Genomic DNA, 45,103 nt, shown 5'->3' with positions numbered 1-45,103 from the left:
CGATTTTCACTTACTAGATCGGAACAGTGTTCAATTTGATTTTACAATCAGCGTAAAAAATTTAACCTACATTATTTCTCTTTACTAATCCTTGTAATGTTCACATTAATCTCACGTTTATTAAAAGTAAAAGCCTAGTACAAGCATACTTGTACTAGGCTTTCATTTATCTATATTTTCTTTAACGCCAATCTGATGCTCACAATCTTTTGGTAGATCAAGTAAATTATTAGTTACTTTGTTGGCTACTTAGGTAGGAATCGATTTTCGTCTTTTCTTGAGCTAGCGTTGACTCTAATTCTGTCTTGCTAAAGGTCGTTTGGGACATCCCATTTGGGTGAGCAAAGTTAATATCATACTCAACATAAACACCATTGGCATTTGCAGTAATCCGAGTTTGGTGTGGATTTCCCGGCTGTCCCTGATAGTAATAGACATTGTCCGCTTTAGTTGATTGTGAAAAAATACTTTGATCACCAAATCCATATTTTGCATTCTCACCAGTAATTAGAACCGCTGCTGCATATTCTTCATCAGTATACTTTTGGCTTTGTTTGCTAGATGAACTGGAAGAACTGGCAGATGATTGGCTATTTGAACTGGATGAACTAGACTCAGACGAAGAACTTTCACTAGATTTAGCTGACTGATTATTAACCAGTTTTGCCTTATAGACTTTTTTCTTACTAGATTTCTTCTTTGAGGACTGTTTCTTACTGCTCTGCTTTGATGATTTCACTGTTTTTTCAGAATCTTGTTGCGAATTACCGCTGCATCCAGCAACAAGCAATATTGCGCTTACAGCAGACACTGCTGCTATAATCTTTCTAACTTTCATTTGCTTCACTCTCACATTTTCACACTATTAATTTTATCTAATCTTACTATTAAAAGCTAAGGGTAGGCTAAACATCCATCCTTAATTCTACGTCGTAGTATCAGATATCTTCTTGGCACCGCCTAAAGACTGGATCAGGTACTCATCCCCTGACTTCTCAACCACGCCACTATATTCAAAAATCTGCTCATGGACATCACTTTCATGAACGAAGGTGTAATCAATCCGGTAGATGGCCTGACTTTCTGTGTCGCTCAATGGATAAACAGCTGACACCGTCGCAGTTTGCGAATAGCTCAAGATCTTATCGGACTCATCCCACCGGTTATTTTCCGACTTAATCTGCTGGTAGCCGCTATTTGAACTCCCGCCGACAAAGCGGTCTGGGTCCGGATCGTTGTAATTCGTATCAAACAAACTCTCGGCTGCACTTTTTCCGACTAACCCTGCCCACTTAGGCTGAATCAGGTAGCCATCATCCTGGGTCGTCACAGCATCATTGCTGTCATCGCTAGCTAGGTCACTGTAATAAATATCACTAGTATCATAGCCCTCACTGGCCTCTGCAAAAGCGCTGCCCAGGTCAGCCACGGGATTAGACTGCACCAAATTGTCTCCGTTTTGGTAGGCCACATAGAGGCTCATATTCTTGGTCACTGGGTAGTCCTTCAGGGTCAACTCGCCGCTATCATCCAAGCTGCCGACATTTTGCCCATCGACATACACTACCCCATTTGGCACGCTTTTTACCGTAAAAGTCTCAGTGCTGATGTTCAAGTTAATGGTGTCATCGCTGTTGATATTCACCGTCGAACTGGCAGAAAGCTTGCGACCTTCGACTTCCGCGGTCACTTTTAGCCGATATTTCCCAGGAAATATCAGCCCCAGCCGCTTGGTATAGGCATTTTCGCCCTTAGCTGTCAATTTTCCGATCTTCTCCCCATTGACCGTCACTTGCGAGCCCTCATGGTTGGTCACCACCGCCGGCTGATAAGTCCTGACCTGCAGCTTGTATTTCGGAAAAAGTCCCAGCATAATGACCGCTTTGAACAAAGCGGAAGTCGCCATACTTGTTGTCCCCCGCCTTAAAGTTCTGCCCCATCCGGTTAGCTGCGGTCTGGTGCTCCTTGTAGAACTTCTGGAGTGGCGCCAGATTCTCATGGTTGACTGCTAAAGTAGCGCTGTCTGTCACAATGTATCTCGTGGCATCTTCGTCTGGGCTAACCAGCGCCGCCATGATCCAATCGACTTGCTGGTCCTTGCTGTACTGGCTGCTCCCCCACAGGTAGTAGCCAGCAAAGGCCAGCATAGCGAGAGCAACGGTAGCAATGATCCTTTGCTGCTTTTTGCTTTTCTTACGCCCAGTCCGGCTAGCCCTTTTCTCCGGTGGATTCAAGCTAGCCCCGCAATTCTGGCAAAAGGCAGCGCCTTTCTCAACTGCCTGACCGCAATTAGGGCAGTATTTGATATTTTTCATTCTTTTTCCTCGACTTGTCTATTGCCTTTATAAAATTATAGCAAAATCACAAGTTGTCACTCAACTTCAACTTATATTTTTATCTCTATTCTTTTATCTTCACTTGATTCCCTATACCTTAACTTACCCATTTTTTCACCAAAACAAAAACCCAGCACCGTTTCCGATGCTGGGTTAAATATCCGATTACAGCGTAATCACACCGCTGGCGAGCAATTCGTCGCACTTGGTTGGTTCGAATTCATCCCCAACCTTAAAGGTGTCAGGCACAACCATAATGCCGCGCTTTTGCGGAGCATGAGCCAGGCCCAGTTCACGGGCTGAGCAGATCATGCCGTCTGATTCAACGCCGCGCAGGGCACCTGGCCAGATTTGCTTGCCGTCTGGCATCAAAGTGCCTGACAAGGCAACGACGACCTTTTGCCCTTGGGCAATGTTTGGCGCGCCGCAGACGATTTGGTGGTCCGTGCCGTCGCCAACGTCAATGGTCGTCACGTGCAGGTGGTCTGAGTCCGGGTGGGCCTCGCAGGTCTTAACGTAGCCGTAAACCAGGGTTGGCTTGGAAACTTCCAGCTGGTCGTCAAAGCCGACTTCCGCCAGCTTCTTGTTCAAAGCGGCAACTTCATCAGCATTGAGCTTTACTTGGCCGTTTGGCAGCTTGTCGTAGTCAAGAAGCTTGTCAACGTTAAAGAAGTTGAAACCAGTCAGCTTGCCCTTGCTGTCAGTCACGCGCGTAACGTCCGGCTTTTCTTCGTAATTGCTTGCACCTTCGCCTTGCGCCAAAATAACGATCAAGGTGTTTGGATAACTAATCTTGTTAATACTAGTGATCATGGATCTAACTGTCCCCTCTTATTTAGTCAACAGAACGCAAGAAATCTTCTACTTCTTGTTTGCTCTTGCGATCTCCATTAACTAGTCTACCAATTTCTTGTCCATCTTGGTAGACGACAAATGAAGGAATTCCCATAATGTTCATTTCCTTGCACAAGTCAATGGAGCCGTCGCGGTCAACCTTGATGAAGCGGCTGTCAGCGAAGTCGGCTTCAATGCTTGGCATGGCCGGATCCAAAAAACGGCAGTCCGGGCACCAGTCAGCGCTGAATTCTACCACGGTGCGGCCACTCTTGGTCAAGTCAGCCAGCTTTTCTTTGTCAACGACTTGGTAATCTTCCATTTTGCCCTCCTACTTACTTTTTATAAGTGAAATCTTTTTAAGGATATTTTACCCGATTTATCTGTCCTTGTCCAAAAAATCAGCGTGCAGGCAGTAGATCGGGTTGCCTTTTGAGGCAAATTTGTGCTCGTACTCGGTTTCGATGTTGGCGGCCACGATTTCTTCTTTTTCATGGTGAAGGTCAACGGACACGAAGTCAAAGTGCATCCCGAAGTTGTTCATGCTCTTGAGGCTGTAGGCAAACAGGCCGGCATTGTCAGTCTTGAACTCGATCATCCCGTCAGCGGTCAAGACCTGCCGGTATTCTTCCAGGAAACTGCGGTAGGTCAGGCGACGCTTTTCATGGCGGGTCTTTGGCCAAGGATCGGAGAAGTTGAGGTAAATCCGGTTGGTGGAATTCTGGCCAAAGTAGGCGACCAGATTGGCCGCGTCGGCGCAAAGGATCTGCAGGTTGTCCAGGCCCTCATCCAGCTTCTTCTTCAAGATGATGCCGGCCGCGGTCTTTTGGATTTCCATGGCGATGAAGTTCTTTTCCGGGTGCTGCTGGGCCAAGGTGGTGATGAACTGGCCCTTGCCCGAGCCAATTTCGATTTCAATCGGCTGCTTCTTGGCAAAGCGGCTGTCCCAGTCAATCTTGACCTCGGGATCCGGCCGGTCCAAGGCGGCTTCTGGGTGATCATCGATCAGTTGGTTGGCCCATGGCTTGTTCTTTAAACGCATTCTGTATGTTCTTCCTTTTCGTAAAAAAATTGCTATCTTAGCATTTTAACCTATTCGCGGACTATTTGCCCCGCTTTTTTCCCCGGTATCTGGCCCGCTTGTCTTCTTCCGCCGTCTTGCATGGCAGGTAACGGCCGGCCAAGATGGCCGCCCAGGCCATAATGGCTAAGGCGCACAAGAGCTTGTGCTCTGGCAAAAGCAGGAGCCAGCAGACGGCCAGGAGCGCGGCTTGCAGGAAAACGGCCCCGCCCAAGACCCGGCGCAGGTCTTGTCCCCGCTTTTCGCGCGTGATCGGGTAGACCCGGTACATGACGTTCTTGTCATAGGCCTGCCCCAGCGGCAGCAGCTGCCAGACGGTCAAGTAGAGCACCAGGGCGCTTAAGCCCAGGACCCAGTAAGGGCTCTGCACCACGATCGTCAGCAGGATGGCAAAAGCCGTCATCCGGACCAAGAGGTTCAGGTATTCCGGGTCGCGCAGAAGCGTCCGCCGGTACAAGAAGCTGTTTGGCGTCTCCCGCTTGCACGTTTTTGGCAAGAGGAAGTCCAGGTACTTGCGCCGCTTGACTTGAATCTTGCGCTCGCGGACGTCCGTAAACATGGAGAAGGCGGCATAGACGACTTCCTTTCTGCTTCGCTCATAGTCGATCGCGTACTGCCAGTCAAACAGCTTCTGGCGCTTGCCCCTGCTGGCCAGCAAAATGGCCAGCAAGTTGCCGGCTAAGAGCAGGCAGGCAAAATTCCGGCCAAGCCAAAGCAAGGCCAGCAAGCCAGCCAGGTTGGCCAGGCGGGCAAGCCGGAGGCCGCGGGCGATTGCATGGTCAAAATCAAAGTGGCGGCTGGTCCAGAGCAGGTCAAAGTACTTGCCCGCGCCAAGGCCCAAGAGCAAGAGCAGGTAGCTCAGCGGGCTGATCCCCAGCTTGATTCTGGCAAAGGGAAACATCACCCCGCCCGTCAAGGCCAGCAGGAAGGTTGGCAGGTACATGCTGTAGCGGCGCATTGGGGCCAGGTACTCCTCCATCTGGTCGTCTTTGGTCAAAAGGAACTGCCGGTCCGCGTCTTGGAGCAAAGTAACCAGCTTCCCGCTTAAAGTCGGCAGCCAGAGAATGAGGGCCAAAAGCAAGGGGTAGTACCACAAATTCCTGGGCATGGTCTTCATTGCCTGGGCGTACCAGAACATCAAGGCTCCGAACATGAAGATGATGGCCAGGACGAAAAAGTCGTTAAAAACCAGAGTCAGGTACTTGACTGACTGCCGCAGGTTGGCAGCAAGTCTTCTCTTTGCTAGATCACGCATTGCTCTGCTCCTGGTAAAGCAGCTGGTAGAGGCGGTCAAAGGAATCGGTGGCCTTTAAGCCGTAATGGCGGCGAATCTCGTCCAAAGTGCCCACCACTTCAATCGTGCCGCGGTTTAAGACGGCATAGTTGGAGATGGCCTGCTGGGCATCGGCGAGGACGTGGGTCGTCATCAGGATTTCTTTCCCCTCCTGCTTGCCTTGCCTGATCAAGTCGATGAAGTTGGCCACGGCCAAGGGATCCAGGCCGGTAAAAGGCTCATCGATCACCAGCAGCTTGGCTGGCGCCAAAAAAGCGGCCGTGATCATCACCTTCTGCTGCATCCCCTTGGAAAAGTGAACCGGCAGCCAGTCCAGCTTGTCATCCAGCCTGAAAGTCTTCAGCAGGCGGTGGGCCTTTTCCCAAGCTTCGTCCAGGTTTAAGTCATAAGCCAGCATGGTCAGTTCCAAATGCTCCTTCAAGGTCAGCTCCGGGTAGATGACCGGGGTTTCGGGGATGTAGGCCAGCTTCTTCTTGAACTTGGACGGTTCAGTGACCAGGCTGATCCCATCCAGGCTGATCTTCCCCTGCTGCGGGCGCAAAAGGCCGAGAAGATGCTTGATCGTGGTTGACTTGCCGGCCCCGTTCAGCCCGATCAATCCCAAGGCCTCGCCCGGCTTGATGGTCAAATTGATATCTTTGATGACTGGCGTGCCACTATAGCCGCCAGTTAAATGCTCAATTTTTAAAGTCATTTTTCCTATCTTTCTTTATGTTTTTGTCCTTGTCTTATGATAGCATGAAGGCATAAAGAATCTAAAATAATATACAAGCAAAAGAGGTACCAACATGAGCGAAAACGAATTAATCGACGACTGCCTGTTCTGCAAGATCATCCGCGGCGAAATCGGCAGCTACACTGTTTTTGAAAATGATGACGTCAAGGCCTTCCTGGACATCTCCCAAGTCAACGAAGGCCACGTATTGATGGTTCCAAAGAAGCACATCGTCAACTTCTTTGACTACACGGCTGAAGATGCCCAAAGATTCCTGCAATACATTCCAGAAATCGCCAACGCCATCAAGAAGTCCAACCCAAGAATTCAAGCCATGAACATCACCAGCAACAACGGCCCAGTTGCCGGCCAAGTGGTCATGCACTCCCACATCCACTTCATCCCTCGCTGGGAAGGCGACGGCATCAAGTTCTTCACCCGCAACAACGCCGACCAATATGATGAAGCCAAGTACCAAGCCGTGGCTGACGCCATCAAGGCCCAGTTTTAAGTAAAAGGAGGCACGCGACATGGCAGACTTTAAGCATTTTGGCCTGGGCTTCCTCCTAGGGGCAGCGGCTGGCGCCGTTATTGCCTTCTTGCCTGACGAAAGCGGCAACAGCACCCGCGACTACTTGAAGAAGGACGCCAAAGACATCAAAGAAGCCCATGAAGAGCTCCAGCGCGGCGCCGGCAAGGCGGCCGACGCAAGCAGGCGCCTGGCAGAAGAGCTGCCAAACGCCACGCAGATGCTGGACGACCTGACGACCGACGTTGACCGCTTCAAGCTGGAAGCCAACGACGAAATCGCCCGCCTGCAGGAAAAGATCGACCGCTTAAGCGAAGATCTCAACCAGGACTTGAACCAAAGCGAAAACTAAATCCCAGCTAAAAAACTACCAAGCCTGGCCTTGATTGACCTGGCTTGGTAGTTTTTGTTTTTTCGCCTGTTTTCCGCTATTCCTTGTTGGACTGCCACTGGCCCACGATTTCGTTGACGTCGCTGGCCCCCATCTTGGCCAAGACGGCTGGCAGGCCGGCAATTACATGCGGCAGGGCCAGCTTGTCGTAGAAATTCATGGTCCCGATCTGCACAGCTGAAGCCCCGGCGAGCATGAATTCCGCCGCGTCTTCAGCGCTGTTGATGCCGCCCACGCCAATAATTGGCAGATCCGTTGCCTGATGCACCTGAGCAACCATACGGATAGCCAAAGGCTTGACGGCTTCACCGGATACTCCGCCAAAGTCGTTGCCCAGGACCGGCCGGCGGCTTTGCAAATCCAGGTGCAGGCCCAAGACGGTGTTGATCAGGGTCAGGCCGTCTGCCCCACCCCGTTCAGCCGCCTTGGCGATTTCAGTAATGTCGGTCACGTTTGGAGTCAGCTTGACATAGACCGGCAGATTAACGTGCTCCTTTACCAGCCGGGTAACCCGCTCAACCATTTCTGGATGAACGCCAAAGGTCATCCCGCCTTCAGACACGTTCGGGCAAGACAGGTTCAGCTCCAGCGCATCTGGCTTTCCGGCGGCCAGGATCTCAGCGACCTCCACGTAGTCCTGCACGCTCTCCCCGCCTACGCTGGCTAGAATTGGCAGGTCCGGGTGCTTCTGGCGCAAGGCCGGCAGCTTTTCTTTCGCGACCACTTCAACGCCTGGGTTGGTCAAGCCCACGGCATTCATGACCCCATCCTTGAGCATGGCAATCTGCGGCTGCGGGTTGCCCGTGCGCGCGTGGCGGGTGGTCGTCTTGATCACCATGGCCCCCAGCTGGTCCCAGTCAAAGTTCTCTGGCAGATCGCCAAAGGCGAAAGTCCCGCTGGCTGGCATGACCGGGTTCTTCATGTTCAAGCCAGGCAGCTTGACGGATAAATTGATTTCATTAGCCATTTTGTCCTCCCAAAAAGCGCTCTTTTGCAAATTTATAACTTGTTTGAAATTCGTCAAAATTATCCTACAAAAAATCCCAAAACACAAGGGCGATTTGCTCTTGATTTTTTAAATTGTTCGTGTTAGCATTCATGTAACTAAGCTTTAAATGGTACAGAGAGACCACAAGCACCACAAAAGTATTTTGTATGCACCCGTATGCCCGCCTGGGGTCTCTTTAGACTCTGGCGGGCTTTTTTCGGTGTTTTTTTAAGGAGTAGCAATGACCAAACCATTATTTATTGCCCTGGACTTTGACAAGGAAGCAGACATGTGGGCCCTGTTAAAGCAGCTGGATCCCAGCCAGGAAATCCACGTCAAGGTCGGAATGGAAATGTTCTACCAATATGGCAGTGAGATCGTTCGTGAACTGTCAGCCAAAGGCTTCAAAATCTTCCTGGACCTGAAGCTGCACGACATCCCCAACACGGTCAAGCGGTCAGCCAAGCAGCTGGCCAAGCTGGGCGTCTACTGCACGACCGTCCACGCTCTGGGCGGCAAGGAGATGATCAAGGCCGCCAAAGAAGGCCTGATTGCCGGAACGCCGGCTGGCAAGCCAGTACCGAAGCTGCTGGCCGTCACGGAGCTGACCTCAATCTCAGAAGAAGTCTTAAAAGATGAGCAGCACTGCAGCCTGCCGCTGAAAGATGAGGTCAAGGCCCTGGCCCACCAGGCCCAGGAAGCCGGCGCCGACGGGATCATCTGCTCGCCCCTGGAAGTGGCTGGGATGAAGGCAGAATTCCCTGACGACTTTATGTTCGTCACCCCTGGCATCCGCCCCAAGAACTACCAGAAAGACGACCAGGCCCGGGTCACTACCCCTGCCCAAGCCAGAAAGAACGGGTCAAGCGCCATTGTCGTCGGCCGACCAATCACCCAGGCCGCTGACCCAGCCAAGGCCTACCAAGAGATTTTGCAAGACTGGAGAGAAAACTAAAATGGACAACAATGAAATCATTCGCCAATTAATCGCCAAGAAAATCGTAACTATTTCACCTGACAGCGAATTCGTCTATGCCAGCGGGATGCACTCACCAATCTACACTGACCTGCGGCAAACGATTTCCTACCCAGAATTGCGCCAAGCCATCGCTGAAAACCTGGCCGCCCTGATCAAGCAGGAATTCCCAGCAGTCACGGTGATCGGCGGGGTCGCAACCGCCGGCATCCCGCACGCTGCCTGGGTTGCCCAAGTCATGGGCCTGCCAATGATCTACGTCCGCTCCAAGCCAAAAGACCACGGCAAGGGCCGGCAGATCGAAGGCCGCGTTGACGCAAATGACCACATCGTCTTGATCGACGACCTGATCTCAACTGGCGGCTCAGTCCTTTCGGCCGTGCAAGCCATTAGAAAGGAAGGGGCCCAGGTTGACGGGGTCAGCTCCATTTTCACTTACCTCCTGCCAGACGCGGACGAGAACTTCAAGAAGGCCGACACCAAGTTCGCGCCTTTGCTCAACTACCGGGAACTGATTGAGCAGGAAATCGCCAAGACGGTCACCAAAGACCAATACGAAGAGCTTTTGGCTTGGCACAAGGATCCTTGGCATTGGCAACGGTAAACGGCATTTTTTAGCAGATAATGTGGCAAAATCTTAAAATCTTTTTTAAGATAGTGACTTTTTCATGAAGTTTTCTGCATTCGGCTCTAAACTGCTTAAAATATGGTATATTAGTTACCAGTACGTATTAAGGATGTGGAGATATACATTTATGAACAAGCAATTGAAGAGAATCGTCGTATTGGCTGCAACTGCTGCAATCGGTCTGTCCACTGCAGCCTGCTCAAGCAGCCCAACCGTTGTCAACTACAAGGGCGGCAAGATCACTCAGGATGAGTACTACACGCAAATGAAGAACACTTCAGCCGGCCAATCAACCTTGGTCAGCCTGATCATCTACCGGACCTTGAAGCAGCAATACGGCGACAAGGTATCTTCAAAGAAGATCAACGCCGAATACAACAAGTACAAGAAGCAATACGGCTCAAGCTTCAGCAGCGTATTGAGCTACAGCGGCTTGACTACTGACAGCTTCAAGCAGAACCTGGCCACCAACTTGTACTCAATCGCGGCTTTGAAGGACCTGAAGAAGGTTTCAACTGCCCAAGAAAAGAAGTGGTGGAAGAGCTACACCCCTGATGTAACCGTTCAGCACATTTCAACTTCAAGCAAGGCTGACGCAGAAACGGTCATCAAGAAGCTGAAGAGCGGCACCAGTTTCGCGACTCTGGCTAAGAAGTACTCAACCGATACTGCAACCAAGAGCAAAGGCGGCAAGCTGGCAGCCTTCGACTCAACCGACACTTCCCTGTCATCAACCTTCAAGAAGGCAGCTTGGAAGCTTAAGGAAGGTCAGTACACTACTACTCCAGTCAAGACCTCATCTGGCTACGAAGTCATCAAGGTCTTGAAGGTAGCTCCGAAGGGCTCATACGCAAGCCACAAGAAGTTCATCGACAAGCAGATCTACCAAACTTGGGCTGCCGACTCAAACACGATGACCAAGATCATCGGCAAGGTTTTGAAGAAGGCCAATGTTGAAATCAAGGACAAGGACCTGAAGAGCAAGAACCTGCTTTCCAGCTACCTGAACCCTTCAGCAAGCACTTCAGCAAGTTCAGCCTCAACCTCTGCTTCAGGCAACTAAGCCCGCGGCAAAATGAAGTAAAGCAAAAAGAGCAACGTCAACTGACGCTGCTCTTTTTCTTTGGCTTTTTTAGTTTTGTCCAACTTCCGGAAAATGGCCGGCCAGGATCTTTCTGGCCCGGTCACGATCAGCCCAAAGACCAGCGGCAAGACCCCGTCGGCATCCAGGATCTGCAGGTTGACCAAGCTGATCTCCGCCCCGGCCGTAGCCGCCCTGACGCTTGGCCAGCAGCTCGCCAATCGTCGTCTTGCCACATGCCATGAAGCCTACCAATACAATTCCCATCGTGTTCACTCTTTACTAAAAAACTAAAATAAAAACCACCCGTTTGAAGACATCCTTCAATCCAGGTGGTTTATTTCATAGTCAAGAGCTAAACGCATCTCACGGCCAGGCTGGATTGATCTTGTATCCAGCAGGCACATCAAACAATTGGCTAGCTGAGATACGGGCGTCTCGCGTCCGTACTCAGCGGACGCTTACTCGAAATAAGCATAGCCATAAAAGAAGTTCACATTGTTTGATGTCAACAAGTTCATCGTTCTTGTCCTTTCTGCAAAATGATATTTTTGTTAAAATGTTAAAGCAAATTTAATTCCGCCCATCAAGCCAGGCCGTCAAATTTGCCTGAAAGTTTGCAAAAATAAGCAAGGCTAACAAAAAAGCAGGTCTTTGGCCTGCTTTGCTTAAATATTTTGCCTCCATGACCACTATTTATTAAAGCGGTCCAGATTTTCATCTTTTTTTGGCCGGTAGTAGCGCTTGCCGTCTTGCGCCATCATTGGCGGCGTAAAGCTGCCAGGCTTGGTGCCCTTCAGCTCATTGCTGATCGCGTTGACCGCGGCATCCAGGTCATCGATCCGGTGCAGCAGCTCAGCCTCCAGCAGGGCTGGCAGCTTAGGCGATCCGTACTCATAGCGGCCATGATGAGACAAGACCATGTGCCGCAAGAGCAGCAGGTCTTCTGAATCTGGCGCGATGCCCAAGTCATGGGCCGCCAAGACCAGCTGCTCATCAATCAAGACCAGGTGGCCGATCAGGTTGCCTTCAGTCGTGTACTGGGTGGCCACCGGGCCGGAAAGTTCCAGCACCTTCCCCATATCGTGGAGAATGCAGCCGGCAAACAGCAATGATTGGTTGACTTCTGGGTAGTTTCTGGAAATTCCGTCAGCATCCCTCAGCATGGTCAGGGTATGAAAGGCCAAGCCGCCCTTGAAGGCGTGGTGGTTGGACTTGCCTGCCGGGTAGGCAAAAAAGCGCTTATCCCATTTCTTGAGCAGGTAGGTCACCAAATCTGACCAGGTCTGATTGTCAATCCGGTCAACGAAGGCCTGAATTTCCTGTTTCATGTCGCTTGGTGCTTCTGGGCCCGTCTGGACGAACTGGCTCATGTCCACCTTTTCATCAGCGCCAACTGGGTGCATGGAAAAAATCTTGATCTGGTCATGATCGCGGTATTCCTCAATCATGCCCGACAAGGCCACCACCGTTCCCGCCGAAAAGCGGCTGGCATCTTCCTGGGTGGCATTCCAGTAGTTGCCCCGGATCGTGCCGGATGAGTCGGCCAACTGGAGCAATAAGTAGTGACGCCCCTTTTTGTCCTGTCTGAGTTGAGAGCTCTTCAGCATCAGAATCAGGTCGAATTCTTCTCCCTCGTTGTAATCTAGCAGACGTTTCAGCACGCTAGTCCTCCTTCACATACCTTAAAGGCGCGTCGCTTAACTGCCGCGCCAAGTCCTCACGCGCCGTGAAAACCAAAATTTGCTTGTCCTGGCTGAGCTTGGCCAGCAGGCCGGCAATATAGCCGGTCCGCTTGCCGTCAAAGTTGACGAATGAATCATCGATCAAGACCGGCAAGTCGATCTTGTCCTCGATCTGCACGACAAAAGCCAGCTTCAGGGCAAAATAGAGCTGCTCCTGGGTCCCTCTTGACAGGTATTCAACCGGCAGCTTCTTCTTGTCGGCCCTGACGACCTTGAGCGGGGTCCGCTTGGACTTCTTCTCCGGGAGAATAATGTCCAGGTAGCGGCCGCCCGTTAACAGGCTGAAGTAGTCCTTGGCCGTCTTGAGCATCTTCGGAAAGCGGTCATTTGAGGCCAGATCCAGAGCCCGGCCAATGACTTGGCCGGCCAGCAGGCTGGCCAGGTAGTCCTGACTGTCTTTCTTGAACTGGGCCTCATCCTTGGCCAGGTTCTGCTTGAGGGCAAAGACCTTGGCCGAATCGGCATACTGGCCGCGGCGGGCATGCAGGTCAGAGATCGCCTGCTGCTCAAGCTGCAGCCGCCGCTTAGCCTCAGCCAGCTGCTGGCTTAACTCCGCCGTGGCTGCCGCCAATTGACTGGCATCAAAGCCGCCGGCTTCAAAGCGCGCCAATTGCTCGCCCAAGGCATTCTTAACTGCGGTCAGCTGGGCCTGCAGGCTGGCTTGCCGGCGCTGCTCCTTGGCCCTTTCCGTAAATTCATCCAGACTCTTGACTTTTTCCTTGGTCAAAAGCTTTTGCAGGCGCAAGTCGACTTCCCGGAGCAGCTTCTGGTCATTGGCCACTTGGGCGCTGGCCTGGTCAAAGTCCCGCTGCTGGCGCTCATAAAGGGCCAGCTGCTCATCTGCCGCTTCCAGCTGACCGGAAATAGCCGCCAAATCCTGCGGCACTGGCGTCTTAGTCCAGTCCTGGATCTGCTTGGCCAAAGCTTCCAAGCTGCCCGCGAGGCTTTCGCGCTTATCCTGCAGCTCCTTGACCTGGGTGGCATTGATGACAAAATCGCGGTAGCTGCTGACCAGGTCATCCAAATTGACGTCACTGGCCCGGAAGCCGTAGCGGCGGGCAAAGGCCTCCTCTTCATCGAGCAGCTCCTGGCGCAAGCGCTGGGCCTGCTCGGCTTTCGCTGCCTGCTCGGCCCGTCCGCTGGCCTGGGCCTGCTTTTGCCTGCCGGCCTGCCAGAAGTAGAGGCCAAGGCCAACTGCCACTAATACGGCCAAAAGGACCGGCGATTTAGCAATAAAGGCAATGAGCAGGGAAATAAGCAAATAAAGCGCGCCATAGACCAGCAGATTTGGCTTCTTTGCCGCTCCTGCCGTTTCATCCGCTTTATCGGTCTGGCTTGCCAGCTGCTTCAGCTGGTCGTCTGCCGCGGCTTCCTTTTGCCGGCTGTTGGTCCAATCCGCGTGCAGCCGGTTGAACTCATCCGGCGTCAAAGATACGACCTTGTTCAAGTTGGCCGTCAGCTTGAGCAGGCTGGCCTGCTTGCTGGCTAAGGCGTCCAGCTGGTCATTGACGGCCGCCAGCTTGCGTTCAAACTCCGCGGCCGCTTTTTTAAAGGCACTCAGCTGCTTTCTTTCTTCTGGCAGGTCCAAGTCCCGCGCCAGCGGCTTCAGGCTGGCCTGCTCCTTGCCAATAGCTGCCTGCAGGGTCTGTACCTGGGCATTCAGCTTGACGGCCTGCTGGTAGCCTTCTTCGTCAAAGTCAACCGCCTTGACCTGTTGCTTCAATTCCAAGTAGCTTTGGTAGTTCTGGACCTGTTCCGCCATTTTCTCGCGCTTCTTCAGCTCGCCTTCCAGCTCGCTGATCTGCTTGGCAATCTTGGCTGCCTTGCCTTCTTCTTGCAGCAGCTCATCATTCAGCTGCTTATAGGCGTCAAACTCCTCCCCCGCGGCCGCGGCTTGCGCCCGGTCAGCCTGGACCTTGTCCAAAGCCACGTTGACCGGCATCTTGTGGCTGGTCGGCTTAAAGAGGCTGCTGGCCTCCTTTTCCAGGTCCTGGCGGATGGCCAAGAGCTGGCTGCTCTGCGCTGCCCCCAAGTAGTAAATGTTCTCCAGGATCTCGCCCTCCGACAGGCCAGTGACCTGGCGGAGCAGGTCTTCATTAAAAATGAAGCTGTCAGCGTAGAAGCCGCCGTCAATATTCTGGATCTGGTCAAAAAACAGGCTCTCGGGCACTTCCTGCCCATCCTTGCAGACGGTCAGCTTCCCGGTCTTTGGCTTTTCGCCCTTGCTCCAGGTTCTCGTCAATTCATATTCCCCGTCGTCAGCCTCAAAGACCAGGCTTCCGCCCATTGGATAGCTCTTGGACAAGGGCTCGTAATCTTCAAAAAAGCTGGAGGCGGTATTCTTCAAGTTGAAGCCGAACATGACCTGCTTGATAAAGGCTACCGTGGTGCTCTTGCCGGCCTCATTGGGGCCAAAGAAGACGTCCAGGTTTCCCTCAGGCAAGGTAAAGGTCTGCTGGCTGAACTGGCCAAAATTGCGCATCTTGATCTGCTTCAGTCTCATTTGTCGATCTCCCCCTTAAGTCCCGCCAGCCGCTCGGCCAGCTTGACCTTGACCAATTGCTTTAAGCCAGCGATAAATTGCGGATCCGCAAATAATTCCTGGGCCAGCTGGTCCTTCTTAAGCCAGGTCTTGGCGGCTGCTTTCAGCTGCTCGTCAGCCAGAACTTCTGCTTCAGCCGTCTTAAAGGCTTCCTGGTCGCTGCCGCTGAGCTTGACCACGCCCTTAACGGCAAAACGGACGTCAACCAGGCGTGAGTCAGCCGGCAGCTGCTGGGACACGCCCTCCCAGGCATGCTCATCAGCCCAGAATTCCAGCTGGTCGCCAGTCAGATATTCCGTCCCCCGCAACTCTAAGGAGAAGTAGGTCTTGCCCTGGCACTTTTGCGCCAGTTCCCTAACGACTCTGGCTTCGAGCTCACTCTTGCTCAAGCTCTCCGCGAGTTCCAGGCTGACCTGGCGCCAGACGATTGAGGCCGTGGGCTTGAAGTCAATCGTGGTTTTCCCGCTGGCTTCATCAACCGTGCCCAAGATGCAGCCCTTGCCGCCAAGTTCGCCAATATCGCGCCCTTGAATATTTCCCGGGTAAACTATCCAGGGATCATCCGCCAGCACTTGGCCGGCATGGATGTGGCCCAAGGCAAAGTAGTCATATTGCAGGTCCTTGAGCTCATTTAAGGCAAATGGCGCGTAAACATTGCCGCTGGCTGCCTTTTGCGCGGCATGCATCAAGCCGAAGGCATATTCGCTGCCTCTGGGCGGAAAATGGGGAATCATGTCCTCCTCAATATGGTTTTCCGCATAAGAGAAGCCGGTCACGCTGTACTTAAAACCGCTCTTAGTCACAAAATCGGCTCGCTCGACCTCCTGCCCGTCGCCCAGCAGCTTAAAGTAAGGGCTTTGCTTGACCAGAAGGTCGCTGGCCTGCATGTAGTCATGGTTCCCGAAAATCATGACGACTTGGATCTGGGCATCGGTCAGGCGCTGGAGCTGCTTGGCAAAGAAGAGCTGGCTGGCAGGCGATGGCTTGTTTGAATCGAAGCTGTCCCCGGCCACTAAGACCAGGTCCACCCGTTCAGCAATTGCCAGGTCCACGATCCGCGTGAGGGACTCGTCAGCGGAAGCGCGGACTCTTTCATATTCGTCTGTTGGCAAAAAAGATAGTCCACGAAATGGACTATCTAAGTGCGCGTCAGCAAAATGAATGAATTTCATTATGCGTTTCTCAAATCTTCGTATTCATCGGTCAATGGCTTGCCGATGTTCTTCTGCACTTCATTGAGCAGGGTGTAGACCTGCTGCTCAGCCAGAAGCATCCCCTGCAGGGTCCCGTCTTGGGAGACGCGGCTGTTCAAGCTTTCAAAGTGGTCCTTTTGCTCGTCAGTCAAGGCCTTGCCGTTGGCTTGGGCTTCCATGATCTCCATTTGGGCCTGGTCCAGCTCCTTGAACAGGGCCAGACTGTCCGGATTGGCCTTTACGGCTGCCATGGCCTGCTTTAAGGCCACGAATTCCTGGGTCTGCTTCAAGTCTTCGGCTACTTGGTTGGCTGAATCAAAAATGTTTACCATATTTTTCTCCTATGCTCTGCTTAAACCGGCATTCTGCCAGCTTGGGCTACTTGCCCATCATGTTCTTAAAATTATTGTACCATGAGTTGATCTTGTTCTTGGCATTATTTAAGCCATCTGAGATCGACTGCTTGACCTTGCTGCCAAAGTCCTCTGAACTTGCACTGGACTTGCCTGCGGTCCCGTTTGAGCTGGCCATGGAATCGGCAGCTTGCACCTTGAAGGACGACTGCTTGCTATATGGCAGAAGAGCCTGCATTTCTGCCTTATAGAGGGAGGTAATCCCCGTTTCGGAAATTCCTTGCATATAGTGGGTCTTGTCAGTCTTGTCAAAGCCAACCCAGGTTGAAACGACCACGTCAGGAGTATAGCCGACGATCCACTGGTCCTTGGTCCCGTAAGCAAAAGAAACTTCCGTGGACCCGGTCTTGCCGGCAACGGAGTAGCCATAAGGCTGGGCGTTGACGGCGGTCCCGACCCGGAAGACGCTCAGCAGCATCTCAGTCATTTCCTTGGCCGTGTCCGCCGAGATGATCTGCTTGCTGCCGGTATCGCGGTTTTCAGCAATCACGTTGCCGGAGGCGTCGGTGATTTTGGTGATCAGGTAGGAACTGTCTGGCAGCTTGCCGGAATTGGCGAAAGCTGAGTAGGCTCTGGCCATCTGCATGGGGCTTACCCCAGTCGAGAGGCCGCCCAGGGCCAAAGCCAGGTTCTGGTCGCTCTTTGGCACGGTAATCCCAAACTTCTTCAAGTAGGAGACCCCGGTCGAAACGCCAATCTTATTCAAAAGCCAGACCGCTGGCACGTTCTTGCTCTGCGCGATAGCCTGATACATGGTGATCTGGTCAGAATACTGGTTGTCAACGTTGACTGGTGAATAATTGTTCTTCCCAAAGGACTGGCGCTTGTTGGAAAGCTTTGAGTCGTAGTGGTAGCCCTTTTCAAGCGCGGCCGCGTAGACGGCCAGGGGCTTGATGGAGCTCCCTGGCTGCCGGCGCATCTGGGTGGCCCGGTTGTAGCCGCGGAAGACGTGCTTGCCGCGCCCGCCCACCAAGGCCGCGACGGCCCCAGTCTTGGGGTCCATGGCCACGCTGGCCCCCTGGACCTTGGTCCCGTCAGCCGCGCTGGCCGGGAAGTTGGCTTGGTTCTTGAAGCTGGTCTGCATGGCCTGTTGGTAGTTTTGGTTTAAGCTCGTGTAGATCTTCAGCCCCTTGGACATAATCTCGTTTTCACTGATGTGGTACTTGTTGACCGCTTCATCGATGACGGCATCAAAGTAGTAGGGATACTTGTAGCCGCTCTTGGCGGAATAAGTATCCTTTAAGACCAAGCTGGTCTTTTGCGCCGCCTGGCACTGTGCTCGGCTGATGGCCTGGTTTTCAACCATCAATTCCAGAACCAGGTTCCGCCGGCTGGTCGCGTGGGACATGGAGTCAATCGGATTGTAGTAAGACGGACTCCGCAGCATCCCCGCCAAAGTGGCCCCCTCGCCCAAGGAGACCTGGCTGGCGTTTTTGCCAAAGTACTTGCGGCTGGCGTCTTGCACCCCGTAGACCCCGTTGCCAAAGTAGGCATTGTTCAGGTACATGGTCAAAATCTGCTTCTTAGAGTAGACCTTGGTGACCTGTACCGCGTAAAAAATTTCCGCGATCTTGCGCGACAGGGTCTGCTGCTGGGTCAGAATTGAGTTCTTGACCAGCTGCTGGGTGATGGTCGACCCGCCCCCGGAAATATTCCCGTGGTGGACGAGATATGAGGCAAAAGCCCGCATGATCCCTTTCACGCTAAAACCCGGGTTGGTCCAGAAAGTCCGGTCTTCCGTGGAGACGACGGCCTTTTGAATATTGGGCGAAATCTTGCTTAAGCTGACGTAGCTGCCCTTGCCGGAAGAAACTGAACCCGCCTTTTTGCCCTGATTGTCATAAATCACCGTGGTCTTGGCCAGGGAGGCTTCCAAATTGGAAAGATTGGCAGTCTTCACCTTAAAGGTATAATAAGTACATGTGACAAGAACTACGCTCAAGATGGCCAGGATCAGCCAGCGGATGATTTGAAAGCGGTGGTTGAAGCGCCGCAGCCAATGCCCCTGGGGCTGACTGCTCTTGTTCTCTTGCCTGTTGCGCCTATGTTCCATTTACTATCTGCTCCTTTAGCTATAACAAGTAGATTTTAGCATAAATGCTGCCTAGGTCCGGATCAGGAGGCAGCAAGTTATTGATTTCTTAAATTGATTTTTAGAAAGACGGAGATGACCCAAGCATGATTTATCATTTTACTCTGACTTACCCCGAAAGCAAGACGCCAGAAGCCGTTGGCGACCTCCTGCGCGAATTGCTGCTGCCCCGCAAGTGGCGGCATTTTCTGCGCATTGAGAAACAAGTCCTCATCAACGGCAGCTACCGGAATTTCAACGAGCTGGTCCAGCCAGGCGAGGTCATTGACCTTTACCTGGACCAGGTTGCCTCTGCCCAAAGACCCTACCCGCCAAGCGGCCGGCTGCCAGAAGTGGTCTACGAGGACGCGAACCTTTTGGTCATCAATAAGCCTAAAGGGCAAAAGACCCACCCCAACCAGGGAGAAAACGGAACCGCCTTGAACGACTGTGCCAGCTACCTGGGCCAGAGTCCTTACATCATCCACCGCCTGGACATGCTGACTGGCGGCCTCTTGCTGGTCGCCAAGAATCCGGCCGTGGTCCCGATCATGAACCGGCAATTGCTGTCAAAGACTTTGAAGCGGGACTACCTGGCCACGGTCGACTTAACTGACTTGGGACAAAAATTGCCAGACTCCGGCACGATTAATTTGCCCATTGGCCAAGATCCCAATGACCAAAGAAAAAGAATGGTCCGCCCAGATGGCCTGCGGGCCGTCACCCACTACCAAGTGCTTGAAAGAGGCACGGCTTCCGCCAAGCTCCTGGTGAGCCTGGAGACCGGCCGGACCCACCAGATCAGGGTCCACCTGGCCAGCCTGGGCTGCCCCATCGTAGGTGACCCCCTCTACAATCCCCGCTATGCTGAAGGGCAAGAGCTGCAGCTGGCCGGCTGGCGGCTCTCCTTCATCAAGCCTTACAGTTTTGACCCGGTCCAGGTCCTTTTGCCAGCAGACCAAAGATAAGCTTGCGGTTCTAAATCCTTTTTGACGATTCAAATATGGCTATTATAGCCTAAAGAGCTGACTAGACCAAATTTTGTTCAGCAAAAAAGCAATCCAACGCGAAATTGGATTGCTCATGGATTGCTATTTGATTTGCAATAAGCGGCATCTGACCGTGAAGCGGGTCAGGCCGGAATAAGTACAGGTAAATAGGCTCAGATCGTACTTGCTCTTGACCATCTTGCTAATAGCCGTCGACTTCAAGACCTCCAGCTTTGCCACCCGGTAGACGTAACGCCTGCCGCTGGCAGCTTTGAAATAGACCTTGTCGCCGACCTGCAGCTGGTTCAAGCGGCCAAAGTGGTTCACGAAGTTGTGCCCGGCCACGACCCAGTCGCGGTCAGCAGCAGAGCCGGTATAAGTGGCCGGTGAGACCTCCAGCTGGCTGAAGCGCCACCTGCTGGCGACCGGCAGGGTCTGCTGCAGCTTGGGGAAGCTGAGATAGCCGCAATAAGCGGTTCCCCGCACCTCAATCGTGCTCTGGTCCTGCTGGCCGTTTTCTTGAGGTCTCTGTTCTTTCAGCTTCTGCACGACTGCTTGGGCTGAACTGCCGGCAGCGTGATCTTCAACTAGATTGTGGGCCAGCAGCTAACCGGCCAGTTGAGCTGGCCAGTCTGCGGCAGGCGTGGCATTTGCGGCAAAGTCTTGACCAAGCCATGGGTGCTGGAGCCTTTGGCAGACTGATGCTTGCTGGTCTGCTCTTGGCCAGGATATTCCGGTTTGGTCGGCACTCCCTTTCTGGTGCTGGGACTGGAGCTGGACTTGGATGATTTCTTCGGCTTTCGGTTGTTTTCAACTAGCTCATTAACATAAAAATAGCAGATAACATCAAATTAAACAGCAAGCTAACTTTGTCTAAAATTAAGGTAATCCGCTTTTATTTCTCTAGTTATAAACATAATCCTTTCAGATTCGCTGGGCAAGCACTTTTTGTGAAATTCTCATTAGTTTTTAGCAATCATAGCAATTTCAAATTTCACCTAACAGTTAAGCAACTGGCTGGCCTATTTCTTATTTTTGCTGTATGCTGACAGTCTACAGACGTGGAATACGGCGCGATTCATGTCTTTTAGCCAATCCGCATCCCAAAGAATAAGCCCCTTTCCCAAGCAGGTGAAAAAGGGGCTTTTATATTTTCATTACTAATTTATATCAGTTCCTTTGCAAAAACACTCAGCCATTCCTGAAAAAAGCTGCAGCCGACCAAATCTACCAGCCGATCTTTGGCTGACTTATTCCGAAAAAAGCGATTACGTCAACGTTTGCAGGCATTTTCATCATTTTTGCATAGCCACTTGGTCAGCCGTTTTGCCAGCGATCACCTATTGCAATGAATTTATAACTATCATTATTTTTGGCGTTTTTTCGTTTTTTAGACTAAAAAAATCCCGCTGAAGCGGCTCATCAAAGAACAAATGCCTTTGATGTCTGCTTCAGCGGGATCTGGTCAATGCTTAGCTAAAACACTGTCCCCGAAGAAAATCGCTGATTATTCTTCGTTAAGTGAGCTTCTGTCGAATGAAGCGTCAGCAGTCTTGTCGTCGATTGAAGGAGTGCCCATCCAGCTGATCATTTCCTTCATTGAGGCAGTGATTGCTTCAGTACCTGGCAAGAGCAGCTTGCGTGGGTCGTAACCCTTCTTGCTCTTGTCTTGGTCCTTGCCTTCTTCGATGTACTTGCGAGTAGCTGCTTGGAATGCAAGTTGGAATTCGGTGTTGATGTTGATCTTTGAAATACCCAAAGAAATAGCCTTTTCGATTTGGTCTTGAGGAATACCTGAACCACCGTGCAATACAAGTGGAGTTTCAGGAACAGCTTCAGCGATTTCCTTAAGACGGTCGAAGTTCAAGCCAGTCCAGCCTTCTGGGTAAACGCCGTGGATGTTGCCGATACCGCAAGCCAGCTTGTCAACGCCAGCTGCTACGAAGGCCTTAGCGTCTTCTACTGAAGCAAGTTCGCCGGCACCTTGGTTTTCACCGATCTTGCCGATTTCAGCTTCAACAGAAATGCCGCGTTCGTGAGCCAGCTTGATGATTTCCTTGGTCTTAGCCAAGTTTTCTTCAGTTGGCAAAGCGTGGCCGTCGAACATAACGCTTGAGTAGCCAAGCTTGATACATTCAACAGCTGAGTCGTAGTCACCGTGGTCCAAGTTCAAGATAACTGGAACTGAGATGTTCATTGAGTCCATTGAGTCTTCTACCAAGTCCTTAACGAGCTTGTAGCCACCCATGTACTTAGCAGCACCAGTTGAAACTTGAATCAACAATGGAGTTCTGGTTTCTTCAGCACCACGAAGAAGTGCGCGAGTCCATTCCAAGTTGTTAGTGTTGTAGGCACCAACAGCGTAGTGTTCCTTACGAGCCTTCTTAAAAATGTCATTACCGTTAACGAAATAAGCCATAAAATTACCTCCTAAGCTTCTTACAGGATCTATTGTACCCTAATAATGAATAGTTGAGCAAACAAAATCTGCCTTGAAAGCGTTTTTTTAACAAAATCTTGACTCTTTTGCACTTTGTTAAAGCTTGCTGCTTGGGAAATGAAAACGGCCCCTAGTAAAATAGCCGCCCGCGGCTGGCGGACGGCTATTGCGCATTTTTCACTTTTAAAAAATCTGTTATATCTTTCACAGTATTTGAAAGCTCTGCCTACTTGGCGATGACGACTTTGGTTCCCACCTTGATGCCGCCATTTTGCCGTTGGGTATAGATCCACTTGGCATCACTGACGGTCAAGCGGACGCAGCCGTGAGAGTCCGGCTTCTTGCCCAGAGTAGTCAAGTGAGCCCCGTTCTTGTAGCCATAGTAGTAGCTGCCGACGTGCTCACCGGAAGCGAAATTGTTGATTGGCACTGAGTGGAAGAGATAAACCCCATGCTGGTAGAAGGAAATAAAGTAGCGGGCGCCAACGCCGTTGGCATTGATGAACTGCTCGCCGCTTTCATTCTGCACATGGAAAGTGCCTAGCGGAGTCAGGCTGCGGCCCTTGGTAACCTTGCCGGCTGAAGCGTACATGACATAAATCACCTTGTCCCCGCTCATCACATAGGCCCGGCACTTGCTGATTGGGACCTTGAACCAGACGTTCTTGTACTTGCGCAGGTCCGGGTACTTGCGCTTGGTCTCACTGGGATACAGGTAGTATCTGCCAGTCATTGGCCGCATGTCGGTAGGGTCAGCAAAAACATCGTCAGTTTTCTTTTGCTGCTTCTTGCGCTTCTGCGTTGTTTTGGGCTTGTCTTTTGTCTGCGCGTGCGGCAAAGGCTGGAACACTGGAATCATCATCAGCGCCACAATCGCCAAAATCAGCGCCATCCCCATCCGCTTGTAGGCCTTGTTCATTTTTCTCTCTCTTCTCTATCGTTTTTTCGTGCTCAATACACATGCATCAATTATTCTAGCAGATCAAGCAAGCAGTTGCCATTAAAGCGCCCTTCTGTAACCAAACTTTAAAATTGCTGCCTGTTTTTCACCCTAACCAAAATTACTGTTTGGCAGGCTGATGCATTTTCTTTATTATCTAATAGAATAGGATAAAAAAATAGTAAAGCCGGCAAAGCTTTACTATTTCGCTTACTTTTTAACAGTAGTTTTACTTGTACTTGATGACGATCTTGGTCCCAACCTTGAGGTGACCAGCCAAGCGCTGGTTGTAAAGCCAGTGGGCGTCGCTCAAGGACAGGCGGATGCAGCCATGGGAGTCAGGCTTGGTCCCCAGAACGGTCAAGTGGGCCGCGCTGCCGACGCCGCCGTAGCCGTAATGGTAGCCGTTGTAGTAGACGCCTGAGCCATAATTGTTGATCGGCACGCTGTGGAACAGGTAGTCGCTGCCGTAGTAGGCCAGGTAATAGCGGCCGCCGACGCCGTCGGCTGACATGAATGACGGGCCATAAGCCGCCTTCAAGTGGAAGGTGCCGCGCGGCGTGTCGCTTTGGTAGACCCCATTGCTGTATTCAAACTGGCCTGCTGAGGAGTACATGGTGTAAACCGCCTTGTTGCCGCTCATGATGTAGGTCCGGTTGCCCAGAATGGAGACTCTGATCCACAGGTTCTTGTACTTGGCCAGGTTTGGATAAGCCCGCTTTTCACTGGACTTGAAGTAGTAATTGCCAGTCTTGGCCCGCATGTCGGCTGGATCGTAGTACGGCGCATTGGCTGGCTTGTGAAGGACCTGCTTGTAGCTGATCTTGACGGTTTCATTCTTGGTCTTGGAGGTCACCGTCTTGGCCTTGACTGAGGTCTTGCTCCGCTTGTAGCCTGCAACAGCTGGAATCTTGTACTTCTTCCATTTGCCTTTGGACCACTTGCCGTAAGACTTCTTGCTCTGCTTGCTGGTCTTGGTCAGCTTGCCGTTGGTATAGGTCTTGCTGGTCGTCACGGTCGTCGTAACCGTCCGTGAGATCTTGGCCTGCTGCTTGACGGTCTTGACCTTCTTGCCTGGACGGTAGATCTTGATCGTCCGGGTCTTAACCGCGTGCTGCTTGGACTTGGTCTTCTTGACTGACTTCTTGCTGGTAACGGCGTCCTTGACGGTCACCGTCACCTTGACCAAGTCGGTTGACTTGTCAGCGTAAGTAACCAGAACCGTGCCCGTGGACTTGCCAGCCTTGGCGGTTGACGGTGCCTGCTGCCAAGCATAGGCAGCCACGTGCTTCAAAGAAGCCGCGTTGGCGATAAAGTCTTTGGCATTCAGCTTGCTCCCGGTCTTGACGGTCACGCCGCTCTTAGCTGCTGGTACAAACTGGTCTGAGAACTGGATCACCCGCAAATAGGTTTCAACCTCATCGCTTGAGCCATCGTTATAGGTCACCAGAACCGTCGCCTTCAGGCTGTCGGTCTTTTTGGTCAAGTCCGGCATGGTCTTCCAGGTATAAGACTTAACGTTGGTCAATTCAGCCGTATTGGCAATCGCGTGCTTGGCAATTGCCTCCATGCCCTTGGCGTTCAGTTGCACCACCCAAGGCTGCTCTTCAGTGAAGGCACTCTTTGGCTCATTGCTGTCAGCCTGACTGGCTTGCACGGCGTCAGCCGCAGTCGCCGGATCCGCAGTCGCAGTCTGCGTGGCTGCCGGGTCAGCGTCAGCCTTGACCGCGGGACTTTGACCAAGGCACAGCAAGGTCAAAGCCGCTGCTGACAAGGCGGTAATATATTTTGCTCTTTTCATGGCTATCTCCTCTTTATTCGTTACTGTATCTCTTCATCAGCTTGGGCATCATAGCAGAAATTTCGGTCGGTCTGACCAGGTACTTGTCCTGGTAGAGCAGGTCCCCTGCCGCTGAGTGGCAGTGAACTGCCGCTAAAACCGCGTCCAGGCTTGGTCCAAACTGGCCCAGGAAGGCCGCGATGATTCCAGCCAGGGTGTCGCCCATGCCGCCCGTGGCCATGCCAGGGTTGCCCGCCGCGTTGAGATACGCCCTTTCTTGTGTTGCATCGTACACATGAGTGTGATTTGATTTCAGAACCAGTATAACATTTCTTTTCGGGAACAACTGCCGCAAGACCTGAAAATTGCGGACATTTTCCTGATCTGGAATCTTGATCCCGCTGAGCCGCTGCCACTCCATCTGGTGCGGGGTCAGCACGACTTGTTTGACCTTGATCAAGCTCAGCAAGTCTGGCTGCTGGGCGAGCAGGTCCAAGGCACTGGCGTCAAGCACCAAGCTCTGGCTGGGCGTGGCCAGCTGGCAAAGCTTGGTCAATAGTTCCAAGGCATAGGGACTATTTCCCAAGCCTGGTCCGCAAAGAACCACGTCCTGCTTTTTCAGCAGGTCCAGCACTCGCGCTTGCTCATGAATGTCCATAAACATGGCTTCTGGAACCCTGGCATGCAAGGCCGTCAGGTTGGCGGGATCCGTGGCCACGCTGGTCAGACCGGCGCCGCTGCTTACGGCGGCTTCAGCCGCCATCATGATGGCCCCGCCAAAGTTCTCAGTGCCGCCGATCAAGAGCACGCGGCCATAATTGCCCTTATGGCTTTGACTTGGCCGTGGCCGGATGACCCGGCGGGCAATCTCAGAACCAAACTCTTCCGTTTCCATTGCATCGCGCCTCGCTTTTATTTAGCCCCAAACAGGCTGCGCCAGATTCTGACGAAGATGTTGGCTTGGGCATTGTCTTGGACAGCCACGGCCGTAGTCGTCAGCTGCTTGCCGCTGAGCGTTTCCAGCTTGCCGGAAGTAGTTGCAAAGCGGTAGCTGGCCACAGCCTTGCCCTTGACGACTGGAGCAGCCACGGCCGCCTTGGACAGGCTGGTCTTGACCTTGCTCCCCTTTAAAGCCCAGATGGTCACGGTCTTGCCCAGAACCACCTTGCTGGAAGTCGACTTGCCTTCAGGCACCCTCACCGTGCTTGCGCCGCTGATGCTTGAGCCCTTGGCCAAAGTAATGGCATTGTAGCTGCTATAGACGAAGTGCATCAGCTTGGCCGTCTGCACGAAGCGGGACGGGTCATTGGAGTTGACGTGCTTGGCACCTAAAACGATCGTAATGATCCGGTGGCCGTTCTTTTTGACCGTCCCAGCGAAGCAGGCGCCTGCCTTATCGGTCGTGCCGGTCTTCAGCCCGTCAACTGGCAAATCCGCATAGTAGGCGCTCATTCCTGGCAGCATCCAGTTCCAGTTGGTCATCGTGTTCTTGGTGGACCCATTGTCAAAAGTCATCGTCTTCACTGAGGTAGTATCGATGACTTCTGGAAAATCGTCCAACAGGTGCTTGGTAATAATGGCCATGTCGCTGGCGGACAGTTCGTTTTCAACGTTTTTGCCGATGCCAGGGTAAGCAGCCGCACCCAGGTTGCCGTTAGCCAAGCCACAGGCGTTGTAGATCTTGGCATCGTCAATACCCCAAGACTTGACCAGAGAACGCATTTTTTTGACGAAAGCGACCTGGTCGCCGCTGATCGCCTTGGCCAAGGTCATGGCCGCCCCGTTGGCTGATTCAATCAAAGTTGCTTGATAAAGCTGCTTGATCGTGTATGAGTGGTCCGTGTAAAGGGGCACGTTGGAATATTCGGTGTTTTGGCTGACTTTGGCAATGGCCTTGGTTGGCGAAACCTTGTCCGTCCAGGCCAGCTTCCCCTGCTTGACGGCCCGCAAGGTCAAGTAGGTGGTGATCAGCTTGGTCATAGAAGCAATTGAGCGTGGCTCATTGGCATTCTTGGCATAGAGCACCTGACCAGTTTCCGCGTCAATGGCAATCGCGCCCTTGACAGCCAAGTCCAAGCTCTTTTCTTGGTAGCTGCTGACCGCGGCTTGAGCCTGGCTGGCGAATGGGCTGCCGGCAAGGGCTAGAGAAGCGGCCGCTGCCGCCGAAATTAGCACTTTTTTAAATCTTCTGAACAAAATATTTCCTCTCTTTTCAAAAAAATTAGTTTTCGCACTTCCATTTTAGCAAAATTTTGGTATTATTAAATATGTGCTCAGGCACGAGATGCCCACTTGGCGGAATTGGCAGACGCGCAGCGTTCAGGTCGCTGTTCTGGCAACAGAGTGAAGGTTCGACTCCTTTAGTGGGCATGAATGGATGACTAGATTACATCTAGCATATATGGGAGTAAGAGCAGGTTTCGGCCTGCTCTTTTATTTTGCGCTCATCTAATTTAGGTGAGCGTTTTTTGATTTGGTCAATCGAATGCGGAAAAGTATCGTAATTGAAGACTTTTCGGGAATCAGTTTCCAAAAAACGCCGCCAAGACAATGTCTTAACTAAAAAAATCCCCTCGAATCAGTTTCGAGGGGATTTTTATCGCATCTTTTATTTAGGAAGGAACTTCGCAAGCTGGAGTTTAGTGAGAAGCGCCGGAAGTCGTGTCTGGAGCATTCTCTGGCTTAGAAGCGCTCGATACGGCTTGAACCTTCAAAGCTTCACTCTTGTCTTCTGAGTGGCCGGAAGCGCCTGAGGCCGTATCAATGTTCAGCCCAAACTTGTCAGCAAAGTATGAGAATGGGTGAAGGGCTTCAGCGTGGTAGTACTTCACGAATTCTGGGTCGTCCAAAGTGTTCAATTCAGTTGAGTAAGCCATGTGCTTGGTGTACTTAACGTCAATGAAGGCAGGACCATCCATCTTCTTCCATTCCTTAACGGCAGCTTCGAATTCAGCCTTGTCGTGAACAGTGAAGGCCTTCACGTTCATGCCTTCGGCTACCTTAGCCCAGTCGTTGTCTGGCAGGATAACGCCTGAAAGTGGCTGGTTTGATTCGTCGCGTTGTTCAGCTTCGATGTAGCCCAAAGTTTCGTTGGTGAAGACTACAGTCAAAACGTGCATGTTGTAGCGAGCCATGGTCAACAGTTCTTCGCTCATCATCGCGAAGCCACCGTCACCAGCCAAGTGCCATACTTCACGGTCTGGGTAGGCAGTAGCGGCCGCCATGGCAGCTGGTGAGCCGTAACCCATCGTCGCGTACAAGCCTGAAGTAGTCCAGCGCTGCTTGCCGTTCATTTCCAACAAGCGGCAGTGGTCCATGTCGACGTTGCCGACGTCAATGGCAAAGACGGCATCGTCAGCGGCTTCCTTGTTGATAACGTCCCAGATTGGTTCTTGGCGAACGCGCCCTTCGTCCTTCAAGTGGTCATCAGCGAAGGATTTGCGCCATGCATCCCATTCTTCACGGTCAGCCAAAGCTGCCTTGTAAAGCGGTGATTCTTCGCGGGCTTCGCCAGCGTCGATCAGGGCCCGCAATGCCTTCTTGGCGTCAGCCTTCATGGCGACGTCTACTGAGTGGCGCTTGCCAAGCTTTTCTGGGTCAACGTCGATTTGGATGACCTTAGCGTCCTTAGGGAACCACAGAATTGAGAATGGTGAGTTGTTGCCGACCCAAACTACCAGGTCAGTGTGGCCTTGAACTTCATTAGGAGCCTTAGCGCCGATTCTGCCGATCGTGCCGAGGTATGGCTTGAATGAGTCTTCAACGATCCCCTTGCCCAAGTATGATGACATCATTGGCATCTTGAACTTATCTGAGAATTCCTTCAATTCTTCAGCAGCGCCTGAAGCACCCAAGCCGAAGTAGACAACTGGGTTCTTGGCTTCCTTGATCAAGGCGGCGGCAGCTTCAACGCTTTCCTTGGTTGGAGCAGCGTAGTTGTCAGCTGACAGGTTGTTGGCTGATACGCGGTAGTTGTCGTCGATTTCTTGCCAGCCGAAGTCCTTAGGAATGATCAAGACTGCCGGCCCCTTCTTAGCGTAGGCCGTCCGGATCGCGGTGTCCATTAAGACCGGCAAGGATTCCTTAGTCTTGGCTTGGTGAACCCAAACGGCAACATCGCGGAACCAAGGCATTTCGTCAAAGGCTTGGAAGAAGTTGACGTCTTGCCGAGAAGTTGGCACGTTAGCGACCAAAGCAACCAATGGGGTCTTGTCGTATTTAGCATCATACAGACCATTCATCAGGTGAACGGCACCAGGGCCGGCTGAGCCCATGCAGACGCCGAGCTTGCCAGTCAGCTTGTATTCAGCTGAAGCAGCCAAGGCAGCAGCTTCTTCATGACGGACCTCAATGAACTTGACCGTGTCTTGCATTTCATAGATCGCGTTCATGGTTGAGTCAAATGAGCCGCCTGGCAGACCGTACAAGTGGTCAATTCCCCACTTATTCATAACATCTAAAACAGCGTTAGCACCTTTAATTTTAGCCATAAGTGAATCTCCTTGCGTTCTTACTTATCTTTTTACTTACACTTGTAATTATATGCTTCCTGAAAACGCTGTCAATATTGTGAAAATAGTAATTAATCCGGTTACATTTGCCAGTGTTTTCTTTCGTTTGCGCAAGCGGCTTTCAGGCTAACCATAAGTTCAATTGGCTAAAACAGTTCTGCATCCCCTGCCAAGAAAAAAGAGACCCAAACGGGTCTCTAAAAAACGCAAAGCGCTTTAAGCTTCTTCAAATTCAATGATGCTCTTGGTTGAAATGTAGGCTGGCGCGAATTGGCCCCAGTTGTACTTTTCAACCTTCAAGAAGTCACCTGCCTTGGCAGAAACGACGTATTCGGCACACTCTTCCAAGTTCTTGAACTGATCAGTGTAGAAGGTTCCCTTCTCAGTCACCAGCTTCAGCTTGCCGGCAAACATTTCCCGCTTCTTGGCATAATTTTCACGACCATTGCGGTGGTTGTCGCGGTAGCCATTTTGCCGGCCGCCATTGTCCCGGTCATGGTAGTCGCTGCCATTGCGGCGCTTGTAGCTGCCTCTTTGGCGATTGCCGTAGCGGCTTTCGCGCTTGCGGACAACGAAGCGCTGATCGCCAGCAATCTTCTCTTCTGCCTGTTCTTCTGGCTTTTCGGCCGTTGGTTCGGCAGGCTCGGCTGATGCTGGCCGTTCTGCCACCGGCTTTTCCGGCTTTTCCCCTTCTTGCTGATCCATCGCAAATGGCAATTCTACTTCTGGATGGCTGGTAATGCGTTCATTTTCTGGGGCTTCCGCCTTGGCTGGCCGCGGCATCTTCTTGACGAAGTGCGGACCAGCTGCCGGCTTTTCTTCTGCCTTGACCTCTTCTGCTGCTTCTGGCTGTTCTTCTGGCTTTTTGGCAGCCTGTTCTTCCTTTCTCTTTGCTTCTGCTGCTTTGACTTCAGGCTGCTCTTCTGGCTCAGCCGTCTTTTCAGCCGTTGCTGCTTCTGCTTTGACCTCTTCTGCCGCTTTTGCTTCTTCGGCAGCTTCTGGCTTTTCGACAGCTTCTACCGGCTTCTCCTTGACTTCAGCCTTTTCATCATCGTCAAAGTGGTCTTGGATGTACTGAACGGCAGCTGGGCCCCAGAACTTCTTATTGTGGTTCTTCTCGTCAATGAAGTCTGGCTTGATTTCCTTATGCTCCCGGATGAAAGTGCGCAGCTTCTTCTTTCCCAGGCCAGTCGTTTCCGCGATGGCATTGATGTCCAGCAAGCCATCGTGCGTGGCTGGCGACGCGTTTTGCGCGGACTTGGGCACCTGCTTGCCTAAATCCTGGAAGATCTGGCCCAGCGCTCGCTCGTCATAAAACTTGGTTCCGCTCGGATCAACCAGCGCTGGCTTGAACTTGAACTTCATGTTTACCAGGTAATAGATTTGCTGGCTGGAAACCTTGGCCAGCTTTGCGATTTGATCCATTGAATAGTATTGTTGTGCCATTTTCGTTAACTCCCTCTTCTGTTCCTTGCCTGCTAATTTTCCTTAATTTGTTAAGCAATCTAAAGGCTATCATGATAATTCATTTTTAATTTTACGTCATTTTGCCCGCAATTGCGCACAATTTGCGAAAATTGCACAAAAAAGAAGAAACCACTGAAGCGGTTTCTTCTTTCATTTTTAAGATATGTGATTTAACAATACAGGCACTGACTACCAGTCGTAGTCTTCAGTGTCTTGGATGCCCAAGCCGGTTGCCTTGTCGAGCAGGATTCTTTGCTCGAAGTGGGCAACGTTGAGCTTGGTTTCCTTGACCATGTCTGGGTTGACTGATACGTAGTCAATCCCGCTGCGTACCAAGAACTCAGTGAAGTCTGGGTATTCAGACGGTGCTTGGCCACAGATGGAAACAACCTTGCCATCCTTGTGGGCAGTCTTGATCAAGTGCCGGATTGCCCGCTTAACCGCCAAGTTGCGCTCGTCGTAAAGGGCAGATACGCGGTCGTTGTTCCGGTCAGTCCCCATGATCAGCATGGTCAAGTCGTTGGAGCCGATTGAGTAGCCGTCAACAAACTTGTTGAACTTGTCGGCCAGGATGATGTTTGAAGGAATTTCAGCCATCATGTAGACCTTGAAGTCGCGGCTGCGCTCCAAGCCTTCATCTGCCATGATCTTAGTCACCTTTTCCGCCTCTTCGACAGTCCGGCAGAATGGAATCATGACGTTCAGGTTCTTCAAGCCATATTCGTTTCTTACCTTCTTGACTGCTTCCAGCTCCAGCTTGAAGGCTTCAATGTACTTCGGGTCATAGTAGCGGCTTGCTCCGCGCCAGCCAAGCAGGTCAGCCGGTTCATGCGGTTCAAACTTGTCCCCGCCCTTCAAGTTGCGGTATTCACTGGACTTGAAGTCTGAGAATCTCAAAACGACTGGTCTTGGGTTCATTGCCCGGCAGACCTTGGAGATCCCGTTGGCCAATTCGTTGACGACGCGCTCTGGGTGACCAGTTTCGATCAAGTACAACGGGTGCTGGTGGATGTAAGTGGTCCACAAGAATTCTTCCCGCATCAGGCCGATCCCGTCAGCTGGCAGAGTTGAGTACTTGTCAGCCAAGTCAGGGTCACCCAAGTTCATCATGACTCTCGTAGCCGTTGGTGGGAAGTATTCAGCCGCAACCGCGGTTTGCACGGTGTTTTCCTTCTTAGGCTTAACGATCTCCTCGGCTACCCCTTGGTAAACGATCCCGTTCTTGGCGTCAACGGTAACTTCTTGGCCAGTCTTCAGGATTCTGGTTGCGAAAGTGCCGCGGCTGGCAGTCCCGACAATACATGGGATCTGCATTTCACGAGAAACAATCGCCGCGTGGCAGGTCATCCCACCGTTGTTGGTAATGATGGCGGCAGCCTTCTTCATCGCTGGTACCCAGTCTGGTGAGGTCATTAAGGTAACCAGGATTTCGCCCTTCTTGAATTCGCCAATGTCCTTCGGGTCATCGATGACGTGCACGATCCCGGAAGCTACGCCTGGGCTGGCTGGCAGACCCTTAACCAGAACTTTGTTGCTTGATTCAGCAACTTCCTTCTCTTCAGCAGGCTTCTCGCCTTCCTTCTTGCGTTGTGACCAAACGGTTTCAGGACGGGCTTGTACGAGCCACAGCTTGTCATTCTCGTCGCGTGACCATTCCATGTCCATGTAGCAGCCATAGTGCTGTTCGATCTGCTTTGCATAGCCGGCCAGCTCAATGACTTGCTCATCAGTCAAGCAGGCACTCTTAGCCACGTCTTCTGGCACGTCGCGCTGCTCAACCCCGCCGCCTGGGAGCCGGATCAATTCAATGTTCTTGTTGTTGATCGTCTTGCGGCTGATCTTCATGGTTTCCTTGTCAACTTCAAAGTTGTCAGGAGTAACCGTCCCTTGAACGATGTATTCGCCCAAGCCCCATGACCCTTCGATCATGACCTTGGTGTCATCACCGTTGGCAACGTTGACCGTGAACATGACGCCGGCAGCCTTTGAGAAGGCCATCATCTGTACGGCAGCTGACAAGGCGACCTTCTCTTGTGGGAACTTCTGCTTGATCCGGTAGTAGGTTGCCCGGTCAGTAAACAGTGAAGCGTAACAGTCTTGAACCTTGCGGATTACGTCCTTGCGGCCGCGAACGTTAAGGTAAGTGTCTTGTTCGCCAGCGAAGGAAGCGTCTGGCAAGTCTTCGGCGGTCGCACTTGAACGAACGGCTACGTAAGGCTCGTTTTGACCGGTGATCTGTGCCAAGCGGTCATAAGAGTTGCCGATATCTTCTGCCAGGTCTTCTGGCATTGGTGCTTCGCGCATGATCTTTCTGATTTGGCTGCATACCCGGTGAAGCTCTTCAGAATCTTCTGGATCCTTCAGGGTAGCAAGCAAGGCATTTACCTTTTCGTTCAGGCCATTGACTTTCATGAAATGACGATAACCGTGGGCAGTAGTCGCGAACCCGTAAGGAACAGGAACGTTGGTGCCTGAAGTTAATTCACCCAATGATGATGATTTACCGCCAACCAGAGGCACGTCCGCGCGACGCAGCTGGTTGAACCAAAGTACATAAGCATTCTTACGTTCTTCTTCAGTTAATTCTTTCTTTTCAACATCCATTGTTTTCACCTCATATCAAAAAATGTCATGGTGTATTCAGCTCTGTAAGCCTTTTCACCTTTCACCTATGATTATTGTCCTTTTGTGAAAAAATGTCAACTATTTTTAAAATAATTTTTGCATTATATTTTCGTAACCGCTTTATCTACCGCTATTATTGGGATCTTATGGTAATTTTCCTTCCCGTTTTATGAGAAAAATTTGAGATTATATTCACAAATAGCACAATGGTTTTATCGGGCGACCGGGCTTCAAGCCCTCATAGTACGGCATTTGTGCCAGGTTTGCGTTTCCGCTTTCATAAGCCAAAATTGACATTTTTGCTCAACTGTCTGCTTCTTCTGCTGCAGATTGCGGGCAACTTTTTGCCATTTTTATCATAAAAGAAGGCAAATATTATCTTTTGTTTGAAAAGATCTGGCAATAATTGGAATGAGTTGAAGGCAAATACCACAAAACGTGCAAAAAGTCCTGCCATCAATTAAGATGGCAGGACTTCTTTTGCAGAATTTTTTATCTCAATCAGGCTTCCTCGCTTCCCCAGACTTCTTCAATCATCGGGAAGGTTGACCAAGCCTTGGGCCAGCCGCAGTAAAAGGCCAGCTGGGTGACCAGCTCCACGGCCTCTTCCTTGCTGATGCCGTGCCGCTTTCCAATTTCCAAGTGGGCCTTGAGCTGCGGGTACAAGCCAGCTGAAAACAGGGCGGCGATCGTAATCATGCTCCGGTCGCGGGCAGAAAGCTTGTCTTCCCTTGACCAGACTTGCCCAAACAGAACGTCATCATTTAATTCCGCGAACTTTGGGGCTAGCTTGCCCAGATGATCGCGACCAGCAGTTTGTTTCTCCACTATCATTAGCTCCTTTTCTCTTGTTCTCGCTTTTTAGCGCAGACTCTCGTAGAAAGCCTGGTCTACCGGCTCTTGCCAGTTGGTGTCTTCATCCCCGACAATGATGGATAGGTGGCTGAACCAGGAATCCCGAGCGGCCCCATGCCAGTGGCGGGTGCCAGCTTCAATCACGACCACCGTGCCTTCTGTCATCTTGATCGGTTCTGTGCCTTCTTTTTGCACCCAGCCTTCACCGCCGGTGCCGATCAGGATCTGCGGAAGATTGTGGCTGTGCCAGTGGTTGATGGTTCCGGGCGCAAAAGTTACCTGGGCAACGTGTGCCTTAGCCCCATTGCCTTCGGCCAGGCCGTGCAGATAGCTCTTGCCGGTAAAATACTTTTCATATGGATTCAAGACGCCAAAGCCAAAGGCGCTGTTCTTGACGCTTTCTTCATTCTTAGCCATTTTTTGCCTCACGATCTGTTTGCTTACCGAACTTTTGCTTTTTATCTTTGCTTATAATAATAAAATCCTGGCCAAAAATTCGCTAATAGCAATTCATCAAGTCGCGACTTGCACTTTTTGCATAGGCATCCCCTAAAACGCCAGGGCATTAAGTCACTGGCCAAAACAGCACAAAAAAACACTCATCTAACGATGAGTGTTCCAAAGGCTCCAGCTTAAAGGCAATAGCTTAATTGCCCTAAAACGAGAGCTGCTTTCTTGGGTTTTAATCTAAGTGCAGCATATGGGTAATGCGGGTGACGCGGCTGCCCAAAACCCGTTCAGCCAGGCCGGACTTCAGGGTCAAGCCGCCGTAAACGACTACCCCGGCCAAGACGCCGACTCCGCACAGGACAAGGGCTGGCATCCGCCGGTCAAGCGGCAGGAAGAGGCTGCAGACTTTCACAGCCAGGCAGACGGCCGCGAACATGATCAAGCTAAAGCTGGCGATGCCGATAAAGCGACGCATGGTCCGGTCAGACCGCCATCTGTACTTGACTGCCAAGTGCTTCAAAGAACAGGCAATCACTACCAGCAAGCCGATATTCGTCGCCAAAAGCGGTCCATAGACCTTGAAAAAGCGGATCATCGGGTACTGCGCCACCGCCTTGATGATCAAGCCGATCACCAGGTAGCGGATAGCGTACATGTTCTCATCCAGCCCCTGTAAAATCGCCATCAAGACCGTGAACAGGCCCAGGCTGATTGAGGTAAAGGAGGACAGGTACAAGATGTTGGCCCCCAACTGGTCGTAGCCGTAGAAAATGGTGTACAGCGGCGCGGCAATGGCCGCCATTCCCAAAGCAGCTGGAATCAAGACGAACAAGAAAAGCTCCAGGGTATTCCCGATCTGGCGGGAAATATCCTTGTAGTCTCCTCGCGCGTGCGCCCCGGACAAAAGCGGAATCGCTGTGACCGCCATGGCCGTGGACAGGGAAACCACGATCATGATCAGCTTGTTGGCGTTCAGGCCAAACAAGGCGTACCAGCTTTCAATCGTATCATACGACGCGTGCGTCAGTCCGGCAATCATCGGATGGAAAGTATACTGGTCAATCAACTGAAAGAAGTTGATCCCAGAGTCAATGATAATGAACGGGATCGACTGGCCAATAATTTCAAAGAGCAGGCTGTTGGTTGAAACCTGCACCTGGTTGGCTGACCTTCTGACCAAGGGATCCACCTGCCGCTTCTGGCGCAGGTAGAACATCACCAGCATGCCGATGGCAAAAATTGCCCCGATTGCCGCGGCCAGGTTGGACTGGGTTACGGCATCAACGTAGTTGCCATGCTGAACCTGCATGATCACGTAGGCCGTCGCCAGCATCCAGATCACCCGGGCCAGCTGCTCCACGAACTGTGACATGGCACTTGGCATCATGTCGTTAAAGCCCTGGAAGTAGCCTCTGAAGATACTCAGGATCGGAATGATCAAGATGGCATAGGACAGGCTGCGGATGACCGGAATCTCCTGCTGGTTGAAACTGGCAAAAACCGGCGCGCAAAAGTACATGATCGCGGCGGCAATGACCCCAAAGACGGACATCAGGCCCAAGCCGTGCTTAAACAGCTTGCGCCCAACGCCATACTCATTCAAGGCATTGTACTTGGCGATCTGCTTGGCGACTGCCCCCGGAATGCCGGCCGTTGAAATGATGATGAACAAGCTGTAGATGTTGTAGCTCTTCGCCGTCAGCGAATTGGCCAGGTTCCCATACTTGCCCATCCAGGCATACCAAGGAATGATGTAGATCGCACCCAAGATCCGTGACACGATTGACCCGAAGGTCATCCAAGCCGAACCCTTCAACAGCTGCGCTTGCGAGTTGTTCTGTGATTTGTTTCTTGCCATAAATTTTCCCTAACTTCTATACTTCAACCTTATATCTTATGACAGATTTGGCTTGAAATATACCATTTTGTTGTTTATTTAGGAAAAATTAGATTATTTGGCAACGATGTTGACGATCTTGTTTGGTACGACGACGATCTTCTTGATTTCCTTGCCGTCAACGAATTCCTTGACGTGTTCAAGCTCGAGAGCTTGCTTTTGCAGGTCATCCTTGCTTGCATCCTTGTTAGCAGTGAAGATGCCCCGCTTCTTGCCGTTGACCATGACTGGGATTTCAACGGTTGCTTCAACCAGCTTGCTTGCGTCGTAGCTTGGCCATGGAGCCAGCTGAACTGATTCGTTGTGGCCAAGGACTTGCCAGATTTCTTCCATCATGTGCGGTGCGACTGGAGCCAGCAGCTTGACGAAGCCTTCAGCGTATTCCCGTGGAATCTTGTCGACCTTTTGGCAGGCGTTAATGAAGACCATCATTTGTGAGATAGCAGTGTTGAAGTGCAGCTGCTCGAAGTGGTCGGTTACCACCTTGACGGTTTGGTTGTAGAGCTTGTCCAGCTTGCCGTCATTTTCATCAGAGATCTTGTCGCTTGGAATTGGGTCCAGGTCAAGGTCGTTGACGAAGGTCCGCCATACTCTGTCCAGGAACTTCTTTACCCCGCTTGGGCCGTTGTCGTCCCAGTCGATTGAGGCGTTCAATGGGCCCATGAACATTTCGTAGGTCCGCAGACTGTCGGCACCGTATTCAGCAACGACGTCGTCTGGGTTGACCACGTTGCCCTTGGACTTGGACATCTTTTCGTGGTTCTTCAGGATCAGCCCTTGGTTGTACAGCTTTTGGAATGGTTCCTTGGTTGGCACGACGCCCAAGTCGTACAGGAACTTGTGCCAGAATCTAGCGTAAAGCAGGTGCAGGGTCGCGTGTTCAGCCCCGCCGATGTAAAGGTCGACTGGCATCCAGGTCTTGAGCAGGTCTGGGTCAGCCAGGCACTTGTCGTTGTTTGGATCAACGTAGCGCAGGAAGTACCAGCTTGAGCCAGCCCATTGCGGCATGGTGTTGGTTTCCCGCTTGCCCTTGCGGCCGTTTTCGTCAACCACGTTTACCCAATCTTTCAAGTTGGCCAATGGGCTTTCCGGCGTGCCTGAAGGCTGAATGTTGGTTGCCTTTGGCAGGCGCAGCGGCAATTCATCTTCTGGAACCAAAGTGGTTTCGCCGTCTTCCCAGTGGATGACTGGAATTGGCTCACCCCAGTAGCGTTGACGAGAGAAGTCCCAGTCCCGCATCTTGTAGTTGACCTTCTTTTCGCCGAAGCCCTTGTCTTCCAGCCATTCAACCATCCGCTTCTTGGCTTCTTCGTTGTGCAGGCCGTCCAAGAAGTCAGAGTTGACGTGGGCACCGTCGCCGGCGTAGGCTTCCTTCTCGATCTGGCCGCCTTGTACGACTTCCTTGATTGGCAGGTGGAACTTGCTTGCAAAGGCGTAGTCACGCTCATCGTGGGCTGGAACGGCCATTACGGCACCAGTACCGTATGAAGCCAGAACGTAATCTGAGATCCAGATTGGCACGGCTTCGCCGTTGACTGGGTTGATCGCGTAGGCACCGGTAAATACCCCGGTCTTGTCCTTGTTCAAGTCAGTTCTTTCCAAGTCAGACTTGGATTCAATGGCCTTGATGTAGGCGTCAACGGCTGCCTTTTGTTCAGGAGTGGTGATTTCTTGAACCAGGTCGCTTTCTGGAGCCAAAACCGTGTAGGTGCACCCGAACAAGGTGTCTGGACGGGTAGTGAAGACCTCAAAGCTCTTGTCGGAGTCCTTTACTTGGAAAGTAACTTGGGCACCAACTGAACGGCCGATCCAGTTTCTTTGCATTTCCTTGATTGGCTCTGGCCAGTCCAAGTCATCCAAGTCTTCCAAAAGACGGTCCGCGTAAGCGGTGATCCGCAGCATCCATTGCCGCATCTTCCGCCGATAGACTGGGAAGCCGCCACGTTCGGTCTTGCCGTCGATAACTTCTTCGTTGGCAACGACCGTCCCCAAGTCTGGTGACCAGTTGACCGGCACTTCAGCTTCGTATGCCAAGCCCTTCTTGTACATTTGCTCGAAGATCCATTGGGTCCACTTGTAGTAGTTAGGATCAGTCGTCTTCAATTCGCGGTCCCAGTCATATGAGAAGCCAAGGCTTTGCAGCTGCTCCTTGAAGCGGGCAATGTTCTTGTCCGTGAAGGTTGCGGGGTCATTGCCAGTCTGCAGGGCATATTGTTCTGCTGGCAGACCAAAAGCATCCCAGCCCATTGGGTGCAGCACGTTGTAGCCTTGGGCCCGTTTCATTCTGGCCATGATGTCAGTAGCGGTGTAGCCTTCTGGGTGGCCGACGTGCAGCCCCTTGCCTGATGGGTAAGGGAACATGTCAAGAACGTAATACTTTGGCTTGTTGGGGTCAGTCCCGGTCTTGAACGTCTTGTGTTCAGCCCAGTACTTTTGCCACTTCTTTTCAACGACTTTGTGGTTGTACATACTATGAAATCCTTCCTAAAACAAAAAAACGCCCTATGTCATGACATAGGACGAGTTGAATATCGCGGTACCACCTAAGTTCCGCGCCTTTGGGCGCGACACTCTTTGTTCCTTAAAGCGGAACAGCACTTCAGACCTGATGCACGGGCGAGTTCGAAATCGTGGCTTAGGGCCTCGCAGCACCGGCCCCTCTCTGCAAAGTTTAAGATTTCTAATACTCCCTGCTTCTGAACTTTATTATTTTCTCAATAATGATTATACTTTACCACATAAGTCAAATTTTACAAGAGGGGAAGAGTTTTTTGATAAATAATAAAAATAACAGCCAGCACCGGGTCCTCCTCGGCTTTGGTCTGGCTTTTTTAGTAATCTTCGCGGTCTGGGTTGGCTTGGTCGCCAGCCAGTCCAGTTTTATTGCCGGCTATGACCGGGTGATCTATGGCGCCATTCAGAACAGCAATCAGGCTGAATACCGGCTCGCATCGCTTTGGACCCAGGCCGGCGACACGATCGTCATCACGGTAATTTCAATCGCCCTGGTGCTCATCCTGGCCATCTTCAAGAAATACGGCTATGCGATCTTCACGGGCCTGGTCATGATCTGCGCCAACGGCTGCAACTCGATCATCAAGCACGTCGTAAAACGGCAAAGACCGCGCATCGCCGCGTCCTTGAACGCGACTGGCTTCTCATTCCCGTCCGGCCACTCAGTCGGGTCCATGTCGCTGGCGATCGTGCTGATCACCCTGATCTGCCTGCTGGTCAAGCAAAAGCCTGCCAAGACGATCTTAATCGCCCTCTGCGTCTGCTTCACCCTGTCGATCGGCTTCACCAGAATGTACCTGCACGTCCACTGGCCAAGCGACGTGACTGGTGGCTGGCTTGAAGGGTTGACCTTTGGGCTTCTGGGCGCCTGGATCCTGCTTTGGAGTGAAGAGCGCAAGGCCGCCAAAGAAAGACTTTGGCAATAGCAATCCGCAAATCAAAGACAGAATAGCAAAAAGACCGCTAGCAGCGCTAGTGGTCTTTTTGCATGATTTTTTATTGCCTGTCTGCCTGCTCTCTTTGTCCTTTGTAAATATGGTTGAAGACCAAGGAAAGCAGCAAGGCCGCCAGGGAAAGCAGGTAGATCCCCCGCATGGACGAGCGCAGGATCTCCCGCAGCGGCGCCAGACTGGATGCTGGCAAGGTCTTGGCCTGGGCCGCGGAAACGATCTTGTTCATCATTTGGCTGGTCAAGCCTGGGTGCTTGGCCAGGCCGCTGGCAACTACGCCGTTAAAGACCATCCCGTAGCAGACCATCATCATGGTCTGTCCCAAGTACTTCATCAAGGTGTTAAACGAAGTCGCCACGCCGACTTCCGTAGGCTTGACGACCGCTTGGGCCTGCACCTGGCTGGCTGTGGCCATGGCCCCAAAGCCGGTCCCATGGAAGAAGGAAGCGACGCAGAAGCACCAAAATGGCGTGTAAGTCGGGAAAAAGACCAAGGCCAGGTCAGCTGCGATCAACAAAGTGATCGCGGCGTCAAAGAACTTCTGTGACCCCCAGCGGCCCATTAAGTCGCCGGCCAGGAAAGAGCCAAAGACCCACATTAAAGCGCTTGGGGTAACGGCGAAGCCGGCCAAGGTAGCCGGCAGGCCATTGATCCCCTGCAGCCAGGTTGGAATGTAGAACTCAAGTCCGATGACCACGCCCGAAACCAGCAGCTGCAGCATGTTGACCCCAACGAATTCCCGGTTTTTGAGAATCTCAAAAGGAATGATCGGGTCGTCCGCCCGGCGCTCGATTTTGATAAAGGCCCAGCAAGCCGCAACCGCCACCAGAGCCAAGAGGACTTCCGGCCAAGAGAAACCGGATTCCAATTCCTGCAAGAGGACCATCACGGCCAGGATCAAGGTCACCAGGGCCAAGCTGCCGGCCAAGTCAATCTTGAGCTTGCCGCGGCTCCTTTCTTCATGCAGGAAAAAATGGACGATCAAAAAGGCGATGATGCCAATCGGCACGTTGATAAAGAAGACCCAGTGCCAGGACAGCTGCTGCACGATCAAGCCGCCCAATACCGGCGCGATAATCGAAGCCAGGCCCCAAAAAGCGGACGTCAGCCCCAGCATCTTAGCCCGCTTGTCGATCGGGTACATGTCAGCCAGAACCGTGGCCCCTGCCGTCTGAATTGCCCCAGAACCCAAGCCCTGGATGGCTCTAAAGATGATCAATTCAACCATATTGGTCGAGAGCCCGCAAAGCGCCGAACCCACGACAAAAATTCCAATGCCAAACAAAAAAACTGGCCGTCGCCCAATGCTATCAGCCAGTTTCCCATAAATTGGCGTTGAAACAGCCGTCATCAGCAAGAAGACGGACACGACCCAGCTCATGATGGCCAAGCCATCCAGATCAGACACGATCGTGGGCATCGCCGTAGAAACGATCGTCCCCTCAATCGCTGACATAAAGGTCGTGATAAAAACAGCGAGCGTGACCATTTGCACGTTTGTCTTTTTCATGTTTTCTCCAACTAATTTATGTTACGTTTTGTACTAATGTCCAAAATTTGCTATTCGATTTTACTTTGCCGGCGCGTGCTTTTCAACAAAGTCCCGCAAAACCTGAACGCGGTCGGTGTGCTCCCAAGGCAAATCCACGTCAGTCCGGCCGAAGTGGCCGTAAGCCGCGGTCTGCTTGTAGATTGGCCGGCGCAGGTCCAGCATCTTGATAATGCCTGCTGGACGCAGGTCAAAGGAAGCACGGACCGCTTGCGTCAGCAGCTGGTCGCTGACCTTGCCAGTCCCGGCAGTGTCTACCATGATTGAGACCGGGTGGGCCACGCCAATGGCGTAAGCCAACTGGACCTCGCAGCGGTCGGCCAAGCCGGCAGCCACGATGTTCTTGGCAACATAGCGGGCTGCGTATGAAGCTGACCGGTCAACCTTAGTGGCGTCCTTGCCTGAGAAGGCGCCGCCGCCGTGACGGGCATAGCCGCCATAAGTGTCGACGATGATCTTGCGGCCAGTCAGGCCCGCGTCCCCCTTAGGACCGCCGATAACGAACCGGCCGGAAGGATTGATCAGGAACTTGGTGTCATCGTCGAGGTATTTGGCAGGAATCACCCGCTTGATCACGTCGTTGATCATTGCCGCTTGAATTTCTTCATTAGAAACTTCACTGTCGGTCTGGGTTGAGATTACGACCGTGTCAACCCGCTTTGGCTGGTTGTTTTCATCGTATTCAACCGTCACTTGCGCCTTGGCGTCTGGCCGCAGCCAGGTCAATGTGCCGTCCTTGCGCAATTTTGCCACCTGCTGCATCAGCTTGTGGGCCAAAGAGATCGGCAAAGGCATCAATTCTGGCGTTTCGTTGATGGCAAAGCCAAACATCAAGCCTTGGTCACCGGCACCGATTTGGTCGAGCTCGTCAGTCTCGCCATCAGAATCGCGAACTTCCAGGGCTTCGTCAACGCCGCCGGCAATATCTGGCGACTGCTCGTCGATCGCGAGCAGAATCGCGCAGTTGTCAGCGTCAAAGCCGAGTTCTGGACGGTCGTAGCCAATTTCCTTAATTGTCTGCCGCGCTACCTGTTGGTAGTCAACGTTTGCGGTCGTTGAAATTTCCCCAAACAGCAAAACCAAGCCCGTCGTGACGGAAGTCTCGCAGGCCACGTGGGCTTGCGGATCTTGGGCCAGGACGGCATCCAAAATGGCATCGGAGATTTGGTCAGCAACCTTGTCTGGGTGCCCTTCAGAAACTGATTCAGACGTAAATAAATGTTTTTCCATGTGTATTGTGTCCCCCTATAGACTAGCTACACGGTTACAAGGCATCTTCACTCGCGTGAATCCTATCAGGACTTGTAACAATAATAGTATGATGACTTTGTTGTTCAGCTTTTATATTAAAAAAAGATTGCCAATCCTGGCAATCTTCTGAACAATGGAGGATATAGGGCTCGAACCTATGACCTCCTGCTTGTAAGGCAGATGCTCTCCCAGCTGAGCTAATCCTCCATATGACCCGTACGAGATTTGAACTCATGTTACCGCCGTGAAAGGGCGGTGTCTTAACCACTTGACCAACGGGCCGCTTCTTAAGCACGCTCTCTAGTATACATGATTCCTTAGGGAATGCAAGCAAAAAATTGAATTTTTCACTTACGCATTGCCAAACGATAAAAAAGAAAGACCACTGAAGCAAATTTCAGTGGTCTTACAACTATTATAGCGGCGGGGGGGATCGAACCCTCGACCTCCCGGGTATGAACCGGACGCTCTAGCCAGCTGAGCTACACCGCCATAAGCACAATAACTAATATACCAAACCATTCCCCACTTGGGAAGACCTTTTGGCAATTTTTTTGACTTTTTTTAGTGTGCCTATTCTGTCCGTTCAAGTGCCGTTTCCAGCATGTGGCGGATCTTGTGCTGGCTGATGTCCAGGATCACCACGTAGAAAACCCGGCCAAAGCGGGCCTCATCGACCAGCTTGCCGTTGTCAAAGACTTCCTTGATCCGCCCATCCATGGTCTTGATCCGGTAGTCGACGTAATCATTGGAGCGGCGTTCAAGCTGCTGATCGATTTCTCTATTGACCCGCTCCCGGTCCGCTTCATAAACGATCCCGTCAAAAGTGCATCCAGTATAGTTCATCAGCTCATCAAAGCTGGTGCAGCCCATCATCGTAATCATTTCCGCGTTGGCAAACAGAATCTCATGATCGCCATCAGCCCGGTAGATCAAGATAGCGCCGGGCAGGTTGTTGGAGATGTCATCCAGACTGAAGCTCAGCTTGCTGCGCTGCTCAGTGCCCATGTCTGGCTGGTACTTGGCAAAAGAGTCCTTGGAATTCATTTTAACGTTGTACAAGGCCATATCCGCGTGACTCAGAGCCATTTGATAGGTATAGCCCTGGTGCGGATAGACAGCGTAGCCAATTGAAACCGTATATGGGCATTTCTTGCCCCGGTCCTCGTAGTACTTGGCCATGTTGGTCAGCTTGGTCAAGCCGATTGGATTGTCGCCTGGAATCAGGGCACAGAACTCATCACCGCCGTTGCGGCAGAGAATGGCATCTGGACCAAAGCAGGCCTTCATATTCGCTGCCAAATCCCGCAGCACCCCATCGCCCACTTCATGGCCATACAGATCGTTGACCAGCTTAAAGTCGTCAATGTCGACCATGACTACCAAAGCGGGCCGCCCCCGGTGCCTTTTATTGGCAATATAGTGGTCAACCTTCTCATCAAAAGCCCGCCGGTTGTACAAGTGGGTCAAGCTGTCGACTGATGAAAAGATTTCCAGGCTAGCCTGGCGGTAGTGCTGGCGGACGACCGCAAGCGTAATCAAGATCAAAAAGACCGAAACCGCGACATTCAGAGCGATTTCACCATTATGACTGGAGACTACGTGGCCATTAACGACATTAATGTGTGAATCAAAGAACAGCGTCGTGCATACGGTCAATAAGACCACAAAGGTGATCCCCAGCACGTAGATCATGTATTTTCGATAACTCTTCTTCATTGAGGCAAGATCCTTCCAATCCATCCTGACAGCGCATTCAAAGCAAAAATATTATACACCAGCTGTTATCTGCTTGACAGTCTGACGCCACAATTAATTAGAACATATAAGTATAGTTAAATTGAAATAATCTAGCTGACCTTTTGCCAACAAAAAAAGGGAATCTTTGACAAGATTCCCTTTACCTAGCGGAGTGTGAGGGATTTGAACCCTCGATACAGGTATTCGCCCGTATACATGATTTCCAATCATGCTCCTTCAGCCACTCGGACAACACTCCATTATTAAATTAAAACTCCGCCTGTCAGACTCGAACTGACGACATCCTGATTAACAGTCAAGCGCTCTA

At 51.9% G+C, this 45,103-nt stretch carries 39 protein-coding genes, 5 tRNA genes and 1 riboswitch; of the genes, 8 read left to right on the top strand and 36 right to left on the bottom strand.

What is annotated here, in order from left to right:
* Positions 1 to 229 precede the first annotated feature (229 nt).
* From OCH80_RS06295 to OCH80_RS06260, 8 genes are all read right to left on the bottom strand, one after another.
* On the bottom strand, positions 230 to 838 hold the full coding sequence (locus tag OCH80_RS06295; RefSeq protein WP_404539035.1) for a hypothetical protein: 609 nt from the start codon (positions 836 to 838) through the stop codon (positions 230 to 232).
* Between the two features lie 87 nt (positions 839 to 925).
* Positions 926 to 1,906 (bottom strand): TcaA 3rd/4th domain-containing protein, encoded by a 981-nt coding sequence (locus tag OCH80_RS06290; protein ID WP_404539033.1) that lies wholly within the window; start codon positions 1,904 to 1,906, stop codon positions 926 to 928.
* Positions 1,803 to 2,315: a zinc-ribbon domain-containing protein gene (locus tag OCH80_RS06285; RefSeq protein WP_154549569.1), complete on the bottom strand. Its 513-nt coding sequence runs from the start codon at positions 2,313 to 2,315 to the stop codon at positions 1,803 to 1,805. Before OCH80_RS06285 ends, OCH80_RS06290 begins: the two co-directional genes overlap by 104 nt.
* Positions 2,316 to 2,501: 186 nt before the next feature.
* On the bottom strand, positions 2,502 to 3,149 hold the full coding sequence (gene ytpR, locus OCH80_RS06280; RefSeq protein ID WP_154549346.1) for a YtpR family tRNA-binding protein: 648 nt from the start codon (positions 3,147 to 3,149) through the stop codon (positions 2,502 to 2,504).
* A gap of 22 nt (positions 3,150 to 3,171) precedes the next feature.
* Complete coding sequence (locus OCH80_RS06275) at positions 3,172 to 3,492, bottom strand: thioredoxin family protein (RefSeq protein ID WP_154549345.1); 321 nt, start codon at positions 3,490 to 3,492, stop codon at positions 3,172 to 3,174.
* A 57-nt stretch (positions 3,493 to 3,549) separates the two neighbouring features.
* Complete coding sequence (gene trmB, locus OCH80_RS06270; protein ID WP_154549344.1) at positions 3,550 to 4,212, bottom strand: tRNA (guanosine(46)-N7)-methyltransferase TrmB; 663 nt, start codon at positions 4,210 to 4,212, stop codon at positions 3,550 to 3,552.
* Positions 4,213 to 4,273: 61 nt separating this feature from the next.
* Complete coding sequence (locus OCH80_RS06265; RefSeq protein ID WP_404539028.1) at positions 4,274 to 5,506, bottom strand: ABC transporter permease; 1,233 nt, start codon at positions 5,504 to 5,506, stop codon at positions 4,274 to 4,276.
* A complete protein-coding gene (locus tag OCH80_RS06260) occupies positions 5,499 to 6,239 on the bottom strand; it encodes an ABC transporter ATP-binding protein (protein WP_404539026.1) in 741 nt (246 codons plus the stop codon). The genes OCH80_RS06265 and OCH80_RS06260 overlap by 8 nt, the downstream gene beginning before the upstream one ends.
* Before the next feature lie 94 nt (positions 6,240 to 6,333).
* On the opposite strand from OCH80_RS06260, the gene OCH80_RS06255 reads away from it, so the two are divergent.
* Positions 6,334 to 6,771 carry an HIT family protein gene (locus tag OCH80_RS06255; RefSeq protein ID WP_154549341.1) on the top strand — a complete coding sequence of 146 codons (438 nt, stop codon included), beginning with the start codon at positions 6,334 to 6,336 and terminating at the stop codon, positions 6,769 to 6,771.
* Positions 6,772 to 6,790: 19 nt separating this feature from the next.
* Positions 6,791 to 7,141 carry a YtxH domain-containing protein gene (locus OCH80_RS06250; protein ID WP_154549340.1) on the top strand — a complete coding sequence of 117 codons (351 nt, stop codon included), beginning with the start codon at positions 6,791 to 6,793 and terminating at the stop codon, positions 7,139 to 7,141.
* Between the two features lie 76 nt (positions 7,142 to 7,217).
* Here OCH80_RS06250 and OCH80_RS06245 read toward each other — a convergent pair whose 3' ends face one another.
* Positions 7,218 to 8,147, bottom strand: coding sequence for a dihydroorotate dehydrogenase (locus OCH80_RS06245; RefSeq protein ID WP_404539021.1), 930 nt, complete (start codon positions 8,145 to 8,147; stop codon positions 7,218 to 7,220).
* 262 nt (positions 8,148 to 8,409) lie between these two features.
* Here OCH80_RS06245 and pyrF point away from each other — a divergent pair, with 262 nt between their 5' ends.
* From pyrF to OCH80_RS06230, 3 genes are all read left to right on the top strand, one after another.
* Complete coding sequence (gene pyrF / locus OCH80_RS06240; RefSeq protein ID WP_404539019.1) at positions 8,410 to 9,123, top strand: orotidine-5'-phosphate decarboxylase; 714 nt, start codon at positions 8,410 to 8,412, stop codon at positions 9,121 to 9,123.
* Position 9,124: 1 nt separating this feature from the next.
* On the top strand, positions 9,125 to 9,748 hold the full coding sequence (gene pyrE / locus OCH80_RS06235; RefSeq protein ID WP_404539016.1) for an orotate phosphoribosyltransferase: 624 nt from the start codon (positions 9,125 to 9,127) through the stop codon (positions 9,746 to 9,748).
* A gap of 151 nt (positions 9,749 to 9,899) precedes the next feature.
* Positions 9,900 to 10,835 (top strand): peptidylprolyl isomerase PrsA, encoded by a 936-nt coding sequence (locus OCH80_RS06230; protein WP_404539013.1) that lies wholly within the window; start codon positions 9,900 to 9,902, stop codon positions 10,833 to 10,835.
* A gap of 69 nt (positions 10,836 to 10,904) precedes the next feature.
* Here OCH80_RS06230 and OCH80_RS06225 read toward each other — a convergent pair whose 3' ends face one another.
* The 6 genes from OCH80_RS06225 to OCH80_RS06200 form a co-directional block, all read right to left on the bottom strand.
* On the bottom strand, positions 10,905 to 11,120 hold the full coding sequence (locus OCH80_RS06225; protein ID WP_404539010.1) for a hypothetical protein: 216 nt from the start codon (positions 11,118 to 11,120) through the stop codon (positions 10,905 to 10,907).
* Between the two features lie 425 nt (positions 11,121 to 11,545).
* On the bottom strand, positions 11,546 to 12,517 hold the full coding sequence (locus OCH80_RS06220) for a 3'-5' exoribonuclease YhaM family protein (protein WP_404539007.1): 972 nt from the start codon (positions 12,515 to 12,517) through the stop codon (positions 11,546 to 11,548).
* A gap of 1 nt (position 12,518) precedes the next feature.
* Entirely contained in the window at positions 12,519 to 15,101 is a 2,583-nt protein-coding gene (locus OCH80_RS06215; RefSeq protein WP_404539004.1) for an AAA family ATPase, read from the bottom strand.
* On the bottom strand, positions 15,098 to 16,312 hold the full coding sequence (locus OCH80_RS06210; protein ID WP_404539001.1) for an exonuclease SbcCD subunit D: 1,215 nt from the start codon (positions 16,310 to 16,312) through the stop codon (positions 15,098 to 15,100). Before OCH80_RS06210 ends, OCH80_RS06215 begins: the two co-directional genes overlap by 4 nt.
* On the bottom strand, positions 16,312 to 16,665 hold the full coding sequence (locus OCH80_RS06205) for a YlbF family regulator (protein WP_154549332.1): 354 nt from the start codon (positions 16,663 to 16,665) through the stop codon (positions 16,312 to 16,314). Before OCH80_RS06205 ends, OCH80_RS06210 begins: the two co-directional genes overlap by 1 nt.
* Before the next feature lie 46 nt (positions 16,666 to 16,711).
* Positions 16,712 to 18,799, bottom strand: coding sequence for a transglycosylase domain-containing protein (locus OCH80_RS06200; protein ID WP_404538998.1), 2,088 nt, complete (start codon positions 18,797 to 18,799; stop codon positions 16,712 to 16,714).
* 125 nt (positions 18,800 to 18,924) lie between these two features.
* Here OCH80_RS06200 and OCH80_RS06195 point away from each other — a divergent pair, with 125 nt between their 5' ends.
* Positions 18,925 to 19,785: a pseudouridine synthase gene (locus tag OCH80_RS06195; protein ID WP_206988523.1), complete on the top strand. Its 861-nt coding sequence runs from the start codon at positions 18,925 to 18,927 to the stop codon at positions 19,783 to 19,785.
* Positions 19,786 to 19,908: 123 nt separating this feature from the next.
* Here the strand turns inward: OCH80_RS06195 and OCH80_RS06190 are convergent, their stop codons facing one another.
* The 7 genes from OCH80_RS06190 to OCH80_RS06160 form a co-directional block, all read right to left on the bottom strand.
* Positions 19,909 to 20,355: a sortase gene (locus OCH80_RS06190; protein WP_404538995.1), complete on the bottom strand. Its 447-nt coding sequence runs from the start codon at positions 20,353 to 20,355 to the stop codon at positions 19,909 to 19,911.
* Between the two features lie 38 nt (positions 20,356 to 20,393).
* Entirely contained in the window at positions 20,394 to 20,555 is a 162-nt protein-coding gene (locus OCH80_RS06185) for a hypothetical protein (protein ID WP_404538992.1), read from the bottom strand.
* A gap of 758 nt (positions 20,556 to 21,313) precedes the next feature.
* Positions 21,314 to 22,225: a ketose-bisphosphate aldolase gene (locus tag OCH80_RS06180; protein WP_404538989.1), complete on the bottom strand. Its 912-nt coding sequence runs from the start codon at positions 22,223 to 22,225 to the stop codon at positions 21,314 to 21,316.
* A 247-nt stretch (positions 22,226 to 22,472) separates the two neighbouring features.
* Positions 22,473 to 23,165, bottom strand: a complete 693-nt coding sequence (locus OCH80_RS06175; RefSeq protein ID WP_404538987.1) for a L,D-transpeptidase — start codon at positions 23,163 to 23,165, stop codon at positions 22,473 to 22,475.
* Positions 23,166 to 23,415: 250 nt separating this feature from the next.
* On the bottom strand, positions 23,416 to 24,987 hold the full coding sequence (locus OCH80_RS06170; RefSeq protein WP_404538984.1) for a Rib/alpha-like domain-containing protein: 1,572 nt from the start codon (positions 24,985 to 24,987) through the stop codon (positions 23,416 to 23,418).
* A 13-nt stretch (positions 24,988 to 25,000) separates the two neighbouring features.
* Positions 25,001 to 25,861, bottom strand: coding sequence for an NAD(P)H-hydrate dehydratase (locus OCH80_RS06165; protein ID WP_404538982.1), 861 nt, complete (start codon positions 25,859 to 25,861; stop codon positions 25,001 to 25,003).
* A 17-nt stretch (positions 25,862 to 25,878) separates the two neighbouring features.
* Positions 25,879 to 27,162, bottom strand: coding sequence for a serine hydrolase (locus OCH80_RS06160; protein WP_404538979.1), 1,284 nt, complete (start codon positions 27,160 to 27,162; stop codon positions 25,879 to 25,881).
* 90 nt (positions 27,163 to 27,252) lie between these two features.
* Here OCH80_RS06160 and OCH80_RS06155 point away from each other — a divergent pair.
* Positions 27,253 to 27,336: transfer RNA gene (locus OCH80_RS06155), tRNA-Leu, on the top strand.
* Positions 27,337 to 27,605: 269 nt separating this feature from the next.
* Here the strand turns inward: OCH80_RS06155 and spxB are convergent.
* The 7 genes from spxB to leuS form a co-directional block, all read right to left on the bottom strand.
* The gene (spxB, locus tag OCH80_RS06150) at positions 27,606 to 29,456 is read right to left on the bottom strand and encodes a pyruvate oxidase (protein ID WP_404538976.1); all 1,851 of its coding nucleotides are present in this window, start codon (positions 29,454 to 29,456) and stop codon (positions 27,606 to 27,608) included.
* 237 nt (positions 29,457 to 29,693) lie between these two features.
* Positions 29,694 to 30,923 (bottom strand): hypothetical protein, encoded by a 1,230-nt coding sequence (locus OCH80_RS06145; protein ID WP_404538973.1) that lies wholly within the window; start codon positions 30,921 to 30,923, stop codon positions 29,694 to 29,696.
* A gap of 210 nt (positions 30,924 to 31,133) precedes the next feature.
* Positions 31,134 to 33,548, bottom strand: a complete 2,415-nt coding sequence (gene ppsA / locus OCH80_RS06140) for a phosphoenolpyruvate synthase (RefSeq protein ID WP_154549351.1) — start codon at positions 33,546 to 33,548, stop codon at positions 31,134 to 31,136.
* A 522-nt stretch (positions 33,549 to 34,070) separates the two neighbouring features.
* Positions 34,071 to 34,400 carry a carboxymuconolactone decarboxylase family protein gene (locus OCH80_RS06135; protein WP_326832029.1) on the bottom strand — a complete coding sequence of 110 codons (330 nt, stop codon included), beginning with the start codon at positions 34,398 to 34,400 and terminating at the stop codon, positions 34,071 to 34,073.
* Positions 34,401 to 34,430: 30 nt separating this feature from the next.
* Positions 34,431 to 34,841, bottom strand: a complete 411-nt coding sequence (locus tag OCH80_RS06130; RefSeq protein ID WP_404538969.1) for a cupin domain-containing protein — start codon at positions 34,839 to 34,841, stop codon at positions 34,431 to 34,433.
* Positions 34,842 to 35,106: 265 nt separating this feature from the next.
* Complete coding sequence (locus OCH80_RS06125) at positions 35,107 to 36,732, bottom strand: polysaccharide biosynthesis C-terminal domain-containing protein (protein WP_404538966.1); 1,626 nt, start codon at positions 36,730 to 36,732, stop codon at positions 35,107 to 35,109.
* 93 nt (positions 36,733 to 36,825) lie between these two features.
* Entirely contained in the window at positions 36,826 to 39,240 is a 2,415-nt protein-coding gene (gene leuS / locus OCH80_RS06120) for a leucine--tRNA ligase (RefSeq protein WP_404538963.1), read from the bottom strand.
* A 305-nt stretch (positions 39,241 to 39,545) separates the two neighbouring features.
* Here leuS and OCH80_RS06115 point away from each other — a divergent pair, with 305 nt between their 5' ends.
* Entirely contained in the window at positions 39,546 to 40,211 is a 666-nt protein-coding gene (locus tag OCH80_RS06115; RefSeq protein ID WP_404539038.1) for a phosphatase PAP2 family protein, read from the top strand.
* 70 nt (positions 40,212 to 40,281) lie between these two features.
* Here OCH80_RS06115 and OCH80_RS06110 read toward each other — a convergent pair whose 3' ends face one another.
* From OCH80_RS06110 to OCH80_RS06080, 7 genes are all read right to left on the bottom strand, one after another.
* Positions 40,282 to 41,745, bottom strand: a complete 1,464-nt coding sequence (locus tag OCH80_RS06110; RefSeq protein WP_404538960.1) for an MDR family MFS transporter — start codon at positions 41,743 to 41,745, stop codon at positions 40,282 to 40,284.
* 60 nt (positions 41,746 to 41,805) lie between these two features.
* Positions 41,806 to 43,014: a methionine adenosyltransferase gene (gene metK / locus OCH80_RS06105; RefSeq protein WP_404538957.1), complete on the bottom strand. Its 1,209-nt coding sequence runs from the start codon at positions 43,012 to 43,014 to the stop codon at positions 41,806 to 41,808.
* Positions 43,012 to 43,097: riboswitch (SMK box riboswitch) on the bottom strand. Its footprint overlaps the gene before it by 3 nt.
* A 72-nt stretch (positions 43,098 to 43,169) precedes the next feature.
* Positions 43,170 to 43,242 (bottom strand) — tRNA-Val (locus tag OCH80_RS06100).
* Between the two features lie 3 nt (positions 43,243 to 43,245).
* Positions 43,246 to 43,317 (bottom strand) — tRNA-Glu (locus OCH80_RS06095).
* 136 nt (positions 43,318 to 43,453) lie between these two features.
* Positions 43,454 to 43,527, bottom strand: a tRNA-Met gene (locus OCH80_RS06090).
* A gap of 81 nt (positions 43,528 to 43,608) precedes the next feature.
* The gene (locus tag OCH80_RS06085) at positions 43,609 to 44,754 is read right to left on the bottom strand and encodes a diguanylate cyclase domain-containing protein (protein ID WP_404538954.1); all 1,146 of its coding nucleotides are present in this window, start codon (positions 44,752 to 44,754) and stop codon (positions 43,609 to 43,611) included.
* 189 nt (positions 44,755 to 44,943) lie between these two features.
* Positions 44,944 to 45,034, bottom strand: a tRNA-Ser gene (locus OCH80_RS06080).
* Positions 45,035 to 45,103: the final 69 nt, after the last annotated feature.

The sequence above is a fragment of the Lactobacillus sp. 23-2 genome (assembly GCF_044902225.1).
GTDB classification, from domain to species: Bacteria; Bacillota; Bacilli; order Lactobacillales; family Lactobacillaceae; genus Lactobacillus; species Lactobacillus absianus.
Note: the sequence above shows the minus strand (reverse complement) of the source record. Positions and strands in the feature narration are given on the sequence as shown.

Excerpts from the sequence above, each read along its gene's own strand:
- OCH80_RS06295 (WP_404539035.1), bottom strand. The coding sequence starts at position 838 with ATGAAAGTTAGAAAGATTATAGCAGCAGTGTCTGCTGTAAGCGCAATA.
- OCH80_RS06290 (WP_404539033.1), bottom strand. The coding sequence starts at position 1,906 with ATGGCGACTTCCGCTTTGTTCAAAGCGGTCATTATGCTGGGACTTTTT.
- OCH80_RS06285 (WP_154549569.1), bottom strand. The coding sequence starts at position 2,315 with ATGAAAAATATCAAATACTGCCCTAATTGCGGTCAGGCAGTTGAGAAA.
- ytpR (WP_154549346.1), bottom strand. The coding sequence starts at position 3,149 with ATGATCACTAGTATTAACAAGATTAGTTATCCAAACACCTTGATCGTT.
- OCH80_RS06275 (WP_154549345.1), bottom strand. The coding sequence starts at position 3,492 with ATGGAAGATTACCAAGTCGTTGACAAAGAAAAGCTGGCTGACTTGACC.
- trmB (WP_154549344.1), bottom strand. The coding sequence starts at position 4,212 with ATGCGTTTAAAGAACAAGCCATGGGCCAACCAACTGATCGATGATCAC.
- OCH80_RS06265 (WP_404539028.1), bottom strand. The coding sequence starts at position 5,506 with ATGCGTGATCTAGCAAAGAGAAGACTTGCTGCCAACCTGCGGCAGTCA.
- OCH80_RS06260 (WP_404539026.1), bottom strand. The coding sequence starts at position 6,239 with ATGACTTTAAAAATTGAGCATTTAACTGGCGGCTATAGTGGCACGCCA.
- OCH80_RS06255 (WP_154549341.1), top strand. The coding sequence starts at position 6,334 with ATGAGCGAAAACGAATTAATCGACGACTGCCTGTTCTGCAAGATCATC.
- OCH80_RS06250 (WP_154549340.1), top strand. The coding sequence starts at position 6,791 with ATGGCAGACTTTAAGCATTTTGGCCTGGGCTTCCTCCTAGGGGCAGCG.
- OCH80_RS06245 (WP_404539021.1), bottom strand. The coding sequence starts at position 8,147 with ATGGCTAATGAAATCAATTTATCCGTCAAGCTGCCTGGCTTGAACATG.
- pyrF (WP_404539019.1), top strand. The coding sequence starts at position 8,410 with ATGACCAAACCATTATTTATTGCCCTGGACTTTGACAAGGAAGCAGAC.
- pyrE (WP_404539016.1), top strand. The coding sequence starts at position 9,125 with ATGGACAACAATGAAATCATTCGCCAATTAATCGCCAAGAAAATCGTA.
- OCH80_RS06230 (WP_404539013.1), top strand. The coding sequence starts at position 9,900 with ATGAACAAGCAATTGAAGAGAATCGTCGTATTGGCTGCAACTGCTGCA.
- OCH80_RS06225 (WP_404539010.1), bottom strand. The coding sequence starts at position 11,120 with ATGGGAATTGTATTGGTAGGCTTCATGGCATGTGGCAAGACGACGATT.
- OCH80_RS06215 (WP_404539004.1), bottom strand. The coding sequence starts at position 15,101 with ATGAGACTGAAGCAGATCAAGATGCGCAATTTTGGCCAGTTCAGCCAG.
- OCH80_RS06210 (WP_404539001.1), bottom strand. The coding sequence starts at position 16,312 with ATGAAATTCATTCATTTTGCTGACGCGCACTTAGATAGTCCATTTCGT.
- OCH80_RS06205 (WP_154549332.1), bottom strand. The coding sequence starts at position 16,665 with ATGGTAAACATTTTTGATTCAGCCAACCAAGTAGCCGAAGACTTGAAG.
- OCH80_RS06200 (WP_404538998.1), bottom strand. The coding sequence starts at position 18,799 with ATGGAACATAGGCGCAACAGGCAAGAGAACAAGAGCAGTCAGCCCCAG.
- OCH80_RS06195 (WP_206988523.1), top strand. The coding sequence starts at position 18,925 with ATGATTTATCATTTTACTCTGACTTACCCCGAAAGCAAGACGCCAGAA.
- OCH80_RS06180 (WP_404538989.1), bottom strand. The coding sequence starts at position 22,225 with ATGGCTTATTTCGTTAACGGTAATGACATTTTTAAGAAGGCTCGTAAG.
- OCH80_RS06175 (WP_404538987.1), bottom strand. The coding sequence starts at position 23,165 with ATGAACAAGGCCTACAAGCGGATGGGGATGGCGCTGATTTTGGCGATT.
- OCH80_RS06170 (WP_404538984.1), bottom strand. The coding sequence starts at position 24,987 with ATGAAAAGAGCAAAATATATTACCGCCTTGTCAGCAGCGGCTTTGACC.
- OCH80_RS06165 (WP_404538982.1), bottom strand. The coding sequence starts at position 25,861 with ATGGAAACGGAAGAGTTTGGTTCTGAGATTGCCCGCCGGGTCATCCGG.
- spxB (WP_404538976.1), bottom strand. The coding sequence starts at position 29,456 with ATGGCTAAAATTAAAGGTGCTAACGCTGTTTTAGATGTTATGAATAAG.
- OCH80_RS06145 (WP_404538973.1), bottom strand. The coding sequence starts at position 30,923 with ATGGCACAACAATACTATTCAATGGATCAAATCGCAAAGCTGGCCAAG.
- ppsA (WP_154549351.1), bottom strand. The coding sequence starts at position 33,548 with ATGGATGTTGAAAAGAAAGAATTAACTGAAGAAGAACGTAAGAATGCT.
- OCH80_RS06130 (WP_404538969.1), bottom strand. The coding sequence starts at position 34,841 with ATGGCTAAGAATGAAGAAAGCGTCAAGAACAGCGCCTTTGGCTTTGGC.
- OCH80_RS06125 (WP_404538966.1), bottom strand. The coding sequence starts at position 36,732 with ATGGCAAGAAACAAATCACAGAACAACTCGCAAGCGCAGCTGTTGAAG.
- leuS (WP_404538963.1), bottom strand. The coding sequence starts at position 39,240 with ATGTACAACCACAAAGTCGTTGAAAAGAAGTGGCAAAAGTACTGGGCT.
- OCH80_RS06110 (WP_404538960.1), bottom strand. The coding sequence starts at position 41,745 with ATGAAAAAGACAAACGTGCAAATGGTCACGCTCGCTGTTTTTATCACG.
- metK (WP_404538957.1), bottom strand. The coding sequence starts at position 43,014 with ATGGAAAAACATTTATTTACGTCTGAATCAGTTTCTGAAGGGCACCCA.
- OCH80_RS06085 (WP_404538954.1), bottom strand. The coding sequence starts at position 44,754 with ATGAAGAAGAGTTATCGAAAATACATGATCTACGTGCTGGGGATCACC.